At 59.2% G+C, this 55,645-nt stretch carries 58 protein-coding genes, 2 tRNA genes and 1 pseudogene (1 of these 61 cut by a window edge); 16 read left to right on the forward strand and 45 right to left on the reverse strand.

The annotated features are described in order from the left end of the window. The first annotated feature begins 10 nt into the window (after positions 1 to 10). The 4 genes from ACSFE6_RS08015 to ACSFE6_RS08030 all read left to right on the forward strand — a co-directional run bounded on the left by ACSFE6_RS08015 (position 11) and on the right by ACSFE6_RS08030 (position 4,571). A tRNA-Met gene (locus tag ACSFE6_RS08015) sits at positions 11 to 87 on the forward strand. Positions 88 to 305: 218 nt separating this feature from the next. Then, positions 306 to 382, forward strand: a tRNA-Met gene (locus ACSFE6_RS08020). 257 nt (positions 383 to 639) lie between these two features. Next, entirely contained in the window at positions 640 to 3,282 is a 2,643-nt protein-coding gene (gene mprF, locus ACSFE6_RS08025) for a bifunctional lysylphosphatidylglycerol flippase/synthetase MprF (protein ID WP_435427100.1), read from the forward strand. After that, positions 3,282 to 4,571: an AcvB/VirJ family lysyl-phosphatidylglycerol hydrolase gene (locus tag ACSFE6_RS08030; RefSeq protein WP_435427101.1), complete on the forward strand. Its 1,290-nt coding sequence runs from the start codon at positions 3,282 to 3,284 to the stop codon at positions 4,569 to 4,571. The genes mprF and ACSFE6_RS08030 overlap by 1 nt, the downstream gene beginning before the upstream one ends. Positions 4,572 to 4,752: 181 nt before the next feature. Here the strand turns inward: ACSFE6_RS08030 and ACSFE6_RS08035 are convergent, their stop codons facing one another. Together ACSFE6_RS08035 and ACSFE6_RS08040 are read right to left on the reverse strand one after the other, a co-directional pair. Continuing rightward, positions 4,753 to 6,654, reverse strand: coding sequence for a potassium transporter Kup (locus ACSFE6_RS08035; RefSeq protein WP_435427102.1), 1,902 nt, complete (start codon positions 6,652 to 6,654; stop codon positions 4,753 to 4,755). Next, positions 6,638 to 6,970 carry a hypothetical protein gene (locus ACSFE6_RS08040; RefSeq protein ID WP_435427103.1) on the reverse strand — a complete coding sequence of 111 codons (333 nt, stop codon included), beginning with the start codon at positions 6,968 to 6,970 and terminating at the stop codon, positions 6,638 to 6,640. Before ACSFE6_RS08040 ends, ACSFE6_RS08035 begins: the two co-directional genes overlap by 17 nt. On the opposite strand from ACSFE6_RS08040, the gene rimO reads away from it, so the two are divergent. The 6 genes from rimO to tsaA all read left to right on the forward strand — a co-directional run bounded on the left by rimO (position 6,969) and on the right by tsaA (position 12,269). Next, positions 6,969 to 8,306 carry a 30S ribosomal protein S12 methylthiotransferase RimO gene (gene rimO / locus ACSFE6_RS08045; protein ID WP_435427104.1) on the forward strand — a complete coding sequence of 446 codons (1,338 nt, stop codon included), beginning with the start codon at positions 6,969 to 6,971 and terminating at the stop codon, positions 8,304 to 8,306. The genes ACSFE6_RS08040 and rimO overlap by 2 nt on opposite strands. A 201-nt stretch (positions 8,307 to 8,507) precedes the next feature. Then, a complete protein-coding gene (locus ACSFE6_RS08050; protein WP_435427105.1) occupies positions 8,508 to 8,981 on the forward strand; it encodes a GNAT family N-acetyltransferase in 474 nt (157 codons plus the stop codon). Positions 8,982 to 9,171: 190 nt separating this feature from the next. After that, the gene (locus tag ACSFE6_RS08055) at positions 9,172 to 9,882 is read left to right on the forward strand and encodes an rRNA pseudouridine synthase (RefSeq protein ID WP_435427106.1); all 711 of its coding nucleotides are present in this window, start codon (positions 9,172 to 9,174) and stop codon (positions 9,880 to 9,882) included. Positions 9,883 to 9,957: 75 nt separating this feature from the next. Next, positions 9,958 to 10,428 (forward strand): DUF1456 family protein, encoded by a 471-nt coding sequence (locus tag ACSFE6_RS08060; RefSeq protein WP_435427107.1) that lies wholly within the window; start codon positions 9,958 to 9,960, stop codon positions 10,426 to 10,428. Between the two features lie 204 nt (positions 10,429 to 10,632). Next, on the forward strand, positions 10,633 to 11,403 hold the full coding sequence (locus ACSFE6_RS08065) for an SDR family oxidoreductase (protein ID WP_435427108.1): 771 nt from the start codon (positions 10,633 to 10,635) through the stop codon (positions 11,401 to 11,403). Positions 11,404 to 11,570: 167 nt separating this feature from the next. Then, positions 11,571 to 12,269, forward strand: a complete 699-nt coding sequence (tsaA, locus tag ACSFE6_RS08070; protein ID WP_435427109.1) for a tRNA (N6-threonylcarbamoyladenosine(37)-N6)-methyltransferase TrmO — start codon at positions 11,571 to 11,573, stop codon at positions 12,267 to 12,269. 133 nt (positions 12,270 to 12,402) lie between these two features. Here tsaA and fpr read toward each other — a convergent pair whose 3' ends face one another. Beyond that, positions 12,403 to 13,182 (reverse strand): ferredoxin-NADP reductase, encoded by a 780-nt coding sequence (fpr, locus tag ACSFE6_RS08075; RefSeq protein WP_003443014.1) that lies wholly within the window; start codon positions 13,180 to 13,182, stop codon positions 12,403 to 12,405. 133 nt (positions 13,183 to 13,315) lie between these two features. Between fpr and ACSFE6_RS08080 the strand changes: the two genes are divergently transcribed. Further along, a complete protein-coding gene (locus ACSFE6_RS08080; protein WP_435427110.1) occupies positions 13,316 to 14,242 on the forward strand; it encodes a LysR family transcriptional regulator in 927 nt (308 codons plus the stop codon). Here the strand turns inward: ACSFE6_RS08080 and ACSFE6_RS08085 are convergent. The 3 genes from ACSFE6_RS08085 to ACSFE6_RS08095 form a co-directional block, all read right to left on the reverse strand. Beyond that, positions 14,239 to 14,601: a diacylglycerol kinase gene (locus tag ACSFE6_RS08085; RefSeq protein ID WP_435427111.1), complete on the reverse strand. Its 363-nt coding sequence runs from the start codon at positions 14,599 to 14,601 to the stop codon at positions 14,239 to 14,241. The genes ACSFE6_RS08080 and ACSFE6_RS08085 overlap by 4 nt on opposite strands. A gap of 75 nt (positions 14,602 to 14,676) precedes the next feature. Beyond that, complete coding sequence (gene erdR, locus ACSFE6_RS08090) at positions 14,677 to 15,327, reverse strand: response regulator transcription factor ErdR (RefSeq protein ID WP_435427112.1); 651 nt, start codon at positions 15,325 to 15,327, stop codon at positions 14,677 to 14,679. A 190-nt stretch (positions 15,328 to 15,517) separates the two neighbouring features. Beyond that, positions 15,518 to 16,261, reverse strand: coding sequence for a tRNA-uridine aminocarboxypropyltransferase (locus ACSFE6_RS08095; protein ID WP_435427113.1), 744 nt, complete (start codon positions 16,259 to 16,261; stop codon positions 15,518 to 15,520). Positions 16,262 to 16,446: 185 nt separating this feature from the next. On the opposite strand from ACSFE6_RS08095, the gene ACSFE6_RS08100 reads away from it, so the two are divergent. Continuing rightward, the gene (locus tag ACSFE6_RS08100) at positions 16,447 to 16,872 is read left to right on the forward strand and encodes a PA3611 family quorum-sensing-regulated virulence factor (RefSeq protein ID WP_435427114.1); all 426 of its coding nucleotides are present in this window, start codon (positions 16,447 to 16,449) and stop codon (positions 16,870 to 16,872) included. Here the strand turns inward: ACSFE6_RS08100 and ACSFE6_RS08105 are convergent, their stop codons facing one another. Further along, positions 16,873 to 17,073, reverse strand: a complete 201-nt coding sequence (locus tag ACSFE6_RS08105) for a hypothetical protein (protein WP_175389031.1) — start codon at positions 17,071 to 17,073, stop codon at positions 16,873 to 16,875. 477 nt (positions 17,074 to 17,550) lie between these two features. On the opposite strand from ACSFE6_RS08105, the gene ACSFE6_RS08110 reads away from it, so the two are divergent. Then, a complete protein-coding gene (locus ACSFE6_RS08110) occupies positions 17,551 to 18,669 on the forward strand; it encodes a TIGR00730 family Rossman fold protein (RefSeq protein WP_435427115.1) in 1,119 nt (372 codons plus the stop codon). Between the two features lie 46 nt (positions 18,670 to 18,715). On the opposite strand, the gene recX is transcribed toward ACSFE6_RS08110, so the two are convergent. From recX to ACSFE6_RS08225, 23 genes and pseudogenes are all read right to left on the reverse strand, one after another. Next, positions 18,716 to 19,183, reverse strand: coding sequence for a recombination regulator RecX (recX, locus tag ACSFE6_RS08115; RefSeq protein WP_435427116.1), 468 nt, complete (start codon positions 19,181 to 19,183; stop codon positions 18,716 to 18,718). 8 nt (positions 19,184 to 19,191) lie between these two features. After that, positions 19,192 to 20,250, reverse strand: a complete 1,059-nt coding sequence (recA, locus tag ACSFE6_RS08120) for a recombinase RecA (protein WP_433739041.1) — start codon at positions 20,248 to 20,250, stop codon at positions 19,192 to 19,194. An 83-nt stretch (positions 20,251 to 20,333) separates the two neighbouring features. After that, positions 20,334 to 20,834, reverse strand: a complete 501-nt coding sequence (locus ACSFE6_RS08125; protein WP_435427117.1) for a CinA family protein — start codon at positions 20,832 to 20,834, stop codon at positions 20,334 to 20,336. An 80-nt stretch (positions 20,835 to 20,914) separates the two neighbouring features. After that, positions 20,915 to 21,451, reverse strand: coding sequence for a lysis protein (locus ACSFE6_RS08130; RefSeq protein ID WP_435427118.1), 537 nt, complete (start codon positions 21,449 to 21,451; stop codon positions 20,915 to 20,917). Then, on the reverse strand, positions 21,433 to 21,996 hold the full coding sequence (locus tag ACSFE6_RS08135; RefSeq protein WP_435427119.1) for a glycoside hydrolase family 19 protein: 564 nt from the start codon (positions 21,994 to 21,996) through the stop codon (positions 21,433 to 21,435). The genes ACSFE6_RS08130 and ACSFE6_RS08135 overlap by 19 nt, the downstream gene beginning before the upstream one ends. Before the next feature lie 155 nt (positions 21,997 to 22,151). Continuing rightward, a complete protein-coding gene (locus tag ACSFE6_RS08140; RefSeq protein ID WP_435427120.1) occupies positions 22,152 to 23,168 on the reverse strand; it encodes a phage late control D family protein in 1,017 nt (338 codons plus the stop codon). Between the two features lie 9 nt (positions 23,169 to 23,177). Then, entirely contained in the window at positions 23,178 to 23,390 is a 213-nt protein-coding gene (locus tag ACSFE6_RS08145; RefSeq protein WP_435427121.1) for a tail protein X, read from the reverse strand. Next, complete coding sequence (locus tag ACSFE6_RS08150; protein ID WP_435427122.1) at positions 23,383 to 23,766, reverse strand: phage tail protein; 384 nt, start codon at positions 23,764 to 23,766, stop codon at positions 23,383 to 23,385. Before ACSFE6_RS08150 ends, ACSFE6_RS08145 begins: the two co-directional genes overlap by 8 nt. Next, positions 23,766 to 25,976 carry a phage tail tape measure protein gene (locus tag ACSFE6_RS08155; RefSeq protein ID WP_435427123.1) on the reverse strand — a complete coding sequence of 737 codons (2,211 nt, stop codon included), beginning with the start codon at positions 25,974 to 25,976 and terminating at the stop codon, positions 23,766 to 23,768. Before ACSFE6_RS08155 ends, ACSFE6_RS08150 begins: the two co-directional genes overlap by 1 nt. A gap of 128 nt (positions 25,977 to 26,104) precedes the next feature. Next, positions 26,105 to 26,704 carry a phage tail assembly protein gene (locus ACSFE6_RS08160; RefSeq protein ID WP_435427124.1) on the reverse strand — a complete coding sequence of 200 codons (600 nt, stop codon included), beginning with the start codon at positions 26,702 to 26,704 and terminating at the stop codon, positions 26,105 to 26,107. Positions 26,705 to 26,944: 240 nt separating this feature from the next. Then, positions 26,945 to 27,451 (reverse strand): phage major tail tube protein, encoded by a 507-nt coding sequence (locus ACSFE6_RS08165; protein WP_435427125.1) that lies wholly within the window; start codon positions 27,449 to 27,451, stop codon positions 26,945 to 26,947. After that, positions 27,451 to 28,617, reverse strand: a complete 1,167-nt coding sequence (locus ACSFE6_RS08170; RefSeq protein ID WP_435427126.1) for a phage tail protein — start codon at positions 28,615 to 28,617, stop codon at positions 27,451 to 27,453. The genes ACSFE6_RS08165 and ACSFE6_RS08170 overlap by 1 nt, the downstream gene beginning before the upstream one ends. Positions 28,618 to 28,619: 2 nt before the next feature. Next, the gene (locus ACSFE6_RS08175; RefSeq protein WP_435427127.1) at positions 28,620 to 28,829 is read right to left on the reverse strand and encodes a hypothetical protein; all 210 of its coding nucleotides are present in this window, start codon (positions 28,827 to 28,829) and stop codon (positions 28,620 to 28,622) included. 130 nt (positions 28,830 to 28,959) lie between these two features. Next, a pseudogene (locus ACSFE6_RS08180) lies at positions 28,960 to 29,185 on the reverse strand (group II intron reverse transcriptase/maturase); the annotation flags it as partial. A gap of 48 nt (positions 29,186 to 29,233) precedes the next feature. Continuing rightward, positions 29,234 to 29,662, reverse strand: a complete 429-nt coding sequence (locus tag ACSFE6_RS08185) for a tail fiber assembly protein (RefSeq protein ID WP_435427128.1) — start codon at positions 29,660 to 29,662, stop codon at positions 29,234 to 29,236. Between the two features lie 2 nt (positions 29,663 to 29,664). Then, the gene (locus ACSFE6_RS08190; RefSeq protein ID WP_435427129.1) at positions 29,665 to 31,635 is read right to left on the reverse strand and encodes a phage tail protein; all 1,971 of its coding nucleotides are present in this window, start codon (positions 31,633 to 31,635) and stop codon (positions 29,665 to 29,667) included. After that, positions 31,636 to 32,271, reverse strand: a complete 636-nt coding sequence (locus tag ACSFE6_RS08195) for a phage tail protein I (protein WP_435427130.1) — start codon at positions 32,269 to 32,271, stop codon at positions 31,636 to 31,638. Then, positions 32,268 to 33,263: a baseplate J/gp47 family protein gene (locus tag ACSFE6_RS08200; protein WP_435427131.1), complete on the reverse strand. Its 996-nt coding sequence runs from the start codon at positions 33,261 to 33,263 to the stop codon at positions 32,268 to 32,270. The genes ACSFE6_RS08195 and ACSFE6_RS08200 overlap by 4 nt, the downstream gene beginning before the upstream one ends. After that, complete coding sequence (locus ACSFE6_RS08205) at positions 33,260 to 33,592, reverse strand: phage baseplate protein (RefSeq protein ID WP_435427132.1); 333 nt, start codon at positions 33,590 to 33,592, stop codon at positions 33,260 to 33,262. The genes ACSFE6_RS08200 and ACSFE6_RS08205 overlap by 4 nt, the downstream gene beginning before the upstream one ends. Positions 33,593 to 33,603: 11 nt before the next feature. After that, entirely contained in the window at positions 33,604 to 34,215 is a 612-nt protein-coding gene (locus ACSFE6_RS08210) for a phage baseplate assembly protein V (protein WP_435427133.1), read from the reverse strand. 3 nt (positions 34,216 to 34,218) lie between these two features. After that, the gene (locus ACSFE6_RS08215; protein ID WP_435427134.1) at positions 34,219 to 34,743 is read right to left on the reverse strand and encodes a hypothetical protein; all 525 of its coding nucleotides are present in this window, start codon (positions 34,741 to 34,743) and stop codon (positions 34,219 to 34,221) included. A 29-nt stretch (positions 34,744 to 34,772) separates the two neighbouring features. Further along, positions 34,773 to 35,123: a phage holin family protein gene (locus ACSFE6_RS08220; protein WP_435427135.1), complete on the reverse strand. Its 351-nt coding sequence runs from the start codon at positions 35,121 to 35,123 to the stop codon at positions 34,773 to 34,775. A 490-nt stretch (positions 35,124 to 35,613) separates the two neighbouring features. Next, the gene (locus ACSFE6_RS08225) at positions 35,614 to 36,348 is read right to left on the reverse strand and encodes a LexA family transcriptional regulator (protein ID WP_435427163.1); all 735 of its coding nucleotides are present in this window, start codon (positions 36,346 to 36,348) and stop codon (positions 35,614 to 35,616) included. 199 nt (positions 36,349 to 36,547) lie between these two features. Between ACSFE6_RS08225 and mutS the strand changes: the two genes are divergently transcribed. Next, positions 36,548 to 39,127 (forward strand): DNA mismatch repair protein MutS, encoded by a 2,580-nt coding sequence (gene mutS, locus ACSFE6_RS08230; protein WP_435427136.1) that lies wholly within the window; start codon positions 36,548 to 36,550, stop codon positions 39,125 to 39,127. Between the two features lie 142 nt (positions 39,128 to 39,269). Then, positions 39,270 to 39,593 (forward strand): ferredoxin FdxA, encoded by a 324-nt coding sequence (gene fdxA, locus ACSFE6_RS08235; protein ID WP_095197066.1) that lies wholly within the window; start codon positions 39,270 to 39,272, stop codon positions 39,591 to 39,593. A gap of 491 nt (positions 39,594 to 40,084) precedes the next feature. On the opposite strand, the gene rpoS is transcribed toward fdxA, so the two are convergent. The 8 genes from rpoS to ACSFE6_RS08275 all read right to left on the reverse strand — a co-directional run bounded on the left by rpoS (position 40,085) and on the right by ACSFE6_RS08275 (position 47,308). Next, positions 40,085 to 41,092, reverse strand: coding sequence for an RNA polymerase sigma factor RpoS (rpoS, locus tag ACSFE6_RS08240; protein ID WP_175389008.1), 1,008 nt, complete (start codon positions 41,090 to 41,092; stop codon positions 40,085 to 40,087). A 105-nt stretch (positions 41,093 to 41,197) separates the two neighbouring features. Further along, positions 41,198 to 42,055 carry a peptidoglycan DD-metalloendopeptidase family protein gene (locus tag ACSFE6_RS08245; protein ID WP_435427137.1) on the reverse strand — a complete coding sequence of 286 codons (858 nt, stop codon included), beginning with the start codon at positions 42,053 to 42,055 and terminating at the stop codon, positions 41,198 to 41,200. 211 nt (positions 42,056 to 42,266) lie between these two features. Then, complete coding sequence (locus ACSFE6_RS08250) at positions 42,267 to 42,902, reverse strand: protein-L-isoaspartate(D-aspartate) O-methyltransferase (protein WP_435427164.1); 636 nt, start codon at positions 42,900 to 42,902, stop codon at positions 42,267 to 42,269. A 41-nt stretch (positions 42,903 to 42,943) separates the two neighbouring features. After that, positions 42,944 to 43,693: a 5'/3'-nucleotidase SurE gene (surE, locus tag ACSFE6_RS08255; RefSeq protein ID WP_435427138.1), complete on the reverse strand. Its 750-nt coding sequence runs from the start codon at positions 43,691 to 43,693 to the stop codon at positions 42,944 to 42,946. Further along, on the reverse strand, positions 43,681 to 44,739 hold the full coding sequence (gene truD, locus ACSFE6_RS08260) for a tRNA pseudouridine(13) synthase TruD (protein ID WP_435427139.1): 1,059 nt from the start codon (positions 44,737 to 44,739) through the stop codon (positions 43,681 to 43,683). Before truD ends, surE begins: the two co-directional genes overlap by 13 nt. Then, positions 44,736 to 45,209, reverse strand: coding sequence for a 2-C-methyl-D-erythritol 2,4-cyclodiphosphate synthase (gene ispF, locus ACSFE6_RS08265; RefSeq protein ID WP_435427140.1), 474 nt, complete (start codon positions 45,207 to 45,209; stop codon positions 44,736 to 44,738). Before ispF ends, truD begins: the two co-directional genes overlap by 4 nt. A 41-nt stretch (positions 45,210 to 45,250) precedes the next feature. Beyond that, positions 45,251 to 46,099, reverse strand: a complete 849-nt coding sequence (gene fghA / locus ACSFE6_RS08270) for an S-formylglutathione hydrolase (RefSeq protein WP_435427141.1) — start codon at positions 46,097 to 46,099, stop codon at positions 45,251 to 45,253. Between the two features lie 96 nt (positions 46,100 to 46,195). After that, positions 46,196 to 47,308 (reverse strand): S-(hydroxymethyl)glutathione dehydrogenase/class III alcohol dehydrogenase, encoded by a 1,113-nt coding sequence (locus ACSFE6_RS08275; protein WP_435427142.1) that lies wholly within the window; start codon positions 47,306 to 47,308, stop codon positions 46,196 to 46,198. Positions 47,309 to 47,415: 107 nt separating this feature from the next. Between ACSFE6_RS08275 and ACSFE6_RS08280 the strand changes: the two genes are divergently transcribed. Then, the gene (locus ACSFE6_RS08280; RefSeq protein ID WP_435427143.1) at positions 47,416 to 48,312 is read left to right on the forward strand and encodes a LysR substrate-binding domain-containing protein; all 897 of its coding nucleotides are present in this window, start codon (positions 47,416 to 47,418) and stop codon (positions 48,310 to 48,312) included. Positions 48,313 to 48,437: 125 nt separating this feature from the next. Here ACSFE6_RS08280 and ispD read toward each other — a convergent pair whose 3' ends face one another. The 7 genes from ispD to ACSFE6_RS08315 all read right to left on the reverse strand — a co-directional run. After that, a complete protein-coding gene (gene ispD / locus ACSFE6_RS08285; RefSeq protein ID WP_435427144.1) occupies positions 48,438 to 49,145 on the reverse strand; it encodes a 2-C-methyl-D-erythritol 4-phosphate cytidylyltransferase in 708 nt (235 codons plus the stop codon). Beyond that, entirely contained in the window at positions 49,142 to 49,420 is a 279-nt protein-coding gene (gene ftsB, locus ACSFE6_RS08290) for a cell division protein FtsB (RefSeq protein WP_007996937.1), read from the reverse strand. Before ftsB ends, ispD begins: the two co-directional genes overlap by 4 nt. 171 nt (positions 49,421 to 49,591) lie before the next feature. Next, on the reverse strand, positions 49,592 to 50,881 hold the full coding sequence (gene eno, locus ACSFE6_RS08295; RefSeq protein ID WP_435427145.1) for a phosphopyruvate hydratase: 1,290 nt from the start codon (positions 50,879 to 50,881) through the stop codon (positions 49,592 to 49,594). Positions 50,882 to 51,038: 157 nt separating this feature from the next. Then, positions 51,039 to 51,884, reverse strand: coding sequence for a 3-deoxy-8-phosphooctulonate synthase (kdsA, locus tag ACSFE6_RS08300; RefSeq protein ID WP_427580216.1), 846 nt, complete (start codon positions 51,882 to 51,884; stop codon positions 51,039 to 51,041). Positions 51,885 to 51,889: 5 nt separating this feature from the next. Continuing rightward, positions 51,890 to 53,521 (reverse strand): CTP synthase, encoded by a 1,632-nt coding sequence (locus ACSFE6_RS08305; RefSeq protein ID WP_110966666.1) that lies wholly within the window; start codon positions 53,519 to 53,521, stop codon positions 51,890 to 51,892. A 274-nt stretch (positions 53,522 to 53,795) separates the two neighbouring features. Beyond that, on the reverse strand, positions 53,796 to 55,109 hold the full coding sequence (gene tilS / locus ACSFE6_RS08310) for a tRNA lysidine(34) synthetase TilS (protein ID WP_435427146.1): 1,314 nt from the start codon (positions 55,107 to 55,109) through the stop codon (positions 53,796 to 53,798). A 133-nt stretch (positions 55,110 to 55,242) separates the two neighbouring features. Then, positions 55,243 to 55,645, reverse strand: partial view of an acetyl-CoA carboxylase carboxyltransferase subunit alpha gene (locus tag ACSFE6_RS08315; protein ID WP_435427147.1) — the 3' end only. Its footprint extends 545 nt past the window's final position; only the last 403 of its 948 coding nucleotides appear in the window; its start codon lies off the right edge, out of view; its stop codon occupies positions 55,243 to 55,245.

A 55,645-nucleotide genomic window follows, 5' to 3' on the forward strand; every position in this document is an offset into this window, starting at 1 on the left:
GCCACACAGACGCGGGATGGAGCAGTCTGGTAGCTCGTCGGGCTCATAACCCGAAGGTCGTCGGTTCAAATCCGGCTCCCGCAACCAAACATCAAAAAAGGCTACTCGAAAGAGTGGCCTTTTTTGTGCGCGCGTGTTTTACCCGCTCGGCAGGCAGCTTTCACAATCTCAGAATGAAAACCCGTTCAGATTCCGAAACTTGAACCAGGCCTGCGACCGTTTGCCACGTTTTTACGTTTATTTGACCCGGTTCGGGATTAACGGTTGACACGCGGGCGTATCTCTATAGAATGCCGCCACACAGACGCGGGATGGAGCAGTCTGGTAGCTCGTCGGGCTCATAACCCGAAGGTCGTCGGTTCAAATCCGGCTCCCGCAACCAAACATCAAAAAAGGCTACTCGAAAGAGTGGCCTTTTTTGTATCTGTTGAAAAAGTCCTTTCGCAACAATGATCTGTCACTGTGTCGCCAGCCATTCGTGGTCACCAACGCACTGAGTTCAGACTATGCTGAATTGCAGCCTGAGCCATCGCCGACATCCGGTGAGAGGCGTTAATATTTGTGATTATTTTTTTCTACAGGGATTGGTAACTTGGCTGGATACCTCCATCCTGTCGCGCACAATCCAAGAGGTGATTGATGCGCGCCAACTCGTCTGAATCTCAAGACACCGTTACAGCAACACAACCTATCAAGGCAGAGCGGTTGCGGTTGCTTGATCGCGTCAGCAAATACCGTCAGCCCATCGGCCTGGCGGTCACGTTGCTGTTGTTTGCGATCGCGCTGATTGCCTGTCGCCACCTGCTGAGCGAACTCGATCTGGATGCCCTGCACGACTCGATCCTTGAAGTGCCCAAGCCTGCCCTGCTTGGCGCACTGGGCGCCACGGTGGCGGGCTTCATCATTCTGCTGGGTTACGAATGGTCGGCCAGCCGATACGCCGGCGTAAGCCTGGCACCACGCACCCTGGCACTGGGTGGCTTCACCGCGTTCGCCATCGGTAACGCCATCGGTCTTTCGATGCTATCGGGCGGCTCGGTTCGTTATCGTCTCTATGCACGTCACGGACTGGGGGCCACCGAAGTCGCCCACATGACACTGTTCGCCAGTCTCTCCCTCGGCTGCGCCCTGCCGCCACTCGCCGCGCTGGCAACGCTGAGCAATCTGCCTGGCGCTTCGGCGGCACTGGGGCTCTCCGAAACCTTGCTGGGCGCCATCGCTGTCGCCGTGCTGTTGCTGTTTACGGTGTTGGCGGTCGGCATATACCGACGGCGCCTGCCGGAACAGCCTTATCCCGATAATCTTCTGGTTCAGGTCGGCCGTCGCACTTTGCGCCTGCCGGGCCGACGCCTGACCTTCTTGCAATTGGTGATTACCGCGCTGGATGTGGCCGCAGCCGCGACCGTGCTTTACCTGTTGTTGCCGGAAGCGCCGCCCTTCGGTGCGTTTCTCCTGGTCTATCTGCTGGCGCTGGCCGCGGGCGTGCTCAGCCATGTACCGGGCGGTGTCGGGGTGTTCGAAGCGATTTTGCTGGCGGCCTTCTCCGACAAACTTGGTGCTGCGCCACTGGCGGCCGCCTTGCTGCTTTATCGCTTGATCTATGTTGTGCTGCCGATGCTGGTGGCGTGCCTGTTGTTGCTGATCAACGAAGGTCAACGCCTGTTCCAGACCCGCCAGACCCTGCGCGCCGCCTCAGGCCTGGCTGCGCCGATCCTCGCTGTCCTGGTGTTCCTGTCCGGCGTGGTACTGCTGTTTTCCGGTGCCACTCCGGAAATCGACACCCGCCTGGAACACATCGGCTTTCTGATCCCTCACCGACTGGTCGACGCCTCGCACTTTGGCGCCAGCCTGATCGGCGTACTGTGCCTGCTGCTTGCCCAAGGCCTGCGTCGCCGACTGTCGGCCGCCTGGATGCTGACCACCATTCTGTTGCTGGTCGGCGCCCTGCTCTCCCTGCTCAAGGGCTTCGATTGGGAAGAAGCCAGCCTGATGGTCCTGACCGCCGCCTTGCTGGGGGTGTTCCGGACTTCGTTTTATCGCCCCAGCCGCCTGACCGAACTGCCGTTTTCTCCGCTGTACCTGGTGGCCAGTGTTTGCGTGCTGGCCGCCTCGATGTGGCTGCTGTTGTTCGCCTATCAGGACGTCCCGTACAGCCATCAGCTCTGGTGGCAATTCACCCTCGACGCCGACGCGCCCCGTGGCTTGCGTTCGCTGCTAGGGGCCGCGGTGCTGCTGGTTGTGGTGTCCCTGACCTGGCTGCTGCGCACGGCACGCCCGGTCATCCACTTGCCGACACCCGATGAGCTGGAGCGTGCGAGCAAGATCCTCATGGCTTCGGCGCAACCGGATGGCGGCCTGGCCCTGACCGGTGACAAGGCGCTGCTGTTTCACCCCAACGACGAGGCGTTCCTGATGTATGCCCGCCGTGGCCGCAGTCTGGTAGCGTTGTATGACCCGATCGGCCCTGGCCAGCAGCGGGCGGAAATGATCTGGCAGTTCCGCGACCTGTGTGACATTCACCACGCCCGCCCTGTGTTCTATCAAGTGCGCGCGGAGAACCTGCCTTACTACATGGACATCGGCCTGACCGCGATCAAGCTCGGTGAAGAAGCCCGGGTCGATCTCAAGCGCTTTGATCTCGAAGCCAAGGGCAAAGAGATGAAAGACCTGCGCTACACCTGGAACCGTGGCACTCGCGATGGCCTGTCGCTGGAAATCTTCGAACCGGGCCAGGCGCCGATGGATGAGCTCAAGGTGATTTCCGATGCCTGGCTGACCGGCAAGAACGTACGTGAGAAAGGCTTCTCCCTCGGCCGTTTCAGCGATGACTACCTCAAATACTTCCGCATTGCGGTGATCCGTTTCGAAGGGCGCCCGGTGGCGTTCGCCAACCTGCTCGAGACCTACGGCCATGACCTGGCCAGCCTCGACCTGATGCGCGCGCACCCGGACGCCCCCAAGCTGACCATGGAGTTCATGATGGTCGGCCTGATCCAACACTATAAGAGTCACGGATACGCGCGCTTCAGCCTGGGTATGGTGCCGTTGTCGGGGTTGCAACCCCGTCGCGGTGCACCACTGACCCAGCGCCTGGGTTCGATGGTTTTCCGCCGTGGTGAGCAGCTCTACAACTTCCAAGGCTTGCGCCGCTTCAAAGATAAATTCCAGCCCGACTGGGAACCCCGTTATATGGCCGTACCCGCTGGACTCGATCCGCTGGTTGCCCTGGCCGACACTGCCGCCCTGATCGCGGGCGGCTTGACTGGATTGGTGAAACGCTGATGATTCAACGCTCCTTGCGCTACGTACTGGGCACGCTGGTTGTGCTGGCCCTGATTCTCGGTGGTGGCTACTGGTACCTGAAGCGCCCGGCCCCCGAACCGACCCTGGAACAACTGACACCGGCCGATGGCGCCGCGATGACCCGGGTCATTCCCGGCAACACGCCACGCGCCCAGGTGCTGGTGGCGGTCAACGAAGACCAGAAACTCAGCGACAAGCAATTGCTGACCCTGAGCCGCAGCGGCTCGGCGCAGATCGTCCAGGTGATCCTGCCCAAGGACTGCCTGCTGCAAAGCCGTGCCCTGCAATCGGGCCTGAGAGCACTCAACGGCCCGGCGACCCTGGTCAGCGGCATCGGCCCGGGTGCCGTGCTGGCTTGGCGCTGGTTATCCGAACAAAAGGATGACAAATCCCAGGCTGTTTCCGTGGACCTGGCCCTGGAAAAAGGTGGGTGCACCCATTTGCTGCCGAAAAGCGCCGCCCACGGCCACTGGCTGGTGGCATGGAACGACAACCCGGACGACACCAGCGCCGGTTTCGTGCGTGATCAACCCAATGCCGAAACCAGCATCAGCGACTACGACATCAACCTGCCACAAGTGCTGAACAACGAACTGCGCAAGATCCTCGTCGGTGGCGACAAGGCCGCGGGCGGCCTGCAGATTCCGGTGGTTGAAGTGCCAGCAGGTCAGGCCAAGGACACCGTGACCCTGTTCCTGTCCGGCGATGGTGGCTGGCGCGACCTGGACCGGGATGTCGCGGGCGAAATGGCCAAGATCGGCTACCCAGTGGTCGGCATCGACACCCTACGCTACTACTGGCAGCACAAAAGTCCCGAGCAGAGCGCCCTGGACCTGACCGAACTGATGCAACACTACCGCCAGAAGTGGGGCACCAAGCGCTTCGTCCTGACCGGTTACTCGTTCGGCGCCGATGTCTTGCCGGCCATCTACAACCGCCTGCCCGAAGCCGAACAGCAACGGGTCGACGCAATCATCCTGCTGGCCTTCGCCCGCACCGGCAGCTTCGAAATCGAAGTCGAAGGCTGGCTCGGCAACGCCGGCAAGGAAGCCGCCACCGGCCCGGAAATGGCCAAGCTGCCACCGGCCAAGGTGGTGTGCATCTTCGGTGAAGAGGAAATCGACGAAAGCGGCTGCACCGACAAGACGGCTGTAGGCGAAACCATCAAACTGCCTGGCGGTCACCACTTCGACGAGAACTACCCGAAACTGGCCCAGCGCCTGGTGGATGTGATCGAGAAGCGTCAGCCCAAGGTGGCTGAAGAGTGATCTGAGCCCAGCTCGCAAAAAGCCCCCGCCATCTCACGATTGCGGGGGCTTTTTCATTCAACGCCAACCCCCTGTAGGAGCGAGCCTGCTCGCGATGGTCGTCAACGATAACGCTGAACACCTGACACTCTGTGGTGATCTCAGGCTCATCGCGAGCATGCTCGCTCCTACAGAAACAGGTTTACATCTCCACCTGCGTCCCCAACTCAATCACCCGGTTCAGCGGTAGGTTGAAGAAGCGCAGGTTGCCGTTGGCGTTCTGCAACATGAAGGCGAACAGCGCTTCGCGCCAGCGGGACATGCCTTCAAGCTTGGAGGCAATGACTGTTTCACGGCTGAGGAAATATGTGGTGCGCATCGGACTGAAATCCAGCTGATCCAGATGACACAGCTTCAACGCCTGCGGGACGTCCGGCTCGTCGGTAAAACCGAAATGCAGGATTACCCGGAAGAAGCCTTCACCATAGGAATCGACCTCGAAGCGCCGGCTCGGCGGTACCCGCGGAATGTCTTCGTACACCACTGTCAGCAGCACCACTTGCTCGTGCAACACCTGGTTGTGCAGCAGGTTGTGCAATAGCGCGTGGGGCACGGCGTCCGGCCGCGCGGTGAGGAACACGGCGGTGCCTTGCACGCGATGCGGCGGTTGCACCGCGATGCTGCTGATGAAAATCGGCAGCGGCAGCCCGCCCTCATCGATGCGCTCTACCAGCAACTGTTTGCCGCGCTTCCAGGTGGTCATCAGCACAAACAAGGCGAAACCAGCGATCACCGGGAATGCGCCGCCCTGCACGATCTTCGGCACGTTGGCGGCGAAATACACACCATCGACCAGCAGAAACCCGAGACAGACCGGTACCGCGAGCACCGGCGGCCACTTCCACAGCAGCAACATCACTGCCGACACCAGGATGCTGGTCATCAGCATGGTGCCGGTCACCGCCACCCCATAGGCCGAAGCCAAGGCACCGGAGGACTCGAAACCGAGTACCAACAGCACCACGCCGACCATCAGCGACCAGTTCACCGCACCGATGTAGATCTGGCCCTGCTCGGCGCTGGACGTGTGCCGAATGTGCATGCGCGGAATGTAACCGAGCTGGATTGCTTGGCGGGTCAGGGAGAAGGCACCGGAAATCACGGCCTGGGAGGCAATCACCGTGGCCATGGTCGACAGACCGACCAAGGGAATCAACGCCCAGCTTGGCGCCAGCAGGTAGAACGGGTTGCGCGCGGCCTCCGGATCACCCAGCAGCAGTGCGCCCTGGCCGAAGTAGTTCAGTACGAGCGCCGGCAGCACCAGGATGAACCAGGCACGGGCGATCGGTTTGCGACCGAAGTGGCCCATGTCGGCGTACAGCGCCTCGGCGCCGGTCAATGCCAGCACTACCGCGCCAAGGATTGCTACGCCCATGCCCGGGTGCACGATGAAAAAGCGCACGCCCCACACGGGGTTCACCGCTTTCAACACTTCCGGGTGCTCGATGATGCCATGGACACCCAGCGCGCCCAGCACCACGAACCAGGTCACCATGATCGGCCCGAACAGAATGCCGATCCGCGCAGTACCATGGCTCTGGATCAAAAACAGTGCGACCAGCACGATCAATGATATCGGCACCACCCAGTGATCGATGCCGTCGAATGCCAAGCCCAGGCCCTCGATGGCCGACAGCACGGAAATCGCCGGGGTGATCATGCTGTCGCCATAGAACAGCGCCGCGCCGATCAGCCCGCAAACCACCAGCAAGGTGCGCAACTTGGCGTGTCCCGCCGCCGCTCGCCGGGCCAGCGCGGTCAAGGCCATAATCCCGCCTTCGCCCTGGTTGTCGGCGCGCAGCACGAACATCATGTACTTGATCGATACGACCCAGATCAGTGACCAGAAGATCAGCGACAGAATCCCCAACACACCGTCATGTGTGACCGGCACGCCGTAACCACCGGAGAACACCTCTTTGAGGGTGTACAACGGGCTGGTGCCGATATCGCCGTAAACCACCCCGACCGCCGCGACCAGCATACCGATCGGGCTCGCCGCCGAATGCCCGGCGTCTGCCGCGTGACTACTTGCCTGACCCATCCAACACTCCTGATTCCCAGACCGGCTTCTTCGAACGAAGCACTATGCTTTGTGATGCAGCATGCGCTGTTTTACCTGCTGTTACAGTCGTTTTGTTGACTGTAAAAAATCGGTAAAGCCCAACGGCGCGAAGCATAGCGCAGCACTCGTCGTATTTCCCTGCATAAAGCTGGTCAAGAGCGCTTACCATCGCTAGAATTGCGCACTTTTTGATCAGAGGCGCGAATAAGCGTCCGTCTGTCGCCTTGCCCCCGCCCCTGCTCTTATCGGCCAGAGGCAAGAGGCTGAAGGCGTCCCCAATACCGAGGTTAGACATGTCCACCACTCCTGCGCCGGCCAATCCAAAGGTTGGCTTCGTATCCCTGGGTTGCCCGAAAGCACTGGTCGACTCCGAGCGCATCCTGACCCAGCTGCGCATGGAAGGCTATGACGTCGTGTCCACCTACCAGGACGCCGATGTCGTGGTGGTCAACACCTGCGGCTTCATCGATTCGGCCAAAGCTGAATCCCTGGAAGTGATCGGCGAAGCCATCAAGGAAAACGGCAAGGTCATCGTGACCGGCTGCATGGGCGTCGAAGAAGGCAACATCCGCGACGTGCACCCAAGCGTGCTGGCCGTGACCGGTCCTCAGCAGTACGAGCAAGTGGTCAGCGCGGTGCACGAAGTCGTGCCGCCGAAGCAGGATCACAACCCGTTGATCGACCTGGTGCCCCCGCAAGGCATCAAACTGACCCCGCGCCACTACGCCTACCTGAAGATTTCCGAAGGCTGCAACCACAGCTGCAGTTTCTGCATCATTCCGTCGATGCGCGGAAAACTGGTCAGCCGTCCGGTGGGCGACGTACTCGACGAGGCCCAGCGCCTGGTGAAGTCCGGCGTCAAGGAGTTGCTGGTGATCTCCCAGGACACCAGCGCCTACGGCGTCGACGTGAAATACCGCACCGGCTTCTGGAACGGCGCGCCGGTGAAAACCCGCATGACCGAACTCTGCGAAGCCCTGAGCACCCTCGGTGTCTGGGTGCGCCTGCACTACGTTTACCCATACCCGCACGTCGACGAGCTGATCCCGTTGATGGCCGCCGGCAAGATCCTGCCGTACCTGGACATCCCGTTCCAGCACGCCAGCCCGAAAGTACTGAAGTCGATGAAACGCCCGGCGTTCGAAGACAAGACCCTGGCGCGCATCAAGAAATGGCGCGAAATCTGCCCGGACCTGATCATCCGCTCGACATTCATCGTCGGCTTCCCTGGCGAAACCGAAGAAGACTTCCAGTACCTGCTGGACTGGCTGACCGAAGCCCAGCTCGACCGCGTCGGCTGCTTCCAATACTCGCCGGTTGAGGGCGCTCCAGCCAACGACCTGGATCTGGAAGTGGTGCCGGACGACGTCAAGCAGGACCGCTGGGAGCGCTTCATGGCGCACCAGCAGGAAATCAGCTCGGCACGCCTGCAAATGCGCATCGGCCGTGAAATCGAAGTGCTGGTCGATGAAGTCGACGAGCAAGGTGCAGTCGGCCGTTGCTTCTTCGATGCCCCGGAAATCGACGGCAACGTGTTCATCGACAACGGCAGCAACCTCAAGCCAGGCGACAAGGTCTGGTGCAAGGTGACCGACGCCGACGAGTACGATCTCTGGGCCGAGCAGATCTAGTGGGAGCGAGCCTGCTCGCGAATCGTCAGCACATTCGACATCAAAGTTGACTGATCCGACGCAATCGCGAGCAGGCTCGCTCCCACATGAACTGCCCTGATTTCAAAGCCCTGCTCTTTTAACAAGATGCGGGGCTTTTTTACGGCTATCGTTTTGTGTGGAATGGATTCTCATCTCTAACAACACAAGGGGCAGACGGGCATGCGCCACCATTCGGTCATCCATACACCGAAACTGAGCGATTACGAAGAACTGACACAGGTTTGGGAAGCGTCAGTGCGCGCTACCCATGACTTTCTGCCGGACAGCTACATCGAGCTGCTAAAAAATCTGGTGCTGACCCGTTATCTCGACGCGGTCATGCTGATTTGCACAAGGGACTCGCGCCAGCGCATCACCGGGTTTGCCGGGGTCGCGGCAGGCAAGATCGAAATGCTGTTCATCGACCCGGCACATCGCGGCCAAGGCCTGGGCAAGCAGTTGTTGCGCTACGCCATGGAACACCTGAACGCCGATGAGTTGGACGTCAATGAACAGAACCCGCAAGCCCTGGGGTTTTACTTCAAGCAAGGGTTCGAGGTGATAGGCCGTTCGGAAGTCGATGGCATGGGGCAGCCGTATCCGCTGTTGCACATGCGTTTTCGCCAAGCGCATCAATTGACGCGCAATGGCTGACACAACAAGGAACCCTTGTGGGAGCGAGCCTGCTCGCGAAAGCGGTGTGTCAGCCAGCTGAGATGTTGAATGTTAATCCGCCTTCGCGAGCAAGCCCGCTCCCACAAAAAGCCCCTGCGGCAAAATGGTTCCGGGATTAACCGGCGCCAGGCAGGTACAATGCCAACCCCTTTTTTGTTACGGCCTAGTCATGACTGACCCGATTCGACTCTCCAAACGCCTCATCGAACTCGTCGGCTGCTCCCGTCGGGAGGCTGAGCTGTTCATCGAGGGCGGCTGGGTCACCGTAGACGGCGAAGTCATCGACGAGCCGCAGTTCAAGGTCGGCACCCAGAAAGTCGAACTCGACAAGGACGCCAAGGCCACCGCACCGGAACCGGTCACCCTTCTGCTCAACGTTCCCGCAGGCATGGACGCGGACACTGCCATGGCGAGCCTCAGCGCCGACACCTTGAGCGAAGAACACCGCTACGGCAAACGGCCGCTACGTGGCCACTTCCTGCGCCTGACTGCCAGCACCGATCTGCAACCCAATGCCAGCGGTTTGCTGGTGTTCACCCAGGACTGGAAGATCCTGCGCAAGCTCACGGCCGATGCCGCCAAAATCGAGCAGGAATATGTGGTCGAAGTCGAAGGCGACATGGTCGAGCATGGCCTTAACCGCCTACAACACGGCCTGACCTTCAAAGGCAAGGAACTTCCGCCAGTCAAGGCCAGCTGGCAGAACGAAAACCGCCTGCGCTTCGCCATGAAGAACCCTCAACCGGGCGTAATCGCCCTGTTTTGCCAGGCCGTCGGCCTGAAGGTCGTGGCCATCCGCCGCATCCGCATCGGTGGCGTGTCCATCGGTAAGGTGCCCCTGGGGCAATGGCGCTACCTGTCTGGCAAAGAGAAGTTCTAAGGCCTTTCACGCCGCCACACATAACGGCGACGCGCCTGTCCGCGTCGCCCACAGCTGAATATCAGGACTGCACACATGATTCATAACGACGTACTGCGCAGCGTGCGCTACATGCTCGACATCAGCGACAAGAAAGTCGTCGAGATCATCAAGCTCGGCGGCCTGGACGTGAGCCTGGCAGATGTTTTGACCTACCTGGACAAGAAAGAGGAAGACGAAGAAGGCTTCGTACGCTGCCCGGACGAGGTCATGGCGCACTTTCTCGACGGCCTGGTGGTCTTCAAGCGCGGCAAGGACGACAGTCGTCCGCCAATGCCCATCGAAGTGCCGGTGACCAACAACATCATCCTGAAAAAGCTACGTGTCGCTTTCGAACTCAAGGAAGACGACATGCACGCCATCCTCAAGGCCGCCGAGTTCCCGGTGTCCAAGCCTGAGCTGAGCGCACTGTTCCGCAAATTCGGCCATACCAACTACCGCCCTTGCGGCGACCAGTTGCTGCGTAACTTCCTCAAGGGCCTGACCTTGCGCGTACGCCCGCAGTAATCCGCCGTCTGTAGGAGCGAGCTTGCTCGCGATGGAGGTCAACGATAACGCGGGAAATCTGATGCCCCGCGGTGTCCTCTGGTTTCTCGCGAGCAAGCTCGCTCCTACAGGGCCGAATGGCCCTCCATTCCGCACGAAAATAGTGGCTCCGCTTCCGGCGGCTGACGACTAGGGTGTAGAGACCCTCAGCACTCAGGACTCGCCATGCACCCCTACTTTTCCCTGCAAGGCCGCACCGCTCTGGTGACCGGCGGTACCCGCGGTATCGGCAAAATGATCGCCAAGGCCTATGTCGAGGCAGGTGCCACCGTGTATGTCTGCGCCCGCGATGCCGAAGCCTGCCGGCAAACGGCTGACGAACTCGCTGCGTTTGGACAATGCCATGGCATGGCAGCCAATCTGTCCACCGAAGAAGGCGTGCTGCAATTGGCCACGCGACTGGGCGAACAGATCCCCCATCTCGACATTCTGGTCAATAACGCCGGCACCACCTGGGGCGCGCCCTTGGAAAACTACCCGATCAAGGGCTGGGAAAAGGTTATGCAGCTCAACGTGACGTCTGTCTTCAACTGCATCCAGCAATTCCTGCCACTGCTGCGCAAGGCCGGCTCACCGGCGAATCCGGCTCGGGTCATCAATATCGGTTCGGTAGCCGGGATTTCATCCTTTGGCGAACAGGCCTATGCCTACGGACCGAGTAAAGCGGCCCTGCATCAGCTATCACGGATTCTGGCGCGGGAACTGGTGAGCCAACACATTAACGTCAACGTGATCGCTCCGGGGCGTTTTCCAAGCAAAATGACGCAGCACATCGGCAATGATGAACAGGCGCTGGCTCAGGACACGGCGTTGATCCCGATGAAACGCTGGGGTCGTGAGGAAGAAATGGCGGCGCTGGCAATCAGCCTGGCGAGCACGGCCGGGGCTTACATGACCGGGAATATTATTCCGCTGGATGGTGGTTTTAGTCTCTGAGACTGCGGCGCGGCCTTCGCGAGCAGGCTCGCTCCCACCGGTTTTTTTGACTGACCAGGATCTACTGTGGGAGCGAGCCTGCTCGCGAAGCCGTCCTGATAGGCACCACCGATACAAGGGCCGATCGGGTTATCATGCCCGCCTCTTCCCCGCCTCGACCCCAAACCATGACCTACAGCGTCTCCCCCATCGGCTTCGTACGCTCCTGCTTCAAGGAGAAGTTCGCCATCCCGCGCCAACCGCAACTGGCCCCGGCCGCACGCGGTGTCCTGGAATTGGTGGCCCCGTTCGATCAGGGCGATGCAGTGCAGGGCCTGGAGCAGGTCAGCCATGTCTGGCTGCTGTTCCTGTTTCATGAGGCCCTTGAAGAAAAACCACGCCTGAAAGTCCGCCCTCCTCGCCTGGGCGGCAACAAATCCATGGGTGTATTTGCCACCCGTGCCACCCACCGCCCCAACGGCATTGGTCAGTCAGTGGTCAAACTGGACAAGGTCGAAGCCGATCGCCTGTGGATATCCGGCATCGACTTGCTGGATGGTACGCCGATTCTCGACATCAAACCCTACGTGCCATACGCCGATATCATCAACAGCGCCTCCAACAGCATCGCCAGCGCCGCGCCGCAGCTAATTCCCGTGCAGTGGACCGATAGCGCACTGCAACAGGCTCAAGGGCACGCTCAACGCCTTGCAGAGCCCTTGATCGAGCTGATCGAACAATGCCTGGCGCAGGATCCGCGGCCGGCGTACCAGACACCCGCCCCGGAACGGGAATATGGCGCACAATTCTGGGATCTGGATGTGCGCTGGCACTACCCGACGCCAGATTCGATCCGGGTCCTTGAAGTTATCCCCGCGAAGGTCTGAACGCCGAAAACAACTGTGGGAGCGAGCCTGCTCGCGAAGGAGGCGTGTCAGTCGACATCAATGCTGACTGATACATCCTCTTCGCGAGCAGGCTCGCTCCCACAGGTAAAGCGAACCAGCCGTTGAGGCGGTCTTATTTCTCGACGAACGCACGCTCGATCAGGTAATCACCCGGCTCGCGCATACGCGGCGAGACTTTCAGGCCGAAGCTGTTGAGCACTTCACTGGTCTCGTCGAGCATGCTCGGGCTGCCGCACAGCATGGCGCGGTCGTCCTGCGGGTTGATCGGCGGCAGGCCGATGTCGCTGAACAGCTTACCGCTGCGCATCAGGTCGGTCAGGCGACCTTCGTTCTCGAACGGCTCGCGGGTTACGGTCGGGTAGTAGATCAACTTGTCACGCAGCGCCTCACCGAAGAACTCGTTCTGCGGCAAGTGCTCGGTGATGAACTCGCGGTAAGCGACTTCGTTGACGTAACGCACGCCGTGGCACAGGATCACTTTTTCGAAACGCTCGTAGGTTTCCGGGTCCTGGATGACGCTCATGAATGGCGCCAGACCGGTACCGGTGCTGAGCAGGTACAGGTGTTTACCAGGCTTCAAGTCATCCAGCACCAACGTGCCGGTTGGCTTCTTGCTGATGATGATCTCGTCGCCTTCCTTCAGGTGCTGCAACTGGGAAGTCAGCGGGCCATCTGGCACCTTGATGCTGAAGAACTCGAGATGCTCTTCCCAGTTCGGGCTGGCAATCGAGTAAGCGCGCATAAGCGGGCGGCCATTGGGTTGTTGCAGGCCGATCATCACGAACTGACCGTTCTCGAAGCGCAGGCCCGGATCACGGGTGCACTTGAAGCTGAACAGAGTGTCGTTCCAGTGATGAACACTGAGGACACGCTCGTGGTTCATGTTGCTCATGTACGGGGACTCCTGGAGATTGTCTGCGCATGCTCCGCGCTCTATGAACGGCGCGCAATTGCATCGCATTCTAATGGCAGTCACAATATCTGTTAAATGGATTATTAAGATAAGGGTTATCGGTTATATCGATATGCGATTTACTCTCCGTCAACTTCAAGTCTTCGTCGCCGTCGCCCAGCAGGAAAGCGTGTCCCGCGCTGCCGGGCTGCTTAATCTTTCGCAATCGGCGGCGAGTACGTCGATCACCGAACTGGAGCGCCAGTCCAGCTGCCAGCTGTTCGACCGTGCCGGCAAACGGCTGAGCCTCAACGCCCTCGGCAAGCAGTTGCTACCGCAAGCGGTGGCCATGCTCGATCAGGCCAAGGAAATCGAAGACCTGCTCAATGGCAAGTCCGGCTTCGGCTCATTGGCGGTGGGCGCTACCCTGACCATCGGCAATTACCTGGCCACCCTGCTGATCGGCGGTTTCATGCAGCGTCACCCGGAAAGCCAGGTAAAGCTCCATGTGCAGAACACTGCCAATATTGTGCAACAAGTGGCCCACTACGAAATTGATCTGGGTCTGATCGAAGGCGATTGCAGTCACCCGGACATCGAAGTGCAGAGTTGGGTGGAAGATGAACTGGTGGTGTTTTGCGCACCGCAACATCCCCTGGCCCAACGCGGTACAGCAACCATGGACGAACTGAGCCACGAAGCCTGGATTCTGCGCGAACAAGGCTCGGGGACGCGGCTGACATTCGATCAGGCCATGCGTCATCACCATAGTGCGTTGAACATTCGCCTGGAACTGGAGCACACCGAAGCGATCAAGCGCGCGGTGGAATCCGGCCTGGGGATTGGCTGTATTTCGCGATTGGCGCTGCGGGACGCGTTCCGCCGCGGCAGCCTGGTACCGGTAGAGACGCCGGACCTGGACCTGGCTCGGCAGTTTTACTTCATCTGGCACAAACAGAAGTACCAGACATCAGCGATGCGTGAATTCCTCGACCTGTGCCGCGCTTTCACCGCCGGGGTCCAGCGCAGCGACGAGATCGTATTGCCAGCGATCGCTTAAAGCAGAATCACGGCCCACACCAGCGCAATCATGGTCAACGCCACCAGTTGCGCGGCGCTGCCCATGTCCTTGGCGTTCTTCGACAACGGATGCCGCTCAAGGGAAATGCGGTCAATGGCCGCCTCCACAGCCGAGTTGAGCAACTCGACAATCAGGGCCAACAGGCAGACCGCAATCAGCAACGCCTGCTCGACACGACTGACGTCCAGGAAGAACGACAAAGGGATCAGGATGACATTGAGCAAAACCAGCTGCCGGAAAGCTGCTTCGCCGGTAAAGGCTGCACGCAGGCCATCAAAGGAATAGCCAGAAGCATTGAGGATGCGTTTCAGGCCGGTCTGGCCTTTGAAAGGGGACATAGAGTAGGCAACTGATCAAAAAAGAGTGGGAAAGCTAGATTAACCAAAGTCAAAAAAGCGTGAAGAAGCCAACCCTTAGTGGCTCGAAATTGACTCAAGTTGTTGCAGGAGCAACGCCGCCTGGGTTCGGGTTCGCACGTTCAGTTTACGGAAAATCGCGGTCACGTGAGCCTTGATGGTCGCCTCGGACACATTCAATTCATAGGCGATCTGTTTGTTCAGCAAACCTTCACACACCATGGTCAACACCCGGAACTGCTGTGGCGTCAGGCTGGCAAGGCCTTCGCTGGCCGCCTTGGCTTCATCGGAAACGCTGACCGCTTCGAATGCTTGCGGTGGCCAGTAGACGTCACCATCCAGCACGGCACGCACGGCCTTCTGGATCACGCTCAGGTCGCTGGACTTGGGAATGAAACCGCTGGCACCGAACTCACGGGACTTGACCATCACTGAGGCTTCTTCCTGGGCCGAGACCATCACCACCGGAATCTGCGGATATTGGCCGCGCAACAGCACCAGCCCGGAAAAACCGTATGCTCCTGGCATGTTCAGATCCAGCAGCACCAGATCCCAGTCGGCCTTTTCAGTCAGGCGCACTTCCAGTTCGGCAATGCTCGCCACCTCCACCAGACGGACATCCGGACCGAGGCCCAGGGTCAGCGCTTGATGCAAGGCAGAGCGAAAGAGCGGGTGGTCATCGGCAATCAGGATTTCGTATGTGGCCATTCTTCAAATGATCCTGTTCTTCAAACAACTCGAGGTACAGCCACGCAGCTGCACCAACAGGGCACGTTCAACACCAGTACACACGGCGTATCAAACTTTGGCCGCGCCCTAATCGGCGCCAAGCATGCCCAGCGAAGCCGGGGTGGTCAAGCTGGATGGCCAGTACAGTCTTTTGCAGTATGGGCGACAATCAGCCCACGGCAGGGGTGGCGTTCTGTATAAAAGGCAACAACTCGGCATGTGCCGGTGTTTCCACATCCAGTTCCAGCTGCCGCTTGGCATCGAGGTAATGCTGGCTGAACACATCGAAATAGGCGTCCAGCGCCGTTGCCGCTTGCACATCGCCCGCCAGATCAAGGCACAGCGCCGCGACTTCCGCGGTGCACAGATGCTCGCTGCGGGTCGATCGACGCAATTGATAGCGGGAGAGCTTTTCGGGCAGCAGGCTGAGGATCGGCAATCCATCGAAATAAGGGCTTTTGCGGAAAATCTTCCGGGCCTCGGTCCAGGTCGCGTCCAGCAGGATGAACAGCGGGCGCCGGGCACTATCCAATGCAACTGTGTTGGTTACGCGTTCGGGCTCGACATACTCTCCGGGAAATACAAGGTATGGCTGCCATTGCGGATCGGACAACAGTGCCAGCAACTGCTGATCGACTTCGGTCCTGGACCAGATGAACGCATGGTTATCACGTACCACGTCGGCGATCAGCCAACCGGTGTTGCTCGGTTTGAACACTTCTTTGCCGGTCATGATCAGGCAGACCCCGGATCGGGTCTCGACCTGCGGACGCCAGGCGCACAGGCAATGGCTCTCGATCACGCGGCAGGAACGGCAACGAGGTGCGCGCCAACCCCGGGCCTGAATCGGCTTGATACCTTCGTCTTCGCGCTGGTCGCGCAGGCGGGCGACGGCGTTGGGGGCATGGTTCATCGTGGACAACACCGGCAGACAGGGAAACTCGACACGAATGGCACTCAGGGCAATAAAGCCGGCAGTTTACCAGAGCCGTCGGCACAAGCCTGTACCGTCCAGACGGGCTCCCCTATAATTCGCCGCCACTGAACGCACAGTCACGTGACGGGTCGAACCACCAGTCACTGAACCAGGAGAGTTTCATGCTGCGCCTTATCGTCCCCACCGCTGCCATTCTGCTGGCGTCGTCCTTCAACGCTCAGGCTGCATCCTTGAGTGAGCAGAGTCTGAACAAAGAGCTGCGCAATGTCGCCGCGCAAAGCAGCGTCGGTACGCCGCGGGCGATCAATGAAGACATTCTTGACCAGGGCTACACCGTCGAAGGCAATACATTGATCAACCACCTGAGCGTACAGAGCAGCCACGCCCAGCAGATGCGCGCCGATCCAAAAGCGGTGTACTTTCAGCTTGGCGCCTCCGTATGCCGAAACGAGGGTTATCGCAAACTGATGAAGAAAGGCGCGATCATGCGTTACGACTTCACTGAGGTGAAAACCAATCGCGCGGTCGGCTCGGCAAGCTTCCAGGAATCGGATTGCCCGAAAGCCGCACCGACGAAGAAGAAGTAATTATCGGGATTTGGCGCGCCGCTGTTCGTCCTCGGCGCGCAGATCTGCTAGCAATGCCTGCAAGTAACGCGAGCGCCGCTCTGCCCCCTCCAATCGTCGGCAGCACTCTTCTTCGAGACTCACATGATTGGTCTCGGCTGATGACTTCAGCAATCGATACAGCTGTGTATCGATCTCTATTTCCAGAATGACTCTGGCCATGACTCCCGCCTCCTTGCACCTCGCTCTTGTTGAGCGATAAATCCCTCTACCGCCGGTACCGTGCGCCCTGCCGTTGACGCGAAGTTGTCTTTTCCTATCTGTAATTTAGTAAATCAGAGTGCAGGACAGGTGGTGCGCGTTCAGACGAGCGGCGAAACCACCTCGCGAATTGTCAATAAGCAGTTGCCAGTAAAGACTTTGCAGCGCAATGATCAAGCAAGCGCAAATCACTGCGAGGGTCTAGATTCAGGGTACCCATGTTCACTTTTTCAAGGCAGGAAAGGAGCTGCCCGTACGTGTTGTGTCATGCGAAGGTTTCTTTCACCCAAGGGAAAAACAGAGCCCGGATGGATGACCCGATAACCCGGGTCGAGTGGATCGCCCAGGCATGGGCCTGGGCAGACAGCGACACAGGAGTGTCGTGGCATCGACGCTTGTTTGTCGGGGCCAAGGGTTCTGTGCAGAAGGAGAAGTTGAATGCCTTACCAACCGAATGATCTCCTGAGCCGTCATTTTCAGGAGAGCGGCCACGACCTCATCACCAAGGTCGAAGAACAACTCAACCTGGTTTCGCCCAACAGCCCGAACATCCCCATCTACCGCGACATGATCCTGACCGTGCTGCGCATGGCCCAGGAAGACCACAACCGTTGGAATGCCAAGATCACCCTGCAGGCCCTGCGCGAACTGGAGCACGCGTTCCGTGTGCTGGAACAGTTCAAGGGACGCCGCAAAGTCACGGTTTTCGGCTCTGCCCGTACACCGATAGAACACCCGTTGTATGCGCTGGCCCGGGAACTCGGAGCCGCGCTGACTCGCTCGGACATGATGGTCATTACCGGTGCCGGTGGCGGCATCATGGCGGCGGCTCACGAAGGCGCCGGGCTGGCGAACAGCCTGGGCTTCAACATTACCCTGCCCTTCGAACAGCATGCCAACCCCACCGTTAACGGTACGACCAACCTGCTGCCCTTTCATTTCTTCTTTACTCGCAAGCTGTTCTTCGTCAAGGAAGCCGATGCACTGGTGCTGTGCCCAGGCGGGTTTGGAACCCTGGATGAGGCGTTGGAGGTGCTGACACTGATCCAGACGGGCAAAAGCCCACTGGTGCCAGTGGTGCTGCTCGATGCACCGGGTGGCCAGTTCTGGCAAGGCGCGCTGGACTTCATTCACCATCAACTGGAGGAAAACCGCTACATCCTGCCCACCGATATGAAACTGGTGAAACTGGTCTACAGCGCCGAGGACGCCGTCGAACACATCAACCAGTTTTACAGTAACTTCCACTCCAGCCGCTGGCTCAAGCATCAGTTCCTGATTCGCATGAACCACAAGCTCAGTGACCGGGCACTCGAGCACATGCAAGTGGCGTTTGCCGATTTGTGCCTGAGCGATCAATTCCACCAGCATGCCTACAGCGGTGAGGAACACGATGAAGCGCAGTTCAGCCATCTGGCTCGACTAGCCTTCGCGTTCAACGCCCGCGACCATGGCCGTTTGCGAGAATTGGTGGATTACATCAACCTGCCGGAAAACTGGGCACAACCGCTGCCCCAGGCACAACAACGCACGCGGGAGCCTTCAAAGGTTGTGTGAAGTACAAAAAAAAACGGCCCGCTATCGAAATAGCGAGCCGTTTCAGTCATTCGTCCATTCCCCGGCCACTGAACAAGCGGTTGATCATTTCCATGGAGTATCCCCGATACGCCAGGAACCTGCCTTGCTTGGCACGCTCCCGAGCATCTATCGGTAACTGCCCGGAGAACTTGCGTCGCCAGGTGTCTTCCAATTGCGCCTTCCAGTCGACACCGCACTCGCGCAAGGCGAGATCGATATCACTGCGCTGCAGCCCGCGTTGACTCAGCTCTTCGCGTATACGCAACGGGCCGTAACCGGAACGGGCACGGTAGGAAACGAAACTTTCGAGATAACGGGACTCGGAGAGCAAGCCCTCTTCTGTCAATCGGTCGAGTGCTGTTTCGATCATTTCGGGGAGAGCGCCGCGCTGACGCAGTTTACGCGTCAGCTCGACTCGACCATGCTCACGTCGCGCGAGCAGGTCCATTGCGGTTCGCCGCACCGCGACGAGTGTATCGAGTACGGCGGTCATTGGATCAATCAGATATCAGCGTCGACCAGATCGTCTTCGGTCTCTTTGACCGCAGAAGCCTTAGAGTCTGCTACGGCTGCCGGAGACAGCAATTTGTCACGCAATTGCTTCTCGAGCGCGGCAGCGACATCCGGGTTATCCGCCAGGTACTTGGCCGAGTTGGCCTTGCCTTGACCGATCTTGGTGCCGTTGTAGGCATACCAGGCACCGGACTTCTCGACGAAGCCGTGCAGAACGCCCAGGTCGATCATCTCACCATTGAGGTAGATACCCTTGCCGTACAGAATCTGGAACTCGGCCTGACGGAACGGCGAAGCGACCTTGTTCTTCACAACCTTGACGCGGGTTTCGCTACCGACGACTTCATCACCTTCTTTCACCGCGCCAGTACGGCGGATGTCCAGACGAACCGAAGCGTAGAACTTCAGCGCGTTACCACCGGTGGTGGTTTCCGGGCTGCCGAACATCACACCGATTTTCATACGGATCTGGTTGATGAAGATCACCAGGCAGTTGGCGTTCTTGATGTTACCGGTGATTTTACGCAGCGCCTGGGACATCAGGCGGGCTTGCAGGCCCACGTGCATGTCACCCATTTCGCCTTCGATTTCAGCCTTTGGCACCAGCGCCGCCACGGAGTCGACGATGATCACGTCAACCGCGTTGGAACGCACCAGCATGTCGGTGATTTCCAGGGCTTGTTCACCGGTATCCGGTTGGGAAACCAGCAGATCGTCGACGTTGACGCCCAGCTTGCCGGCGTATTCAGGGTCGAGGGCATGTTCGGCGTCGACGAAGGCGCAGGTCGCGCCGGCTTTTTGAGCCTGGGCGATCACGGACAAGGTCAGTGTGGTTTTACCGGAAGATTCAGGACCGTAGATTTCAACAATGCGGCCCTTTGGCAGACCGCCAATGCCCAGTGCGATGTCCAGACCCAGAGAGCCCGTGGAGATGGATGGGATCGCCTGACGGTCCTGATCGCCCATACGCATTACGGCACCCTTGCCGAATTGACGTTCGATCTGACCCAGGGCCGCAGCCAAGGCTTTCTTCTTGTTGTCGTCCATTAAAGTCCTCACGTAATCAATAAGGCCTGACGGCCAACACCTGTATAAGTAGCCAGTATTATTCCACAGCGTTGGAGGCTCGCCTACCCCTGATTTGAGATTTCTGCCGCGGTATAGCGCAGCAACCCCTCTAGCGCGGCCTTCACCGTTTGTCGGCGGACCTCGTCGCGGTCACCGGCAAAGTGCTGCAACTCGCTGTACACACGCTCGCCCGCCCCAAAGGCCAGCCAGACCGTGCCTACCGGTTTGCTTGGTGAACCGCCATCCGGCCCGGCGATACCACTGACCGCCACGGAAAAAAACGCACGGCTTTTCTCCTGGGCGCCCCTGGCCATCGCCTCGACCACCTCGCGACTGACCGCCCCCACCGTGGTGAACAACTCCACCGGGACATTCAATTGCAGGTTCTTCTGCAGATTGGAGTAAGTGACATAGCCGGCCTCGAACCACGCCGAACTGCCGGGGATACGGGTAATTGCCTCGGCAATCCCGCCACCGGTACAAGACTCCGCCGTGGAGACATGGGCGTTGAGCATCTGCAATTGCCTGCCAAGATCAGCGGCCAGTTGGGTGATTACTTTCACGGTCATCTCCTGTCGGTGCGGAATAAGACCTACCGTACACGAGCGCATCGCGCTTGCAAGTTACAGGGTCGATCAAAATGTTAGCGGATGAGCGCCGCCACATAAGCCTGACAGGCCTGCAAAGCAATCAATCCACGGTCGCCGGCATCGGTGATGGCGATAATTCGTCGAGCATGCGCCGGGTCAAGTCGGGCGCGTACTCCTCCATGATCCACGCTGCCGGTGCCGGAGGCGGCTGGCACTGTAGAGACCGGGGCTGCGCCGTTGCCATCGAGGAGGACTGACAGGCGCAGATCAGCAGTGGCAAGACGATCGCGCAGGCGATCCTGATCACGTTGAACATCGCTCAACACTCGGTAATGGGTTTGTTCACTGGCCGAAAGCCGTTGCTCGAGCGCCAGGCGTTTGTTTTGTTCGGCTTGTTGCTGCTTCGCCGCAAGCAGCGTCAGCTGATTCAGCGTTTCGCCGTGCAATCGTGTCTGCTCTGCCAATTGCCGACCGTAACGCCAGTCTTGAACACGCCAGGCCAGCGCTGCCGAGCCACCGGCTAACATGATCAATAATCCAGCCACGCCGAATATGCGTGGAGCCCCTGGGATCAGACTGAGGGCTGGCATAGCACCGCCCTCGCCCGTGCCCAGAGCTGTAAGCGATCCTGCAGCCCGTTCAGTCCACCGTTGATACGGCGAGTGATGTTGTTGAACTGGTCCCGGTCAGCCAATTCATTGAGGCCGTTCTGTTCCCAGAACCAGGCAGCGGATTCAGCGGCCCACTGCGGCTGCTCCAGCAATTCAGGCAATGTCAGCAGACGCTCGTCACCAAACAGTCCAAGGCTGCATTGGCGATAGTTGTTGCGACCGGTGATCTGGATCAGACCTCGGCCGCGAAAACGCTGGCCATCACCATCAGGCTCCGGCGTGTTGCCTAGACGCCCGGCAAGCGTACCGGTGTCGTATTTGCTCAAGTATTGATCGCTGCCCAGCTCTCGTACGTATTGCAACTGGCCCGACTCGTGACCGACTTGCGCCAGGAATGCCGCGATGCGCAAGGGCGTGTTGATGTTACGGTGAGCCATAGCGTCGTTGAGGGCTAAAACGAAAAAGCCCGCTTGAGAGCGGGCGTCGGGGAAAATCCTGAGTAACTGCTCCTTGGTGAGATGCATTGCTCGCTCCAGTGAGTAATGGATGAGATTCACAAGTTCGGGGTTGCGACTCAAACACAACGGTCACGCTGGCTATGGCTCGCCCCCCCCCCCCTGCTGACCACGAGATTACAGACCCTGTTGGTGAGGATGCCTTCTGCAATTGTTGCGTCGTGTTATGTCGTCGAGCCCAGGCAAGTCGCCGCGATTTTGCAACGATAGCTGTCCTTTCGACTGCCACTGGCCGTGACCTTGTCAATCGACCAGCGCCCGCGCATGAAATCGGGCCAGGTATCGTCCAGCACCACAATCCCTTCGGCAGACAAGGCCGGGTTGCCCGGACAATCGATCTGCACCTTGAGCGCCTCACGCATCATCCGGCGCACTTCACCTTCACAGGCTGCCTGGGCTTCCTCTGCATTCTGGCAACGCCGACGCACGCTCTTGAACGGAGCGATACCGCTTTCGACCACGCGTTCCTTCCCGGCAGCGGCGTCCCACCAGCTCATTTTGCAACCCTGGTATTTCGCCCGAGCGGTTTCATCGAGGGTAGCGGCGATGAATGCATGATCGTCCGGGTGATTGTTTGTCGTCACCGACAGTCGAACGCTCGGTAAGACTTTTCCCGACAGAGATTTGGCCTGACCGCGCCGCGCCAGCACGTAAAGCTCGTTGACCGGCTTGGCCACCGCGTCGTGAATCCACGCCAGACGCGTCAAAAATCCCATGTCGGTTTCGTTGGACTGGTCGACGTGTTCAATCTTGATCATCGCCAGATCGGGCGCGACACGGGGCGAAAATCCGTGGCGTGACGTCAACAGGCGAAACAACGCGCCGAGGGTCGTCGGGCCGTGACTGACCGATCGACGCTGCTTGAAACCTGTTTCATCCGCCACACTGAACGGTGCAGCCGTAGCCACGAGCGTTAAACGCAGGGGAAACAGAGTCGGTGTGCGCCGAGTGATGACGAACTCGCCCTTATCGACCAGCCCCGACTCCCGATAGCCGAGCCGCAGACCGATTTTCCCGTCAAGGCTTGGTAACCCTTGCAACCCTTCCAGATCGATCGACAGCGTGACTTGATCGGACTCGATTCCCGCCGCATCGACATGCTGCCAACTCAGTAATCGTTGGTTGAGCAGACTCGCATTGGCGCCATAAATTTCCACTGCCGGCGTAAATCCCAGTGACATGCTGCCTCCTTATTCCCAGGCGGAAAACGGTGTGGGCGCGATGGGTTTCGAGTCCACTTCAGGCAGGGTAATCCACACCCCCGCCGGCAATACCGGAGCGTGCTCGGCAAGCCCCGGATTGAGGCGCCATAGCGCTTCTTCGACGGCGTCGTCACACCTTTCGAGCTCGCGATACAGCAACAGATTGACCGAATCACCGGCAATACTTCGAACTCTACGCATTGGTGAACTCCGTTAATTCAATCACCCAATCGACCACCATGGCGGTGCCGTCATCAATGATGTTGCTTTGGGTTTCAGACAGGCTGGAGATCCGCCAAAGCCCCCAATTGCGGCCAATGCCATCGACCAGGGGCAAGGGAATGCACAATGCCTGCACCGCCCGCAGTTCATCGAGCCGATCCATGGCCGTCGCGTACATCGACTTGCCGGTAATCGTCAGGGATTGCAACCCCTGCCCCGTCTGGGCAGTTCTGGGTTTGCTGGTGAGAATATCGATGTTCATCCAGCCTCCGTCCGACTTGCGCACCATAGAGCTGTAGGCGAATTTTCTGGACAGGCCGAAGATGAAACTGCCCAGGACCATTTGCTGGCGCATTACGTACCTCCGTCGGTCAGGGCCGCGTCGCTTCGAATCGCGAGGGTGTTGGGCATGGTCAGCACGCCGAATTGCCCTGTGATCTGCTGCACGACCAGGTTCGCCAGTTGACTGGCACTGGCCTGATCCTGGCCATTGATGTAGATGTTTGCGGTCAACGCGTTTTGCTGATGGTTTGTCTGGGGGCTGCTGATGCGTTGACTGACTTGATCCGCAGCGGCGAGTCGATCGGCAGGGGCGGCAATTTTTTCGCCCAGCCATTCGCCGCCCCAACTGCCCGCCATACCGCCTAACAAACCACCAATCACCCCGCCGACCGCCGTGCCGAGAACGGGCACGAAGCTGCCAATCAACGCACCGGCAGCGGCTCCCGCATAGGTCCCCGCCAAACCGCCTCCGGCAGACCCCAGCGCACCGCCAAGTGCCTGGGTATCGCCCGATTTCAGAGCGCTGAGCGCGTCATAACCTGCACTCGCCAGCATCAGAGGCGCAACTCTGCCGGTGACCGCCGAGCCCATTCTGGCGGCCCCCAACAAACGACTGCCCATCGTCATGGGCGGCAACCTGTCAGCACTTTTTATAGTGGGTTTATTCGGCGCTTTGCTCGGGGCTGCTGTTTTCTTGCTGCCTTTTTTCCGATTGCCCTTTCGACGTTGTTCCTTGGGCTCGGCGGTCAAATCCCCCGCATCCGGAATTGGCCGTGCGCCAGCCAAAACAAGGAGCTTTGTCGCGGCTGCGGTGATGGCTGACGCCATCGCCACCTTGATCTGCGCGCCGCGCGCCAAAGCAAGGGCCCCCGCCAGCACCAACAATCCGGCTGTGGCTTTCGGCTGCGCTTGCGCGACCTCGCTCAAGCCATCGGCCAACGCAGCGAGCGATACCATCAATCCATCAGTCAACGGCGCCAGGGCATTGCCGCCAGCAATGAACATCCGGTTTTTACTGGCGTCCAACGCGTTCCAGCGCCCTTGTGAGGTTTCCCCCAGCGCTTGGGCGGTTTGCGCGACGGAGCCTTTGAATGCCGGTAATGTCGCATCGGCGTTCCGTTCGGACACCAGCAAAAGGCTCCGTTGAACATCTTCCGGTTTCTTCAGCAGCTCAAGAATTGCCGCGCTATCGTCGAACAACGTCTTCGTCAGCGAACGTTGCTCCTCGGCACTCTTGATCTTCAGCGCGTCAAGCACCCGCTTGATCGTTCCCGGACTGTCAGTGCGAAGTCCATCCGCCACGCTTCTGGCATTGAGTTCAATACCCGACCCGGGGTCCAGTCCATCGTTCAGTTCAGCCCAGGCCTTGCGTTGCTCCGCTGTCGCCGCGTCGCCTTTGGCCAATCCCGTGGCCAGGCTTTTCAACCCTGCGTCGGCACCGGCGGCACCCACGTTGCTGTTCAAAAATGCCGCGGCGAGGGCTGCTACCTGCTCCGCGCTCAGCCCCGCGGCGGTACCCGCTTCTCCAGAGCGCTGTACCACAGCGCCGACATCGGCCGCTTTGATATTCAGACCACTGTTGCCCAGGTGATTGACCGCGTCCGCCAGACTCAAGCTCTGTTCCCGGTCCAACTGCATCGAGGTGCGCCAGCACAACAGCATCTCACCCGCAGACTTCACATCGAGATTGAAGGCCGATGCCATCACCGCGCTGTCGCGTGTGAAGTCCAGCAGTTCGTTCTGTTGTCCTGCCGAGTCGAGGCCTTTACCGATGCCCCCCTTCACTGCCGCGAGTTCCACCTGAGCCAATTGCGCGACCGTCGCGCCACTGGGGGCAACCTGCTTGTCAGCCGCCATCTTCTGGAGAGATTCGGACAGTTTCTGCAGCGGTGCCTTATCGAGCTTCAATACTTGATTGAGCTCGACCATCGCCCATTCAGTTGCCATTGCCGACTTGAGCAATTCGGGCGGCGTACGCTGGTCTATCTCGGCCTTGAGCCTGGACTTCGGCTCACTGCCTGCCGCCGGCACCGAAGCATTCGCCTTGAGCGGCGATTGCTGCGCCGACAGGGCACCGTTCAACAATGCCAGGGTTTCACGGAGCTTGAGCTGCTCCGCCACCAGCAATCGAATATCCAGGCTGGCGGTGGTCAGTGCCAGGCTCAATCCCGACAATGTATCCTTGAAGCCGACAGGTCCCGACGCCTCGGACGCGCTACCTGATTGCGACAGTGCAAGGCTGTTGATGCTCGCACCGACAGGCGAATACTTGCTGTCTGCCATCCTCCTCTACTCCTCTTTCAACCCAAGCCGACTGATCGCGATGTCGTAGCGACGCATGGCCTTTGCGGCGTCCCATTCCAGAATTTCCGCTTCACTTACCAAGTAAATGAGCGGCACCACATCGAGGATCACGTCGATGTCGCGTTCCGAAAGAAGGCCGCCGGTTGGTTTAAAAAATCGTCGATGCGCACCTGCAATTGCGTCCAGTCAGGAACGCTCAACAGGGCCAGGTCGGGGATCATCAGCCCGGTGCAGTGGGCGGTGATGAATTCCGCGCGTTCCTTGGCGGTCTTGAGTTTTTTCATCGCCTTGGTGGCGCGCAGCACCGGCATTTCCAGGGTCAGGGACGACAGGCTGCGGCCCGCGATATAAAGCGGCTGCAGTAGTTGAACCTGATCGGGATCATCATGTGCGGCGAGGTTCACGTCCGCTTCGCGCTCGGTGATCTGCTCCAGAAAGTACGAGGCTGGACGCGTCGACATCTCATGCACGTACTGCGCGATGCTCACGTAGTCCGGACGCTTGAGTTGCTCGAGTTCCTTGATCGACAGCCCGGTGGCGAGCAGGGCCAGTTCGAAGAACTGGTCGTCTTCATCATCGCCAGCGCGGGCCAGGGCCTCTTTTTGCGCGGCGTAGAACAAGGGTTTGAGTTGGATTTGTTCGATCTGCACATTGTCGTCCGAAGTGATCGGCGACAGCAGGTCGTGAACAGGAGGTGTCCAAGACATGGAATGAATTCCTTGGTGGTTCACGTGAGGGTCGAATGGTCGGGATCCTTGTGGGAGCGAACTGTGGCGAGGGGATTTATCCCCGTTGGGTCGCGAAGCGGCCCTGAAACTATGTCTCAGTTAAATCGTGTTCACCGGTTCGCGACTGCTTCGCAGCCGAACGGGGCGGTGCGACGTTTCGCTAAATCCCCTCGCCACAGTTCGCTCCCACAGGTTGTGCAACCGGATTGGCCTTGAGTGTTACGGCAGCAGCACAGCGCGGCGGGCGTCACCGAGAATGTCGACGCCGTTGAGCACGAACTTCTGCGTACGCACGTCGATATCGATTACAGGGATGCCGTTTTCCTGACGGGTGTAGGTGCGGCAGGACAGCTCAAGCGTCGTGGTGGGTTTGCCTGCCATTTTCAGGACCTCTTCGCTCAGGGATTTCAGCTTTCCACCGACGGTGTGATAGGTGAACCAGGTATTGCCGTCCTGATCCTGGCCAGCTTCACGCACGTTCAGCAGGATGTCGTCACCCAGCTTCACCCCCAGCGCCAGCATGATCTCCGGGCCCATGCCTTGCAGCTTGAGCGTGGCGCCGAGCACCTTGCCGCTCTTGGCCATTTCCTCGGCGATGAAACGCCCGCCCGTCATGCCTTCCATTTCGAACTCGATCTTCGGCGGGGTGAATTCTTCCACCGTCGCCGACAGCGGCAGGCCTTGCAGGGTGGCCGCGATGGCCTGTCTTACGCGGTTGGTAAACATTAGAGAACGTCCTCCAGGAACTGCTCGATGATTTCATCGCGGGCATTGAGTTGATAAACCATGTGTTCGTTCGGCGCGTAGCGGCCGTAGTCGATGACCACGTACCAGGTGCCGTTCTTGTATTTCTCGACGCTGTTCAATTCCGGGTGCAGGTATACGCTGCCGCCAGGAATGGTTTCGTCGGCGACCAGGGTTTGCAGCCAGTCGTTAATGCGCTTGACCTCTTGGTCCATGAACGACTTGGTCAGGTTTTTGGCCATGGCTTTCTGGCCGGCCTTGACCAGCTTGCGGCTGATCGCGTCTTCAAGGCCGACGTAGCTGATGAACTTGCCGGTGATCGAGCGGTTACCCAACAGCGAGAAGCCGCCGAGGATGGTGCGGGCGTAATAGCTGATGCCGTAGCGGTTGAGCAGATCGCCTTCGGTGGAGGTGTCGAGGATGTTGTATTCCACCACCCGCGAAACGTCTTCGGCGTAGGTCACTTGGTTACCCGGGCTTTCCCATTGCTTGACCTTTGCCAGCGCCGCGATTGCCAGGCTCGAGGGCGATAGGAACACGTTCTTCTTCGCGGCCTTGGAGTACACCGACGGCATGTTGTGCACCAGCAGGCAGCGGTCGAAGCCCAGCTCCGCACCGCCCAATTCCTGGCTGTAGGTCACCTGATCGGCGACCGCGGCGTCCTTGCCGTCGAGCACCACGCGAGCCTTGATACGCTTGCCAAACGAAGCAAACTCGCTGGCCACCGCTTTGGTGCCGGTAAAGCCCGGCGCACCGATGATGGTCAGGTCTTCGGCCACACCGCTCAACGCTGCCAATCCGAGCTTGCGACCGGTCAGTGGGTCAATGCCGCCGATGACGTTGTTCTGCGTGTCGGCCGGGGTGTCGCCCTCTTCGACGATGACGACGTAGACCGGAACCTTGACCACTTTCAGGATCTGGAACACCGCGTGATACAGCGTGCCTTCCTCGCTGCCGGTCGGATCGAGCAGCGCCTGGGTGGTGAAGCTGTTGATGCGGAACGGGGCGTTACGCGGAATCAGTGGGTCGGCTTTCGGCGCGGTGCCGATCAGGCCGATGACGTTGTCCCCCAGGCCACCCATGGCCTCGGGAGATTCGGTGGCATTGACGGTGATGCCGTTGTGCTCGAAGTTCAAAACCTCAGCCATGGTTATTCAGCCTTCTTGGCAGCGGCCTTTTTGGCCACGGTGGATTGGGAGGCCGACTCGACGACCTCGGTTTTCTTCAGCTCCAGGCGACCGGCGATGCGCAATGCAGTGGCCTCCACATCGAGTAGCTGCAGTTCCTGGCCGATGCTCGACCAGTGCCCTCCCCCGATGGGGAATGGGACGAGCACGGTGTAGGTTTGGCGTTCTGCCATTTGGGTTCTCCATGAACGAAAAAGCCCCTTTGGGGAAGGGGCTGTTGGGGGTATTGCGGATCGAGTAGGAGGCGGCTTCACAGCCACCGTCCTCTCACACCACCGTACGTACGGATCCGTATACGGCTGTTCAAGTGATGCGATTAAGTCGGTTAACCGTATCCATTATTGAGACCAGTCCAAACCGATCCCACAGCTTCTTCGGTAGCGCTTGATTCAAATGCGCAACGCCGGAGCTATAACCATGGGCCATGGCCATTGAATGCCGATATGCAGGTGCGGTGCCTGCTGAGTCCTGTGCGTATCAGGTTACGTGCCCTTGTTGAAGGCTGCTTCCAATGACGCCATACAGCGCAGCTTGCGGCGCACCCAAGAAAAGAAAACGCCCCGTCAGTCCGGGGCGTTTAAGGGAGTTGTTCAACCAGGCAATCGGGCGGTGACGGACGGTGATCAATCAGCGGGAATTCGTCCACCTCCGGCCAACTGCGTAGCGCCTGCCGGTAGCGCTGTAATTCGCGGTATTGCGTAGGCGTCAATGTAGTTTTCTGCCCCGCCTCCAGCTCGTCCCGGTGGCGCGCAACCACGCCGTCAGTTGCCTGGAGCCGCCGATCACGCTTGGCACGCTCAATATCGGCGAGGTATTCCGGAGACGGAGCCGGGGGATCGACCAACACCGGGCAGCCATCATCCCCCCAGGAAATGAGCTTACCCTCCGACTGCCCTCGTAACAGCTCAGCATGATAATCAGCAGAGATTTCAACGCAATCCTCTGGAATAGAGCCATGAATGGCGGTGTCGTAGAAGCCAAGCTCGGTTGCACTAAAGAAGATCAAGATCAATTCCCCCATACGCGCCAGGTTACAGTTTGAGTTACTGCAATGCTCGGCCCCGTGTTCGCGTTTACCAAAATAGTACTGAGGCTGCTGCCGTTCTTGCGCACACCTGCGGTGGCGAACTCGCCGGCTCCTGCCGCTCCGGCACTAGGAACTGATACGACGGCGCTGAAAATCGCGTTAGGGAAAGCGATGGGCAGAGTAATGGTCTGCTCAGAGTTATCTAGGACAGAGACGCTACCCCATTGTTCGATCAGACCCGACGGGAGCTTCTGATAGCCGTTTACCGCTAGCGATGCGCCAAACGCAGCAGAGGAACCAAGCTGTGCACTTCCGAACACGTACCACGAGCCAGCGCCACTGGAGACAAAGGTTAGTACGTCGCCGTTACTCAGAGCTATCGAGTTGACTGGCGACGACTGCGGGATGATGTTGTCGGCACCTGCTCGCGAGATTGTTGCAACCCCGCTAGCCGTGCCCATGATGGTGAATGACGCGCCAGCCGGGACAGCGCTCGCCGCAGGCAGCGTCAGCGTTGTGGCGCCTGCCGCCGAGGCAAAGTGCATCTTGCCCATGTCCGCCGCAAGAATGCTCTCCGTGACTACGTGGACTTTGACACCAGCAAAGTTTTGCCCGATAGACTGCGCAAACTCCGTCGTAGCGAAAGCCTTGGTTTTGTCAAACTGCGGCTGCGTAAGCCAATTAGCGCCCGACATCAGGGCGCCATATTTGAGGGCCATCGTCCCGCCAATAAGGCGCCACTGGCCATTTAAACGGATGAACTCCGCGGTATCACCGAGACCGAGGACGAATGAGCCGACCACGCCAGTCGACGTGTTGACCGTATCGCCGCCCGCTGCGGGTGATACGGTTAGCCCACCAGCACCCGCACAAGCAACGGTGATAATGGCCGCCGCCGTGGCGGGGATGGTGTTGGTTGCGGGGAGCGTGCACGTCAGCATCGACGCACTGGAAAAGCTGACCAGCCCACCCACTTCGGCCAACGTCAATGCAGTGCTCGCGGCAAGCGAAAGAAACCCCGAGTACTGCAAACCCTGTCGCCGCACAAATGCACTATTCGCTAACAACTGGCTACTATCGAACTGCGCCGGCGTATTGGCCGTGGGATTGATCAGCGCCGGGGCGTTGATCGGCGCAAAGCCCTGGGTTACGTTCTGAAACTCCAGGGCCGTGGTGCCGATCACAATCACCCCATCAGTCACCAGTTGCCAGATGGTGTCTGCAAGCGTCGTACCCTGCTCGACAGAAACCGTTAGGGCAGAAGTTACTTCAGCACTATTGTCGGCGTCCTTTGCACGCCCCCAGGCGTCCACTGCGGCGATCCAAATTCCGTTGTCCTTGGCCTGCGTCTGGTTTTTGACCAGCACACGATCTCCGGCGACAACAGCCACGCCGTCGATTGATTGTGGCCCGGTTAAAGCGATGTTGGTTGTGGTCGCAACCCTTACAGATTGCTTGCTGTCGAGCTTCGCAAGCTCGTCGGCGACGTAGGAGGTTACCCAAGCCCGCGTCGCCTTGACCACCGTGTCATCAATCAACAACGTCACCAACGCCGCATTGCTGGTCTCGAAAATCGAACGAATGTAGAACTCTTTCCCCGACCCCGACGTCGCCAGCACTGGCTTGAACGACTCCGGGTATTTGACGATGGCGTAGAGAATGCCGGTGTCGGTCCAGAGCCCGGCCTCGCGCACATACCAACCGCCGACTTCGGGTGGAATCGTGACCTCAGCCAGTAACCAGCTCGGATTTTTCTCGTCCTGGAACAGTGCGTTGAGCGGCCCGCGCCAGACTTCGCGCTTGAGCGCGGTGGCGGTGGCCGCCGGGTTGTAGACCGTGCCGCCGCCGTCGCCGACCGAAATCTGCGACAGTTTGATCGGCACGCCCGCCGCCTTGCAGGCGGTTTCGTAGGCAATCCCTGCGTTCGTGAGCAGGGTGTAGTAGTCAGCCATTCAGGCCCCCTGAGGATAAATAGTGGATGTTTCGACCGTGTAGAGTCCGACGGCCATAAAGGCTTCGCCTGAGGTTTGCAGCCCTTCGATGACGACCGGATAAATCGTGGTCAACTCGCCGCACACGGTTGCGGCGCCAATGACATGGCTGCCGAATGCGCTTAAGCCGACAGTCACTGACAAGCTGTCCCGCTCGCTTTTGGCATCCGCCAGGCGTCGGTCGAGACGAGCATCGATGTCCTCGCTGTAGGGTTGTTCGGTGAACGCCCTGACGGAAAAGCTGTAGGGCTGGCCCGCTGGAGTCTGCTCGTACCAGGCCCGCACTTCGGGTATCAGGCGTAAACCCTTGGCCGCGTTTTCCAGCGCCAGCCGTGTCCCGGCCTGGCGTGCCGTGGGCCAGGCGAGTTCGACGGTCAAACGCTTTTCCGCATCGGCCGCTTCGGTGCTCCACTCGCTGACACCCCGATCCGCCGCGAGATAGGGCAAAAACGCCGACGGTGTGGCGGCTGGGTTCATCAGCTCGGGAAACGGTGGTGCAATGCGATCAAGCAAGGTGCCAAAGCCGAGGTCGAGTGCTTTTTCCAGCGGCGAGCTGTTGGCCGGCAACAGGCTCGGACGAGGTTGAGATTCACTCATAGCGCCAGCACCTCCACCTCGACACCCGTGCACCATGGGGCCTCGAAAGCCGTCGTCACAATCGGCTCGAGCGGTTCGAGAATTTCAAGCTGAACCGCGCCGGCGTTATGCAGCGTGTAGTCGATCCAGCTCGGGTCGACCCGACCCTCGAGGCGATGACAGCTGTCGGCATAAGCCTGCAACTGTTGTTGCGCCGCGACTTTCGTCAATCCTGAATCGGGGCCGGCGTTGATCCTGGCGACTACCCGTATCCTGTAGGGTTTGATGTGGGCGCCCTGCACCGTGACCCGATCCGTTTCCGGTCGCACATCCGGTCGATTGAAGTGCTCGCGCACCCTGTCGAGCAATGCCCCGGATGCCGTGCCATCGCCATCCCGAGACAGCACTGTGACCATCACCTCGCCAGGCGCGGTGCGGCGTCCGTTGCCGTCCTTGACCTGCGCGGCAAAGCCGTCAGGATTGAAGCTGTAGGTGACTGTGACTTCGCCCGGCGCGGCAGACGCCACCTTCACCACCGGGCGCTCGCCAAGGGTGAACACCTCGCGGCGATATTGCATGCGTGAACCGGCGGCCGGTGCATGGGGCGCCAGGTAATAGCGTAATCGTGCGTCATCATCGCTTTCATACACCGGCGCAACTGGCGGGAATGCCGCAGGATCACCAGGATCGAGCAATTGACGCTCAAGCCCCATATCCGCCAGACGCGCATCGAGGTTGCTGCCCGTCGCCCACCACGCCAGCATCTGCTTGATGCGGGCGTTGTACTTTCGCTCGTGCAATTGCAGGCGCACACAAAACGCTTCGAGGGCCAGGGTCAGCAGCTCGCTTTCGTTCTCCAGGCTGACTTTCAGTTTGGCGCCGCTCTGCGGAGCGCGGGCGCCGACGTACTCGACGACAAAGGTCTTGAACTCGGCCAGCAGATCCTCGAACACCTCGACTGTGACAATCTCAGGCTCCACCAACTGGTTCTGGCCCGGTATCAACATGCTCATGTCACCACCTCGAATGTCTGATTTCGATTGTTCCAGGTCCCGGCGAAGCGCAGGAGCAAGCCCGCGCCTTGTCGGCTGGCGACAATGACTTGCGGCTGGAAATCGCCGATGCCGTTCTGGCTGTTGTAGAACGCCTGGGCGGCGTGGCTCTGGGCCAGAAGCAGCACGTCGTCGCCAAGGTTTTGGCCCAACAGGTCCGGGATGGCAGAGCCGTACAGGGGACGTTTCTGCCGCGTGCCCAGGGGTGTGGTCAGCGCCCTTGTCGCGCGCTGCACGAATTGCGGCCAGTCGTCGACCGTCGCGCCGGTGTTTCTATCGATTCCGATCATGGGAGCACTCTTTATGCGGTGCTGATTACGCGGCCCTGGTGATCCACCAACGGGCCGCCCAGGTGCACACCGGAAGCGTCGAGTCGCAGCCCGACCGTCCCCAGTTGCAGTTCGATGGCCTCAGGGTTCATTGCCAGTCGCGCCGGGCCGATGCTCAACTCGAGCGTTTCACGATTGCCGTTGAACGCCGCTGGACCGTTCTTCCAATGCAAGACATGGCTGGCGTCGTCGTAACCGCTTTCCGTACCGTCCTGATAAAGGCGACGCGTCAGCGAAGCCTGGGTCGAGGCCGGTGGAAACCGGTTGCCGTTAAGCCCGAACAGCGCAACTGATTGTGCGCTGCCCTCACCGCCGCCATGGTTGAGCAACAGGCATTGCTCGCCCACGGAAGGAATCCGCGACTCGCTTTGCGCCCCGGCACTGGGATTGAAAAAGCGGATAGCCGGTGTCAGCAATTCACCGTGGCTGACCCGACAGGTATTACTGGACGCATCGACCTCTTGGCACACGCCGATTCGGCACAGGCTGTCCGTACGTCGATACAGGTCCTCCAGCTCGGTCTCCATCTCGGCCAGCCGCTCGATGATCGGGCCAAGCTGTAGGCGTAACAGTGCATCGAACATGGCTCAGCCCTCGAGTTCCGTGTATTGGTCCGGGTCGTCGATGTCCGAGACTTCCCAGGTGCGGGCGAATTTCGGGATGCCCTGCGGGTCGTCCATTAGCGGTGTGCCGAAGTACAACGTCTGGGTGAAGGACAGGGTCCAGGCGGGGAATTCCTGCGTTCCATTGATCAAAGACGAGGGAATGGCGTCGAAGCGTGTCGGCACATCACATTGATCGCCCGGCAGGCTCCAACGGTTATCCGTGGCCAGATCCTTGAGCGCACTGACCAGATCGCAGGCTGCAAGGCTCGGGCTTTCGGACTCAGGGCGCATCACGGCTTGCAGTGAAACCGTCAGCACATGAGCGATACGCCCATCACGGGCACGACAATCGGCTGCATCGCGTTCAAGGGCGATCAACACCCAGGGCCGGTCGCCGACATCGGCGAAATCATCACGGCTGCCGACGTTGATACCCAGATTCGAGTTGCGTAGCACCGTGGCAATGGCGGTAATTAGCTGCGAAGGCTTTTCGATGATGGGGGGCATAAAAACTTCCTGTTCATGCGTTTTAGGATTCACTGTTGATCGGGACGAGAATCACGCGGTGGTACTTCACTAACCCCGATCCGCTTGGCCGCCCAGCGTTCATAAAGCCCGATGGCCACGTCCGCACCGGCCATCGCCGTGAGGCAACCAAAAGCGCCCGCGGCCCAGATCGATATGCCGGCCGCATACAACAGCATGACGGCGGAGACCCCGCAGACCATGCACGCGCCGGAGCGCAAGGCAAGGCGTCGCAACAACGACCAGCCACGGGCGCCGTCCTTGTCGGCACGCCACATTTCGCCGGACACCCCGCCCAACAGGGCGAGCACGATGACGAGCCAGATCGGCATGTCCAACAACGCTTGTTGCTCGTTTGTCATGTCACGCCTCCCGGGGTGATTGATGAGTGATAGGTGTGGTTCAGATGTTTGAAAAAAGGTGGGCATTCCAAAAAGCCCGACTCGCGTCGGGCTTTTCAGTAATGCGGTCCTTCGCATCGACCTTTCGGCGCTACTGGCGCGGTACGGGTCCGTTCAAATTGTTCTTCCGACCGCGGCCCCTGCCCGCCGGATAACTGCTTCTGGTGCTTTACGCTGCACACCCGGGTCAGTTGCCAACCCTCTGAACCGTTGAGGCCGATTCATCGCTGCCTTTTTTGGTGGAACTAAAGAGCCTCGTTTCGAGCCGCTTTGTTGAGCGGCTTGGAACAAAGAATATACATGGATGCATATACAGTCAATGCACTAATGCATTTATTTATGCGCCGGCAATGCACAAACGCATTAAACGCCCGAAAACAAAGGCTCTGGCGACTTTTGGCAGACGAAAAAAAACCCGCCTGGTGACGGGTTTTATCGGATGGCGATGAGGTTATCGGGCGTACATGCCCCACCAGAAGACGTGACCGAGGATGACGATTTGCTCTTCCTGCATTTCCTGGAAGCTGTAGTCCTCGTCCGGATGTTCATCGCGGTTGAAGCTGCGCAGACGAATCCCGGTAGGCAGGCGATAAAGCTGTTTCACCCGCAACTGACCGTTGTGGTTGATGGCATAGAGGTCGCCATCAATGATGTCGCCAATCCCGCACTTGCCGGCATTGACCCCCACCGTGGCGCCGTCGCGCAATACCGGCAACATACTGTTGCCACGCACGGTCACGCATTTGGCCTGGTCGAACTGCACCCCGTTATGGCGCAGGCTGCGCTTGCCGAAGCGCAGGCTAGAGCGCTCGCTCTCTTCAATGACGAATCTTCCTGATCCTGCTGCCAATTCAACCTCGCGAAGAAAGGGGACCGACACCTCGTCATCATCGACCGGCGTATCGTCGTCCCACAGACTTATGTCCTTGAGTTCAGAATGCAATTGATCACGCCCGGGGTTGGCCACCGGCGGGACTTCCGCGCGGCCGCGCAACTGATCGGTGCTCACGGCGAAGTACTCGGCGATTTTCGAAATGTGCTTATCCGAAGGATCGACGATCTTCCCGCTGAGAATCCGCGAGAGAGTGGATTGAGGCACGCCGGTACGACGGTGAAGCTCCATTGGGGAGATCCCGTGCTGATCGAGCAGCGCTCTTAAGACGGTAGAAACATTGCGTTTTTGCATAGCGCGCATAGTGCTTGTTCTTTGCGCGGAAAACAAATGCATATTTGCATGAATAGCGCATAAATCAGCAGCAGCGGACCATATAGCGTTCATGCCTGCGTCCGGCAGACCGCCCATGTTAATCTTGCGCCCATCGCGGAAAAGCCGGGCCGATGCCCCACCTTTGCCCCACATCTTTCAACGAGTTTTCCGATCCCCAATGAATAAAGCCGTCTCCGACCTCTCCTCCCACACCCCGATGATGCAGCAGTACTGGCGCCTGAAGAACCAGCACCCGGACCAGTTGATGTTCTACCGCATGGGTGACTTCTACGAGATCTTCTATGAGGACGCGAAGAAGGCCGCCAAGCTGCTGGACATCACCCTGACTGCTCGTGGGCAGTCAGCCGGTCAGGCGATTCCGATGTGCGGGATTCCCTATCACGCCGCCGAAGGCTACCTGGCGAAACTGGTGAAGCTCGGCGAGTCGGTGGTGATCTGTGAACAGGTCGGCGACCCGGCTACCAGCAAAGGACCAGTGGAACGTCAGGTGGTGCGGATCATCACACCGGGGACGGTGAGTGACGAGGCGCTGCTGGATGAACGTCGCGACAATCTGATCGCTGCCGTGCTGGGTGATGAGCGCCTGTTCGGCTTGGCGGTACTGGACATCACCAGCGGCAACTTCAGCGTGCTGGAAATCAAGGGCTGGGAAAACCTGTTGGCGGAGCTGGAGCGGGTCAATCCGGTGGAACTGCTGATCCCGGATGACTGGCCGAAAGATCTGCCAGCGGAGAAACGTCGCGGGGTTCGTCGTCGTGCGCCGTGGGATTTCGAGCGGGATTCGGCGCTGAAAAGCCTGTGCCAGCAATTTTCCACCCAGGATCTGAAAGGTTTTGGCTGCGAGAACCTGACCCTGGCCATCGGCGCCGCCGGTTGCCTGCTGGCGTATGCGAAAGAAACCCAGCGCACTGCCTTGCCGCATTTGCGCAGCCTGCGACATGAACGCCTGGACGACACCGTGGTACTGGACGGTGCGAGCCGTCGAAACCTGGAACTGGACACCAACCTGGCTGGCGGTCGTGACAACACGCTGCAATCAGTGGTCGACCGTTGCCAGACCGCCATGGGCAGCCGTTTGCTGACCCGCTGGCTGAACCGTCCGTTGCGCGACCTGACCATTTTGCTGGCACGCCAGACCTCCATCTCGTGCCTGCTCGACGGCTACCGATTCGAAAAGCTGCAACCGCAGCTCAAGGAAATCGGCGACATCGAGCGGATTCTCGCCCGGATTGGCCTGCGCAACGCGCGCCCGCGCGATCTCGCACGCCTTCGCGATGCCCTCGGTGCCCTGCCCGAACTGCAGGTGGCGATGACCGAACTGGAAGCGCCGCACCTGCAAAAGCTGGCGACCACGACCAGCACCTACCCGGAACTGGCCGCGCTGCTGGAAAAGGCCATCATCGATAACCCGCCAGCGGTGATCCGCGACGGCGGCGTGCTGAAGACCGGTTACGACAGCGAACTCGACGAGCTGCAATCGCTCAGCGAAAACGCCGGCCAATTCCTGATCGATCTCGAAGCCCGTGAAAAAGCCCGCACCGGCCTGTCGCACCTGAAGGTTGGCTACAACCGCATCCACGGATACTTCATCGAGTTGCCGAGCAAGCAGGCTGAATCGGCACCGGCGGACTATATCCGCCGCCAGACCCTCAAGGGTGCCGAGCGCTTTATCACCCCGGAACTCAAGGCCTTTGAAGACAAGGCTCTGTCGGCCAAGAGCCGGGCCCTGGCCCGGGAGAAGATGCTCTACGAAGCGCTGCTCGAAGACCTGATCGCACAGCTGCCACCGTTGCAGGACACCGCTTCGGCGCTGGCCGAACTGGATGTGCTGAGCAATCTGGCCGAGCGAGCGTTGAACCTCGACTTGAACTGCCCGCGTTTCGTCAGCGAGCCATGCATGCGCATCAGCCAGGGTCGTCACCCGGTGGTCGAGCAAGTGCTGACCACGCCGTTCGTGGCCAATGACCTGAGCCTCGATGACAATACGCGCATGCTGGTGATCACTGGCCCTAACATGGGCGGTAAATCCACCTACATGCGCCAGACCGCGCTGATCGTGCTGTTGGCACATATCGGCAGCTTTGTGCCGGCGGCCAGCTGTGAGTTGTCGCTGGTCGATCGGATCTTCACGCGGATCGGCTCCAGCGATGACCTGGCGGGTGGGCGCTCGACTTTCATGGTCGAAATGAGCGAAACCGCCAACATCCTGCACAACGCCACCGAACGCAGCCTGGTACTGATGGACGAAGTCGGACGCGGCACCAGCACGTTCGACGGTTTGTCCCTGGCTTGGGCGGCAGCGGAGCGACTGGCACATTTGCGTGCCTACACGCTGTTCGCCACCCACTATTTCGAATTGACAGTCCTGCCGGAAGCCCAACCGCTGGTGGCTAACGTGCACCTCAATGCCACCGAGCACAATGAACGCATCGTGTTCCTGCACCATGTACTGCCGGGACCTGCCAGCCAGAGCTACGGCCTGGCGGTGGCGCAATTGGCTGGCGTACCGAGTGAAGTGATCGTGCGTGCCCGTGAGCATTTGAGCAGGCTGGAAGACACCGCCCTGCCCCATGAAGCGCCCAAGCCGGCCAAAGGCAAACCGGCCGCGCCACAGCAGAGCGATATGTTCGCCAGCCTGCCACATCCGGTACTGGATGAACTGGCCAAGCTCGATCTGGACGACATGACGCCGCGTCGTGCACTCGAAATGCTCTATACACTAAAGACACGGATCTAACGCACAGGCTTGCAAGCTGTTAGAATCTCGCGCGGTTTGGGATGCTGCTGGCTTTTAGCCTGGCCTGCAGACTATCGCTCCCAAACCTTGCGACCCCTACGTGAAGGGGCGCAGCAAGCCGCGCCTGAGGAGAAAATTAGAAATGACCTTCGTCGTCACCGACAACTGCATCAAGTGCAAGTACACCGACTGCGTAGAAGTCTGTCCGGTGGACTGCTTTTACGAAGGCCCGAACTTCCTGGTGATTCACCCGGATGAGTGCATCGACTGCGCACTGTGCGAACCTGAATGCCCTGCCGTGGCTATCTTCTCCGAAGATGAAGTCCCTGCCGGCATGGAAAACTTCATCGCATTGAACCTGGAGCTGGCCGAAGTCTGGCCGAACATCACCGAACGCAAGGATCCTCTACCGGATTCCGCTGAATGGGATGGCAAGCCAGGCAAGATCGAACACCTCGAACGCTGATCACCCCCGCGTTCCCGAAAAAGGCCCCACAAGGGCCTTTTTGCTTTTCTACAGGCGAAAAAAAGGGGCGGTTTGACCCGCCCACATTTTTTCCCTATTCCCTGTGTTCCTTTTCATCGTCCTGATGAATCGCTTCCTGCGATGTCCATTGCCCCTCGTCCTTGAAGGGTGTGTCTGTCCGTCGACACAACCCGAATACTAGAGTTTTCGTAGCTTGGAGCAACCGGTCCCGGATGCTGAAATGACCTGTCATATGTCATTAACTTAACAAAATAAGCATACAAATCAGCGAGATAAACTGGAGCAAATGAAAATGCGGCCCACTGCCACTGTGTAAAAATAACGAACACCTACGAAAGAGTAAGCGAAGACTTACAGCTCAAGACGACGAACCTGAGAGATGCCCCAAGCATGCGGGCATGCGGCAGCTTTCCTGCAGATAATAAAAAGCCCCGAACCAGTCGGGGCTTTGTTGCCTTTACACGAATCGACTACTGAAACAGCGACTCGCTGGAAAGGCCGTTTTTCTCCAGGATCTCCCGAAGACGCTTCAGGCCTTCAACCTGAATCTGTCTGACCCGTTCCCGGGTCAGGCCAATTTCCAGGCCTACGTCTTCAAGGGTGCTGCTCTCGTGACCTCGCAGACCGAAGCGGCGTACAACCACTTCGCGCTGCTTGTCGGTCAACTCCGAGAGCCATTGATCGATGCTCTGGGACAGGTCGTCATCCTGCAACAGTTCACATGGATCGGTTGGACGGTCGTCGGTAAGGGTGTCCAGCAGGGTTTTATCCGAATCCGGACCCAGCGAGACGTCGACTGAAGAAACCCGCTCGTTCAGGCCCAGCATGCGCTTGACCTCTCCCACTGGTTTCTCCAGCAGATTGGCGATTTCTTCGGGTGAGGGTTCATGGTCGAGTTTTTGCGTCAGCTCCCGAGCAGCCCGCAGGTACACGTTCAGTTCCTTGACCACATGAATCGGCAACCGGATGGTCCGGGTCTGATTCATGATCGCGCGCTCGATGGTTTGACGAATCCACCAGGTAGCGTAGGTCGAGAAGCGGAAACCGCGCTCAGGGTCGAACTTCTCTACCGCCCGAATCAAGCCGAGGTTGCCCTCTTCGATCAGATCGAGCAGCGACAAGCCACGATTGACGTAACGCCGGGCGATTTTCACCACCAGCCGCAGGTTACTTTCAATCATGCGTTTGCGCCCGGCCGGATCGCCACTTTGCGACAGGCGCGCAAAATGAACTTCTTCTTCGGGGGACAACAGAGGAGAAAAGCCGATTTCATTGAGATACAGCTGCGTAGCGTCGAGTGCCCGCGTGTAGTCAATGTACTTGTGCTGCTTTAACGAAGCGGAGTGTCTGGATTTGGCACGAACGGAAGGTGGAGCCGCCCCTTCATCATTCGACATCGAATCCGTATCGATGCCGGTCTCCATCAGGAGAACCTCATCGTCGATGTCAAACTCCGGCACTTCTTTACTGAGAGCCATTGTTATAGTCCTTTGGTGAGTTCGACCTCAAGCTCAAGCGGCGCCTTTATCCTTGGCAACGCTGGAGCCTGTCCCCACTACGTGATGGAAACAGGCTGGTAGCGATCAACGACGTGGCAGGAATTGCAGCGGATCTACAGGTTTACCTTGGCGGCGAATCTCAAAATGCAGTTTCACCCGGTCTGTACCCGTTGACCCCATTTCGGCAATTGTCTGTCCGACCTTGACCTGCTGCCCCTCCCGAACCAACAGCCTGCGGTTATGTCCGTAGGCACTGACGTAGGTTTCGCTGTGTTTGATGATGACTAATTCGCCGTAGCCCCTTAAGCCACTCCCGGCGTATACCACCGTCCCATCAGACGCAGCTAAAACAGGCTGTCCCAAATCTCCGGCGATATCAATTCCTTTATTCAAACTACCGTTTGAAGAGAATTTACCAATCAAAATGCCATTAGATGGCCATCCCCAGCCGGTCGGGGCCGGGCCTGGAGGAGGTAATGGCGCGGGTGCCGGCTTGTTGGCGACGGACGGTACAACCGCCGGCGCGGGCGTAGTGGCACCGTCGAGCGGGCGGCGAATGACCGTGGTTTTACTCGACGACGAAGGCGTGGAATTGGACGAACTGACTACTGTTGTCGACGTTGAACCGGAACGCCCGTCGAAGCGAATCGTCTGACCCGGATGGATCGTGTAGGGCGCGGGAATATTGTTGCGCGCAGCGAGGGCCTTGTAGTCCCAGCCGTAGCGAAAGGCGATCGAGAACAGGGTGTCTTTCGGTCGGACAACGTACTGCCCCGTCGTCACCGCCGGCCGCTGGGCTACGGCTTTGTTGCGATCGACGACACGTACATCACTGGATTTATTGCTGGAACAACCTACCAGCAAGGTGCTCATGACAAGGCCAGTCACCAGGCGCTGAAAGCTCGTTTTACCCATACGCTGCGCAATGACTGTGAGACTCACCCGCCGCTCCCTTTGTGGTGGCTGAAAATGTGATTTACCGCGTTTCCGCACGATATGTCGCCAGTATAACGGGCCGTGCCGGCTTTACCCTTAATGTAGCGAACTGGCTTCGCGCACACGTTTGCTGTCTGGCAAATGAACTCGTTTATCCAGTCGATGCCGCTGTAAGACAAAGGCCATCGAAGAGAATTCAGCGTGTTTAAACAAATGCTCAGGCCAGTGGCCCATTGAGCAACGGAACGAAACGTACCGCCCCTAAAACACGTCTGGAAAAACCGTGCTCCTCGCGAATGATCAGCATCAATTGTTGCACTTCACCAGAACCGACCGGAATCACCAGACGCCCCCCGGGCGCCAATTGATTAAGCAGCGCCTGGGGCACATCGGTTGCCACCGCAGTCACGATAATGCCGTTATACGGTGCCAGCGCTGGCCACCCCTCCCAGCCATCGCCCCAGCGAAACACTACGTTGCGTAGATTCAACTCGACCAGGCGCTCCTTGGCCCGGTCCTGCAACACCTTGATGCGCTCGACGGAAAACACCCGCTCGACCAGTTGCGACAGCACTGCCGTCTGATAGCCCGAACCGGTACCGATTTCCATCACCTTGTCCAATGGACCAGCCTCCAGCAGCAGCTCGCTCATGCGGGCCACCATATAGGGCTGGGAGATCGTCTGGTTATGCCCGATCGGCAGCGCTGTGTCCTCATAGGCACGGTGCGCCAGCGCTTCATCGACAAACAGATGACGCGGTGTACGGCGGATGACTTCCAGCACCTTGGCGTTGGACACCCCTTCCTCGTACAAACGCTGAATGAGGCGCTCTCGGGTCCGTTGCGAGGTCATGCCGATGCCTCGACGCAACATATCGTCTTGTTCACGAGACATTAGCGCAGCCCCTCCAGCCAGCCATCAAGATTCCTGAAGGCATCATTGAAGGTCCGATCCAGTTGCAGTGGCGTGATGGAGACATACCCCTGCATTACCGCATGAAAATCGGTGCCCGGACCGCCGTCCTCGGCGTCCCCTGCGGCGGCAATCCAGTAGCCGGCCTTGCCACGCGGGTCGACCACTTTCATCGGCGCTGCTGCGCGGGCGCGATGCCCCAGGCGCGTCAGCTGGACACCGCGAATGTGCTCGAGTGGCAAATTGGGAATATTCACGTTCAGTACCGTACGCGGTGGCAGCTCCAGATCAGCATGGGCCTCGACCAGTTTGCGCGCAAAGTAGGCCGCCGTGGGCAGGTTATCGACCTGCCGTGAAACCAATGAAAAAGCAAACGCAGGGCGTGTCAGGAAACGCCCTTCGAGCGCTGCCGCCACGGTTCCGGAATACAGGACATCGTCCCCCAGGTTAGCGCCCAGGTTGATCCCGGACACCACCATGTCCGCTTCACGCTCCAGCAAACCGTTGAGGCCCAGGTGCACGCAATCGGTCGGCGTGCCGTTGACGCTGATAAAGCCATTGGCCAGCGTCTGCGGGTGCAACGGACGGTCGAGCGTCAGCGAGCTGCTGGCGCCACTTTTGTCCTGGTCCGGGGCGATAACCACGCATTCGGTGTAATCCGCCAGCGCAGCATAAAGCGCGGCGAGACCGGGTGCGGTTACCCCATCGTCGTTAGAAATCAGAATACGCATGGGCTGTCCGTCTGCCCCACCGGCACCAGATCAACAAGCTCGCGCACCAATACGGTGGCGAAGCATCCGGCCGGCAGGACGAATTCCAGTTGCAGAATGTCAGGCTCGGGATAATGCCACGTCAACCCGGCAATGGGCAGCCGCAGGATGCGACGTTCGTGGCTCATTCCGGCGTTGATCAACCAATCGCGAAGGTCCGCTTCGCGCGCGGCGATCGCCTGCTCCAGTTCATGGACAGCGCCCGTGGCCGGCGAGTCACCTTCGCCCCACTGTGGCCCTGTCGGATGCAGATCGAGAATCGCCAGACGCGGGTCGTTGCACTCGGCCTCACCGGCCGGAAAGAAGCTGCGGCTATCAGTGAACGCCAGCAGATCACCGACCTGGGCGCGCTGCCAGGTGCCATCGGCGACACGCGCAGCCAACACCTGATTGAAGAGAAAACTGCGGGCAGTCGATAGCAGGCGCGAACGTACGTTGCGCTGCTCCGGCAAGGCCTTGCGCGCTGCCCAGGCACGGGCGTCGACCACGTTACCGCCGTCATGCCCGAAGCGCTGCGCGCCGAAATAGTTGGGGATACCTTGTTTGGCGATCAGTTGCAGGCGCGCTTCGATGGCCGCTTTGTCACCGTTGAACTGCGTCAGGCGCAAGGTGAAGCCGTTGGCCGAATGGGCGCCGCGCTGCAACTTGCGTTTATGCCGGCAGGTCTTGAGGATTTTCAGCGTGTCGTTTTCCGCTGTCGACAGGTCCGGATCCGCCTTGCCCGGCAGTTGTATGCTGAACCACTGTCGGGTCAGTGCCTGGCGATCCTTGAGCCCGGCGTAACTGACGGTGCGCAAGGGCACACCCGCGGCCTTGGCGATCCGCCGCGCCGCTTCCTCAGTGTTCAGGCCACGCTTTTCCACCCAGATCCACAGGTGTTCACCGTCGCCGCTCAAGGGGATATCAAGGACTTCGTCGACCTGAAAATCTTCGGCGATGGCTTTCAACACCGCCGTGCCGAGGGCTTCACCATAAGCCCGCGGACCGAGCAATTGCGCCTCGTTCATGCGCGCAACAACAAGGCAACGGCGTGCACGGCAATACCTTCTTCACGACCGACAAAGCCGAGCTTTTCGGTGGTAGTAGCTTTTACGTTCACTTGATCCAACTCAACTTGAAGATCCGCGGCAATCAGCGCACGCATCGATTCGATATGCGGGGCCATTTTCGGCGCCTGGGCGACGATGGTGTTGTCGACGTTGCCGACCTTCCAGCCTTTGGCGTGGATCAGTGCGACGACATGACGCAACAGCACACGGCTGTCGGCGCCCTTGAATTGCGGGTCGGTGTCGGGGAAATGCTTGCCGATATCACCCAGCGCAGCCGCGCCGAGCAAGGCATCGCTCAAGGCGTGCAGCAGGACGTCACCGTCGGAGTGAGCGAGCAGCCCGAAGCCGTGTGCAATGCGCACGCCGCCCAGAGTAATGAAATCGCCTTCAGCGAAACGGTGCACATCATAGCCGTGGCCAATACGCATAAAAAAACGCCCCGATTTTTGTCAGGGCGTGATTCTACCTGCTATTGGACGACTAGAGCATGCGCGTGATGCCGTAAGTGTTCATCGATGAAACTGGAGATGAAGAAATAGCTATGGTCATAGCCGGGTTGCAGGCGCAACGTCAGCGGATGACCTGCCTGCTTGGCAGCTTGTTGCAAGGCGTCAGGCTTGAGCTGGGTGGCGAGGAAATCGTCGCGATCACCTTGGTCGACCAGCAGCGGCAGCTTTTCGTCGGCCTCGGCAATCAACGCACAGGCATCCCATTCACGCCATTTCGAACGGTCCTCGCCCAGATACCGGGAAAACGCCTTCTGCCCCCAAGGGCAGTCAATCGGATTGTTGATCGGCGAAAACGCCGACACCGACAGATAACGTCCCGGATTGCGCAAGGCACAAACCAGCGCACCGTGGCCGCCCATGGAATGACCGCTGATGCCGCGCTTGTTCGACGCCGGGAAATGGGCCTCAACCAATGCCGGCAATTCCTGCACGACGTAGTCATGCATCCGATAGTGGCGCGACCAGGGCTCCTGGGTGGCATTCAGGTAAAACCCGGCACCGAGGCCGAAGTCCCAGGCTCCGTCCGGGTCACCCGGCACATCGGCGCCGCGAGGACTGGTGTCCGGCGCGACGATGATCAGCCCCAACTCGGCGGCCATGCGCATGGCGCCGGCCTTTTGCATGAAGTTTTCATCCGTGCAGGTCAGTCCTGACAACCAGTACAGCACCGGCAGTTTGCCGCCCTGCTCCGCTTGCGGCGGAAGATAGACGGCGAACACCATGTCGCAGCCGAGCACGTCGGAGCGGTGTCGATAGCGCTTGTGCCAGCCGCCGAAGCTTTTCTGGCAGGAGATGTTTTCCAAAGTCATGGGAGTACTCCCAGCTCCAAGCTTCAAGCTTCAAGCTGCAAGAAAAGGCAGACGCGCGTGCTCTTGCAGCTTGTAGCTTGTAGCTTGCCGCTGCTCTTAAAAGTGGATGACAGAGCGAATGCTTTTTCCTTCATGCATCAGGTCGAACGCCTTGTTGATATCTTCCAGGCCCATGGTGTGGGTGATGAACGTATCCAACGGGATTTCGCCTTTTTCAGCCATGTCCACGTAGCTTGGCAACTCGGTACGGCCGCGCACGCCACCGAACGCCGAACCGCGCCAGACGCGGCCGGTGACCAGCTGGAATGGACGCGTAGAAATTTCCTGGCCGGCACCGGCGACACCGATGATCACCGACTCGCCCCAGCCCTTGTGGCAGCACTCAAGTGCGGCACGCATCAATTGCACGTTGCCGATGCACTCGAAGGAAAAGTCGACGCCGCCGTCAGTCATGTCGACGATGACTTCCTGGATCGGACGGTCGAAATCTTTCGGGTTTACACAGTCGGTTGCACCCAACTGCTTGGCAATCTCGAATTTGGCCGGGTTGATGTCGATGGCAATGATGCGAGCTGCCTTGGCTTTGACCGCGCCGATGACCGCCGACAGACCGATGCCGCCCAGGCCGAAAATGGCCACGGTATCACCGGGTTTCACCTTGGCGGTGTTCAGCACGGCACCAATACCGGTGGTGACACCACAGCCCAGCAGGCAGACTTTTTCCAGCGGCGCTTCCTTGGCGATTTTGGCTACGGAAATTTCCGGTAGCACGGTGTATTCGGAAAAGGTCGACGTACCCATGTAGTGGAAAATCGGCTGCCCCTTGTAGGCAAAACGTGTCGTTCCATCGGGCATCAAGCCTTTGCCCTGGGTCGCACGAATGGCCTGGCACAGGTTGGTCTTGCCCGACAGGCAGAATTTGCACTGACGGCATTCCGGGGTGTACAGCGGAATCACATGGTCGCCCACAGCGACGGAGGTTACGCCCTCGCCGATCGCTTCGACAATCGCCCCGCCCTCGTGACCGAGAATCGACGGGAAGATGCCTTCCGGGTCAGCCCCGGAAAGGGTGTAGGCATCGGTATGGCAAACACCGGAAGCCACCACGCGCAGCAACACTTCACCCGCCTTGGGCATGGCGACATCCACTTCAACGATCTCCAGAGGTTTCTTGGCCTCGAAGGCAACGGCGGCGCGTGACTTGATCATGGTGATTCTCCAGTGAATTAAAACGAGACAGGGAGTGTAATACGGCGCCCAACAGTGAATAATCAGGACAAAAGCAAAACATTATTGCCACACAGGGATAATCATCGATGTCCGATAATCGCTGGGAAGGTATCGACGAGTTCGTGGCCGTTGCCGAATGCAGCCAATTCACCGCGGCCGCCGAGCGCCTGGGGGTTTCTTCTTCCCATATCAGTCGACAAATCGTACGCCTTGAAGAGCGCCTGCAAACCCGCCTGCTCTATCGCAGTACCCGCCGGGTCACGCTGACCGAGGCAGGACAAACCTTTCTGCAACATTGCCAGCGCCTGCAGGATGGTCGCGAAGAAGCACTGCGAGCCGTGGGAGACCTGACCAGCGAGCCCAAAGGCATGCTGCGCATGACCTGCGCCGTGGCTTACGGCGAACGTTTCATCGTGCCCTTGGTGACGCGCTTCATGGGGTTGTATCCGCAACTGCGGATCGACATCGAACTGAGCAATCGCCAACTCGACCTGGTGCATGAGGGCCTGGACCTGGCGATCCGTCTGGGACGCTTGCAGGATTCGCGACTGGTCGCTACGCGCCTCGCCCCCCGACGCATGTTTCTGTGCGCGTCGCCGTCCTACCTCGAACGGTATGGGCGCCCACACAGCTTGTCGGAGCTGAGCCGTCATAACTGTCTCATCGGCAGCTCGGATCTCTGGCAACTGGAACAGAACGGGCGGGAGTTTTCGCAGCGGGTCCAGGGAAACTGGCGCTGCAATAGTGGGCAAGCGGTGCTGGATGCAGCGCTACAAGGCGTTGGGTTGTGTCAGTTACCGGACTACTACGTACTGGAACACCTGAAAAGCGGCGCATTGATTTCGCTGCTGGAAGCGCATCAACCACCCAACACGGCTGTTTGGGCGCTGTATCCACAGCAACGGCATCTGTCGCCGAAGGTGCGCAAACTGGTGGATTATCTGAAGGAAGGGCTGGCGGAGAGGCCGGAGTACCGGTGCTAGAAGTTTGGGATATCGGCTGTCTGGCCCAGCGTTTTCGCGAGCAGGCTCGCTCCCACAGGGACCACCGCGTAGCTCCTGTGGGAGCGAGCCTGCTCGCGAAAGCAATCTGACAGATAGCACAGCAATCAGCGTCGGTTAGCCCAACGCTGCCTCAACCATTCCAGATCTTCGGGACGAGTGACCTTGAGGTTATCGGATCGCCCTTCGATCAGACGCGGCGCCATCCCTGCCCACTCCATGGCCGAGGCTTCATCGGTGATGATGACGTCGGCAACCAGACTGTCCGCCAACGCCCGATGCAGGGCACCGAGGCGAAACATCTGCGGTGTGTAGGCCTGCCAGATCACGCTGCGATCCACGGTTTCGACGACGCGACCCTGTTTATCGACCCGTTTGAGCGTGTCCCGTGCGGGAACCGCCAAGAGTCCGCCCACTGGATCATTCGCGAGCTCAGCCAGCAGATTATCCAGATCGTCACGTCCCAGATTTGGTCGCGCGGCATCGTGAACCAACACCCAATCTTCATCGCCAGCGCCTTGTGCGTGCAAATGCAACAACGCGTTCAGCACCGACCCAGAACGCTCGGCACCACCCTCGACCCGTGCAATGCGCGGATCGCTGGCACAGGCCAGGTTCGGCCAGTAAGGATCATCAACAGCAAGACTGACCACCACGCCTTTGAGGCAAGGGTGATCGAGGAAACAGCCGAGGCTGTGTTCGAGAATTGTGCGTCCGCCCAGTTGCAGGTACTGCTTGGGACGATCCGCGGCCATTCGGGCTCCGACGCCCGCGGCAGGAATCACGGCCCAGAAGGCCGGTAGAGACTGGTTCATTGCGCTAACTGGTAAAGGGTTTCACCGTCCTTGACCATGCCTAACTCATGGCGAGCCCGTTCTTCAACGGTCTCCATGCCCTTCTTCAGCTCACTGACTTCTGCGTCCATCACCCGATTGCGCTCCAGCAAGGCCTGGTTCTCAGCTTGCTGATCCGCAATCTGCTGAGTCAGCTCGGCCACTTGCGCCAGACTGCCATTACCCACCCACAGGCGGTACTGCAGGCCAGCCAGCAGCAAGAGCAAGACGAGGAACAACCAATTGGGACTGCGCATCGAATATCAGGTATCCAGTGAAAAAGGACAGCCACACCAAAACATGAAGCGACTGATAGCACGAAGCCTGGAAGAACCAGGCTTGTGCTTACAAGACATCAGATTAGTGGCAAAAACGTCGCTTTAGCGTTTTTTCGACACAATCCGCTGTCTTTTTTTATCAGCCAGCAATCAGCCGCGGAATTCGCCGCGACCGTTGTACTTGGCTTTGCCGTTCAACTGCTCTTCGATACGCAGCAGCTGGTTGTACTTGGAAACGCGGTCGGAACGGCACAGGGAACCGGTCTTGATCTGACCAGCCGAGGTGCCCACGGCCAGGTCGGCGATGGTCGAATCTTCGGTTTCGCCCGAACGGTGCGAGATGACGGCGGTGTAACCGGCGGCCTTGGCCATCTGGATGGCTTCCAGGGTTTCGGTCAGGGTGCCGATCTGGTTGAACTTGATCAGGATCGAGTTGGCGATCTTTTTCTCGATGCCTTCTTTCAGGATCTTGGTGTTGGTCACGAACAAGTCGTCGCCGACCAGTTGTACCTTGTCGCCGATCTTGTCGGTGAGGATCTTCCAGCCAGCCCAGTCGGACTCGTCCAGGCCGTCTTCGATGGAGATGATCGGGAAGCGCTCGGTCAGGCCTTTCAGGTAATTGGCGAAACCTTCAGCGTCAAAGGACTTGCCTTCACCCGACAGGTTGTATTTGCCATCTTCGAAAAACTCGCTCGCGGCGCAGTCCAGAGCCAGGGTCACGTCGGTGCCCAGCTTGTAGCCAGCATTGGCGACGGCTTCGGCAATGGCCGACAGCGCATCTTCGTTGGATGCCAGGTTAGGTGCGAAACCACCCTCGTCACCCACTGCGGTGTTCAGGCCACGGGCCTTCAGCACGGCTTTGAGGTGGTGGAAAATCTCGGTGCCCATGCGCAGACCTTCCGAGAAAGACTTGGCGCCAACCGGCTGAACCATGAATTCCTGGATGTCGACGTTGTTATCGGCGTGCTCGCCACCGTTGATGATGTTCATCATCGGAACCGGCATCGAGTAAACACCCGGGGTGCCGTTCAGGTTGGCGATGTGAGCGTACAGCGGCAGGTCCTGATCCTGAGCAGCAGCCTTGGCCGCGGCCAGGGAAACGGCGAGGATCGCGTTGGCGCCCAGGGAACCTTTGTTTTCAGTACCGTCCAGCTTGATCATCGCCAGGTCCAGCGCTTTCTGGTCGCTTGGATCTGTACCTTTCAACAGGTCGCGGATCGGACCGTTGATGTTGGCTACGGCTTTGAGTACGCCTTTGCCCAGGTAACGGCTCTTGTCGCCATCACGCAGCTCGAGCGCTTCACGCGAGCCAGTGGAAGCACCGGACGGCGCGCAAGCGCTGCCGATGATGCCGTTATCGAGAAGCACGTCCGCTTCCACGGTGGGATTGCCACGGGAGTCGAGAACTTCACGACCTTTGATGTCGACGATTTTAGCCATTGTTGTAAACACTCCAAAGTTGACGAAAACGACGCAGCTAGAGGAAATCTTTTACCGTCGGCAAGCGATGTACAGCGGGGCAGACTTGCGGACGATAAGGCTCAGGCCCGAGGGCCTGAGCGTTAAATCGTGCGGTACTTTACCGGAGAAATGAGGGTTACGCGGTCTCTACCGTCGGAAAACTCTTAACCAGTTCGTCCAGCGCTTTGAGCTGGGCCAGGAATGGCTCCAGTTTGTCCAGACGCAAGGCGCAAGGGCCATCGCATTTGGCGTTGTCCGGATCCGGGTGGGCTTCTAGGAACAAACCGGCCAGGGACTGGCTCATGCCGGCTTTCGCCAGGTCGGTGACCTGGGCGCGACGACCGCCGGCCGAATCGGAACGACCTCCCGGCATCTGCAGGGAATGGGTCACGTCGAAGAACACCGGGTATTCGAACTGCTTCATGATGCCGAAGCCCAGCATGTCGACGACCAGGTTGTTGTAACCGAAGCTAGAACCACGCTCGCAGAGGATCAACTGATCGTTACCCGCTTCCACGCACTTGTTCAGGATGTGTTTCATTTCCTGAGGCGCGAGGAACTGGGCTTTCTTGATGTTGATCACCGCACCGGTCTTCGCCATCGCGACCACCAGGTCGGTCTGGCGCGACAGGAAGGCCGGCAACTGGATGATGTCGCAGACTTCAGCGACGACCGCCGCCTGCTCAGGCTCGTGGACGTCGGTGATGATCGGCACGCCGAAGGCTTGCTTGATGTCCTGGAAAATCCGCATGCCCTCTTCCAGGCCGGGGCCACGGTAAGAAGTCACAGAGGAACGGTTGGCCTTGTCGAAGCTGGCCTTGAACACGTAAGGGATACCCAGTTTCTGGGTAACCTTCACGTACTCTTCGCAGACCTGCATCGCCATGTCACGGCTTTCCAGCACGTTCATGCCACCGAACAGAACCATTGGCTTGTCGTTGGCAATCTCGATATCGCCTACGCGGATGATCTTCTGCGCCATAAGGTTCAAGCCTTCTTCTGGTGTTGAGCCAAAGCTGCTTTGACGAAACCGCTGAACAACGGATGACCGTCGCGTGGTGTCGAGGTGAACTCAGGGTGGAACTGGCAAGCGACGAACCATGGATGATCCGGAGCTTCTACCACTTCGACCAGGGCGCCATCACCGGAACGGCCGGAGATTTTCAGGCCGGCTTCCATGATTTGCGGCAGCAGGTTGTTGTTCACTTCGTAACGGTGACGGTGACGCTCGACAATCACATCCTTGCCGTAGCAGTCGTGCACCTTGGAGCCGGCTTCGAGCAGGCACTCCTGAGCGCCGAGACGCATGGTGCCGCCCAGATCGGACGCTTCGGTACGCACTTCAACGGCACCGGTGGCGTCTTCCCACTCGGTGATCAGACCGACAACCGGATGGCCGCTGGCGCGATCGAACTCGGTGGAGTTGGCATCCTTCCAGCCCATGACGTTACGAGCGAACTCGATCACCGCCACTTGCATGCCCAGGCAGATACCCAGGTACGGAACCTTGTTTTCGCGAGCGTATTGGACCGCAGTGATCTTGCCTTCCACGCCACGCAGACCGAAGCCACCAGGAACCAGGATCGCGTCGACGCCTTCCAGCAGCGCGGTGCCCTGGTTTTCGATGTCTTCGGAATCGATGTAACGCAGGTTGACCTTGGTGCGGTTGCTGATGCCGGCATGACTCATCGCTTCGATCAGCGACTTGTAGGCGTCCAACAGCTCCATGTACTTGCCGACCATGGCGATGGTGACTTCGTGCTCGGGGTTGAGCTTGGCATCGACGACCTTGTCCCACTCGGACAGATCGGCGCCACCGCACTGCAGGCCAAAACGCTCGACGACGAAATCATCGAGGCCCTGGGCGTGCAGGATGCCCGGGATCTTGTAGATGGTGTCGGCGTCTTCCAGGCCGATGACCGCACGCTCTTCAACGTTGGTGAACTGCGCGATCTTGCGACGGGAAGAGACATCGATCGGGTGATCGGAGCGGCAAACCAGCACGTCTGGTTGCAGGCCGATGGAGCGCAGCTCCTTGACCGAGTGCTGGGTTGGCTTGGTTTTGGTTTCGCCGGCGGTGGCGATGTATGGCACCAGCGTCAGGTGCATCAGCATCGCGCGCTTGGCACCGACTTCGAAACGCAATTGACGAATGGCTTCGAGGAACGGTTGGGACTCGATGTCACCCACGGTGCCACCGATCTCGACCATCGCCACGTCGGCATCGCCGGCGCCCTTGATGATGCGGCGTTTGATTTCGTCGGTGATGTGCGGGATCACCTGGATGGTTGCCCCCAGGTAATCGCCACGGCGCTCTTTGCGCAGCACGTGTTCGTAGACACGGCCGGTGGTGAAGTTGTTGTTCTGGGTCATGGTCGTGCGGATGAACCGCTCGTAATGGCCCAGGTCCAGGTCGGTCTCGGCGCCGTCGTGGGTGACGAACACTTCACCGTGCTGGAACGGGCTCATGGTGCCCGGGTCGACGTTGATGTACGGGTCCAGCTTGAGCATGGTGACCTTAAGTCCCCGCGCCTCCAGGATGGCCGCCAGTGATGCCGATGCAATGCCTTTCCCCAATGAAGAAACAACACCGCCCGTGACGAATATGTAGCGCGTCATGAAAAACCCTAGAAGTCTGCGTTAAAGCGGTCCGAGCCGCCGGGGAAAGCGAAGGAAGGCCGAAGCCCCCGATCACCTGCATTAATCACAGTGCACCTTTCAAAAAAACCGCCGCGTTGGGACAGACCGGAAGATGAAACACCGGTACGTTGCTCGCTACACATTTTTTGGAATCGCCCAGCAAAGACTGCTTGGTAATCGGCAACTCCTGCAATTCAGGCGAATCCACAGAAGTTGTATCAAGAAGGGAGCGTAGTCTACCGGAAAGCCCCATTCAGCTCAAACCTTGATCTTCGCAAGACGGCTGCCAATGCAAATGCCAGCCACCCACCGAACTGCCATCCAGCCCCGGAAGATTAGCCACCGCCAGCAATCGCTCGCCCTGGAACAGCAGCGGCAATCTGCCGCGCACAAACGAAGGCACGCCGCGCTCATTGAGCAAACGCTTCAAGTCGCGATGTCCTCGACCCGGTAAATCCATCACTTCTCCCCCTTCACGATAGCGGATCTGCAAAGGACCATCGGGTATTTGCCCGATGAAGGTGAGCACGCCATTGTCGGGCAATGTCAGCGGATGTGAGGGCGCAGACCAGACGCCAATGGGGGTTGGACTTTGCAGCCAATGGCCGGACAACCACCAGATCCGGCCTCCCGCTCGATGCAATTGGCCATCCGCCAGTCGCCAGACCGGTCGGGCGTCACCGGTGGCATCGCGCAAGTCCTCCCAACCCGACCAATGGTCGCTGTCCGGCAGCCGTGTCAGTGGCTCAAGCCAGTGACTAAGAGCGTTGCGCTGACGCGCGGCCGAAAGGCTTTCCAGTGATGCCAATTCCAGCGATGGCAATCCCAGCCAATCGAAGTCACTGGCGGTTCGTGCCTGGCTCAAGTCAATCCGTGCCAGATCATCAAGCAACCCCTGCGCTTCACTCAAATGCGCAGCACTGCGAGCCATGGATGCCATCGCCTGCGGCCAGCGCGAAGTCAAAACCGGGAACACCTGATGACGCAGGTAATTACGCGAAAATTGCCGATCCTGGTTTGACGGATCCTCAATCCAGCTCAACCGATGCTCCGCGGCATAGGCCTCCAGTTCCGCTCGGGTGACATCGAGCAGGGGCCGCAGCAGATGCCCCTGACCCAGCGGACGCTGTCGTGGCATTCCCGACAAACCTCTCACGCCAGCCCCGCGTAGCAAGCGAAAAAGCAGGGTTTCCGCCTGATCGTCACGATGCTGTGCGGTCAACAGTACTTCGTTAGGTTGAGTGATTTCGCTGAACGCCGCATAACGCGCATCCCGGGCTGCACGTTCCACACTGGCACCGGGCTGCACGTGCACTCGAACCACTTGCAGCGCAATACCCAGCGTTTCACACACCGACCGACAATGATCCGGCCACGCGTCAGCCGCAGTCTGCAGGCCGTGATGGACATGAATGGCGTTCAACGCCGGTAGGGATTGGTTTTTTGCGAGGTGTGCGAGAAGGTGCAGGAGGACGGTGGAATCAAGTCCGCCAGAGAAGGCAACGTGCCAGGTTGCGGCGTTGCGCCACGGAGCGAGATTCAGACGAAGCTTGGCTGGCAGACTCATATCGATCACTTCATGCAAACCAAATGTGGGAGCGAGCCTGCTCGCGAAGGCAGCTTAACATTCAACAGAACTGCTGGCTGTTATGCCGCTTTCGCGAGCAGGCTCGCTCCCACATGGATACAGCGTGGTCAGATCAGAGACCGTAGCTCATCAGGCGCTCGTAACGACGGTCCAGCAGCGCCTTGTGATCGAGCTTCTTCAGCATCGCCAGTTGCGAGCACAGTTCGGCACGGATCGAAGCAGCCGCTGCCGCCGGATCACGGTGCGCACCGCCCAGAGGCTCGTTGATCACCTTATCCACGATTCCCAGGCCTTTAAGGCGCTCGGCGGTGATGCCCATGGCTTCCGCGGCATCCGGCGCCTTTTCCGCGGTTTTCCACAGAATCGAAGCGCAACCTTCCGGCGAGATCACCGAGTAGGTCGAGTACTGCAGCATGTTCAGCTGATCGCAGACACCGATCGCCAGCGCACCGCCGGAGCCACCTTCACCGATCACGGTGGCGATAATCGGGGTTTTCAGCCGAGCCATGACGCGC

Origin of the sequence: Pseudomonas baetica, assembly GCF_051216495.1 — a bacterium.
GTDB classification, from domain to species: Bacteria; Pseudomonadota; Gammaproteobacteria; order Pseudomonadales; family Pseudomonadaceae; genus Aquipseudomonas; species Aquipseudomonas baetica_B.

Coding starts and splice junctions, on each gene's coding strand:
- ACSFE6_RS08030 (WP_435427101.1), top strand. CDS start 3,282: ATGATTCAACGCTCCTTGCGCTACGTACTGGGCACGCTGGTTGTGCTG.
- ACSFE6_RS08275 (WP_435427142.1), bottom strand. CDS start 47,308: ATGATCAAGTCACGCGCCGCCGTTGCCTTCGAGGCCAAGAAACCTCTG.
- ACSFE6_RS08205 (WP_435427132.1), bottom strand. CDS start 33,592: ATGATCGGAATCGATAGAAACACCGGCGCGACGGTCGACGACTGGCCG.
- ACSFE6_RS08195 (WP_435427130.1), bottom strand. CDS start 32,271: ATGAGTGAATCTCAACCTCGTCCGAGCCTGTTGCCGGCCAACAGCTCG.
- ACSFE6_RS08160 (WP_435427124.1), bottom strand. CDS start 26,704: ATGTCTTGGACACCTCCTGTTCACGACCTGCTGTCGCCGATCACTTCG.
- ACSFE6_RS08035 (WP_435427102.1), bottom strand. CDS start 6,654: ATGGGTCAGGCAAGTAGTCACGCGGCAGACGCCGGGCATTCGGCGGCG.
- ispD (WP_435427144.1), bottom strand. CDS start 49,145: ATGAACCAGTCTCTACCGGCCTTCTGGGCCGTGATTCCTGCCGCGGGC.
- ACSFE6_RS08220 (WP_435427135.1), bottom strand. CDS start 35,123: ATGACAAACGAGCAACAAGCGTTGTTGGACATGCCGATCTGGCTCGTC.
- ACSFE6_RS08170 (WP_435427126.1), bottom strand. CDS start 28,617: ATGGCTGAGGTTTTGAACTTCGAGCACAACGGCATCACCGTCAATGCC.
- mprF (WP_435427100.1), top strand. CDS start 640: ATGCGCGCCAACTCGTCTGAATCTCAAGACACCGTTACAGCAACACAA.
- ftsB (WP_007996937.1), bottom strand. CDS start 49,420: ATGCGCAGTCCCAATTGGTTGTTCCTCGTCTTGCTCTTGCTGCTGGCT.
- ACSFE6_RS08200 (WP_435427131.1), bottom strand. CDS start 33,263: ATGAGCATGTTGATACCGGGCCAGAACCAGTTGGTGGAGCCTGAGATT.
- ACSFE6_RS08175 (WP_435427127.1), bottom strand. CDS start 28,829: ATGGCAGAACGCCAAACCTACACCGTGCTCGTCCCATTCCCCATCGGG.
- tilS (WP_435427146.1), bottom strand. CDS start 55,109: ATGAGTCTGCCAGCCAAGCTTCGTCTGAATCTCGCTCCGTGGCGCAAC.
- ACSFE6_RS08130 (WP_435427118.1), bottom strand. CDS start 21,451: ATGCCAGCCCTCAGTCTGATCCCAGGGGCTCCACGCATATTCGGCGTG.
- ACSFE6_RS08100 (WP_435427114.1), top strand. CDS start 16,447: ATGCTGCGCCTTATCGTCCCCACCGCTGCCATTCTGCTGGCGTCGTCC.
- ACSFE6_RS08155 (WP_435427123.1), bottom strand. CDS start 25,976: ATGGCAGACAGCAAGTATTCGCCTGTCGGTGCGAGCATCAACAGCCTT.
- ACSFE6_RS08145 (WP_435427121.1), bottom strand. CDS start 23,390: ATGCGTAGAGTTCGAAGTATTGCCGGTGATTCGGTCAATCTGTTGCTG.
- ACSFE6_RS08210 (WP_435427133.1), bottom strand. CDS start 34,215: ATGTTCGATGCACTGTTACGCCTACAGCTTGGCCCGATCATCGAGCGG.
- surE (WP_435427138.1), bottom strand. CDS start 43,693: ATGCGTATTCTGATTTCTAACGACGATGGGGTAACCGCACCCGGTCTC.
- mutS (WP_435427136.1), top strand. CDS start 36,548: ATGAATAAAGCCGTCTCCGACCTCTCCTCCCACACCCCGATGATGCAG.
- fghA (WP_435427141.1), bottom strand. CDS start 46,099: ATGACTTTGGAAAACATCTCCTGCCAGAAAAGCTTCGGCGGCTGGCAC.
- ACSFE6_RS08105 (WP_175389031.1), bottom strand. CDS start 17,073: ATGGCCAGAGTCATTCTGGAAATAGAGATCGATACACAGCTGTATCGA.
- ACSFE6_RS08050 (WP_435427105.1), top strand. CDS start 8,508: ATGCGCCACCATTCGGTCATCCATACACCGAAACTGAGCGATTACGAA.
- ACSFE6_RS08165 (WP_435427125.1), bottom strand. CDS start 27,451: ATGTTTACCAACCGCGTAAGACAGGCCATCGCGGCCACCCTGCAAGGC.
- ACSFE6_RS08040 (WP_435427103.1), bottom strand. CDS start 6,970: ATGTCTAACCTCGGTATTGGGGACGCCTTCAGCCTCTTGCCTCTGGCC.
- fdxA (WP_095197066.1), top strand. CDS start 39,270: ATGACCTTCGTCGTCACCGACAACTGCATCAAGTGCAAGTACACCGAC.
- ACSFE6_RS08060 (WP_435427107.1), top strand. CDS start 9,958: ATGATTCATAACGACGTACTGCGCAGCGTGCGCTACATGCTCGACATC.
- recX (WP_435427116.1), bottom strand. CDS start 19,183: ATGACCGCCGTACTCGATACACTCGTCGCGGTGCGGCGAACCGCAATG.
- ACSFE6_RS08305 (WP_110966666.1), bottom strand. CDS start 53,521: ATGACGCGCTACATATTCGTCACGGGCGGTGTTGTTTCTTCATTGGGG.
- tsaA (WP_435427109.1), top strand. CDS start 11,571: ATGACCTACAGCGTCTCCCCCATCGGCTTCGTACGCTCCTGCTTCAAG.
- truD (WP_435427139.1), bottom strand. CDS start 44,739: ATGAACGAGGCGCAATTGCTCGGTCCGCGGGCTTATGGTGAAGCCCTC.
- ACSFE6_RS08140 (WP_435427120.1), bottom strand. CDS start 23,168: ATGTCACTGGGATTTACGCCGGCAGTGGAAATTTATGGCGCCAATGCG.
- erdR (WP_435427112.1), bottom strand. CDS start 15,327: ATGGCCACATACGAAATCCTGATTGCCGATGACCACCCGCTCTTTCGC.
- rimO (WP_435427104.1), top strand. CDS start 6,969: ATGTCCACCACTCCTGCGCCGGCCAATCCAAAGGTTGGCTTCGTATCC.
- ACSFE6_RS08085 (WP_435427111.1), bottom strand. CDS start 14,601: ATGTCCCCTTTCAAAGGCCAGACCGGCCTGAAACGCATCCTCAATGCT.
- ACSFE6_RS08135 (WP_435427119.1), bottom strand. CDS start 21,996: ATGCATCTCACCAAGGAGCAGTTACTCAGGATTTTCCCCGACGCCCGC.
- ACSFE6_RS08150 (WP_435427122.1), bottom strand. CDS start 23,766: ATGCGCCAGCAAATGGTCCTGGGCAGTTTCATCTTCGGCCTGTCCAGA.
- ACSFE6_RS08225 (WP_435427163.1), bottom strand. CDS start 36,348: ATGCAAAAACGCAATGTTTCTACCGTCTTAAGAGCGCTGCTCGATCAG.
- ACSFE6_RS08190 (WP_435427129.1), bottom strand. CDS start 31,635: ATGGCTGACTACTACACCCTGCTCACGAACGCAGGGATTGCCTACGAA.
- ACSFE6_RS08055 (WP_435427106.1), top strand. CDS start 9,172: ATGACTGACCCGATTCGACTCTCCAAACGCCTCATCGAACTCGTCGGC.
- fpr (WP_003443014.1), bottom strand. CDS start 13,182: ATGAGCAACATGAACCACGAGCGTGTCCTCAGTGTTCATCACTGGAAC.
- ACSFE6_RS08215 (WP_435427134.1), bottom strand. CDS start 34,743: ATGCCCCCCATCATCGAAAAGCCTTCGCAGCTAATTACCGCCATTGCC.
- ACSFE6_RS08280 (WP_435427143.1), top strand. CDS start 47,416: ATGTCCGATAATCGCTGGGAAGGTATCGACGAGTTCGTGGCCGTTGCC.
- ACSFE6_RS08095 (WP_435427113.1), bottom strand. CDS start 16,261: ATGAACCATGCCCCCAACGCCGTCGCCCGCCTGCGCGACCAGCGCGAA.
- ACSFE6_RS08250 (WP_435427164.1), bottom strand. CDS start 42,902: ATGACCTCGCAACGGACCCGAGAGCGCCTCATTCAGCGTTTGTACGAG.
- ACSFE6_RS08065 (WP_435427108.1), top strand. CDS start 10,633: ATGCACCCCTACTTTTCCCTGCAAGGCCGCACCGCTCTGGTGACCGGC.
- recA (WP_433739041.1), bottom strand. CDS start 20,250: ATGGACGACAACAAGAAGAAAGCCTTGGCTGCGGCCCTGGGTCAGATC.
- ispF (WP_435427140.1), bottom strand. CDS start 45,209: ATGCGTATTGGCCACGGCTATGATGTGCACCGTTTCGCTGAAGGCGAT.
- ACSFE6_RS08080 (WP_435427110.1), top strand. CDS start 13,316: ATGCGATTTACTCTCCGTCAACTTCAAGTCTTCGTCGCCGTCGCCCAG.
- ACSFE6_RS08110 (WP_435427115.1), top strand. CDS start 17,551: ATGCCTTACCAACCGAATGATCTCCTGAGCCGTCATTTTCAGGAGAGC.
- rpoS (WP_175389008.1), bottom strand. CDS start 41,092: ATGGCTCTCAGTAAAGAAGTGCCGGAGTTTGACATCGACGATGAGGTT.
- eno (WP_435427145.1), bottom strand. CDS start 50,881: ATGGCTAAAATCGTCGACATCAAAGGTCGTGAAGTTCTCGACTCCCGT.
- kdsA (WP_427580216.1), bottom strand. CDS start 51,884: ATGGCGCAGAAGATCATCCGCGTAGGCGATATCGAGATTGCCAACGAC.